A 57,671-nucleotide genomic window follows, 5' to 3' on the forward strand; every position below is an offset into this window, starting at 1 on the left:
AACTCGCTTTCAAGCAGTTCACCGGGAATAGCCCCGCAATTGACGGGAATAAAGGTATTGCTGCCGCGTTTGGACAAATAATGCACATTGCGCGCAATCACTTCTTTACCGGTACCGGATTCGCCCAGCACCAATACATTGGCATCGGTAGGCGCGACCTGTTCGATAAGATGCCGTACATGCTGAATTTGTTTGCTTTTACCTACCAGGCTACGAAATAGTTTGGTTTTATTTTGCGGACTGGTGGTGCGGTTCGGTTGTAGGCGCCTGTGCTCCTGACAGCGATGCAACATTTGCGTGAGCACAGGATAAGTGACGGCGGTATTGACCTTACCAACGCAATTGCCTGCACTTTTGAATTCAGGATCTTTGACATCAACCAGAATAAACGGTTGCAATGGGAATTTGTCATAAATGTCACAAGCCAACTCACGATCTTGCGCATCGATCAATACTGCATCAAAAACAGCATGGCCCTTTAGCGTACTCATAGCCTGTTCAAATGTGATAACAGTGCTAAATTCGCCTAGAAACGTCAGGATAGTGTTCAGATTATGCCCGAGCTTTGGCCGCCCACTGATAATCAGAATATTGCTCATGCATCCCTCAATATGTTTATTATTTTAATTATGCGACTGGGTGTAATTTTAACCATTCACGGATGGATAGCAATAGTCATTACCTGCAAAATAGGTAGCCTTTAGTAGAAGTACTGGCCCCCCCCTAAAAACAACCGCTACGATTTATTGTAGGATACTCGCTGGATGGCATTTTGCATGAGCTACTGGCGTCAGTCAATTAGTGCTCACAAAAAAGAGCAGACCAGCTGCTCTTGGATGAACTTCATTGCCAGACTAACCATTTAACAAGGTAAGTACTTGGCCTTGTTGTTGATTCGACTGGGCTTGCACGGCTAAATTGGCCTGGTTGAGTATATCTGCCGCCGCACTTTCTGATGTTGCCTGGGCGTAATCCGTATCTTGAATACGGCCACGAGCGGCCGCGACATTGATATTACTTTGAGTCAGATTACGCGCCGCGCTTTCAAACTGGTTTTGGGTAGCACCAAGGTCTGCCCTTGCCGCGCTAACAAACTGCGCTGCATCATCCGCTGCAACAAGCGCATCCTCTGCCCCCTGAGCGGTACTTAAGTCAACATTCAGTACATCCGTTAAGCCTGCCGCGATATCCTGGGTAGCGACGCCGATTTTCTGACCGGCATTAGCGCCCACCTGAAAATCGATACTGCTATCACTGCTTAACAACGGCTTACCGGCAAACTCGGTTTGCTCTATGGTTTGGGTAATGTTTTCTTGCAGTTGCGTCACTTCCGCCTGAATAGCGCTGCGATCCGCGTCGCTTAAAATGCCATTGCCGGCTTGAACCGACAACTCTCGAATACGATCCACATCTTTGGTAATGCCAGACAAGCCACTCTCTGCCACTTGGCTCAGTGATATGCCATCATAAGCGTTGGCCACAGATTGACGATTGCCTTCAACTTGCGATGTCAACCGATCAATAATCTGCTGGGCAGCGGCACCGTCTGCGGCACCATTAATTTTTTTGCCTGAGGCCAGTTTCTCAAAAATAGATTCTTGTTTTTGCTGCACCTGTTGCAACAATGAAGAAGAATTGGAATCTGTGTTTAGATTGATCATAAACCTACCCCTTGCAGCCCGTTTAACTGTTCGTACTAAAAACTTGTGTCCAAGAGTAGCAAACATCGGGTTAAAAAGTAAGCAAGCCTTTAGTATGAATTTTTATACATTCGCTGCAAATAAAATACATTTATAGTACAGAATGTCTAAACATTGTTTGCTTCTGTCTTTTATCAAAATGCTTAGGTAGACTTTGTGTCAATTAAACGCCTATATAATGGGCCCGTTTTTTGCTTATCAATCTATTGATTTATAAGCCCAGTGTAAAACCATTGAGATTTAAAGTAAGTGAGCTATGTTAAAGAATATTCGGCTGCATTTAGAACAAAATGAAGATAAACAGACTCAGTTAGAAAATGAGTTATCACGGAAGATTGTTGAAACACGTAAAAATAATATGAATGCTTTTCAGCGTAATATCCCCTCGCTACTTCCTTATCTTCAATATTCGAAACTCACTAATTATTCGTTGTTCAATAATAAATACGGCGAAACCAATATTGTCGATTACAGTAATGGCAGAACACTATATGGCTTTTATCCGAATGAAGAGATAAGCCAACAAGTATCACAAGCTCTGCTAAATAGCCCTTGTGTTGACCTAACGTATGGGGCAACGAGACCTGAGTTAGGGAAAGAAACCGAAGATACCTTTAATTTTAGAAAACTTAAGAGCTTTAAAATTGAGCAAGCGCAACGTCCCCTGCCTGAAGAGGTGGAATGTCTCGTTGTGTTAGGTTGCGGCCTTGGTCTACATATCAAACATTTACTTGAGCGCCAAAAAATCAAACACTTGATTATATATGAGCCTGAAGTTCAGTATTTCCAATGCTCAATTCTATCGACCTCATGGCAGGATATTTTTGCTTTAGCGAAGAAACAAGGCACTTCATTATTTCTGCAGCTTGAAAAGGATGGAAGTGACCTATTAGACGACATAAATGAGCTTAAAGAACATGCCTCCATATCGAGTTTTTATATTTATAAGCACTATAATCAGAAAGTTTTTGACTCAATTTATCGAGATCTCAGTGAGCGCGACTGGTTAGATATATACAATAACGGATTTAACATAACGCCCGTCAACAATCATCTAGAGTATATACCCACCTGGACACCTAAGATTGACTTGACTGAACAAGTGCCGGTTTCAAGCGACTGCAATCGACTAAAGAAAAACCTTAAGGCATTTGAAAAATATTTTCCGGATATCTATTTAGAATACAAAGATTACAAACCCAAAGTATGGCTACCGATAAACAGTTCTACCGATGAAATCAATTTACTCAAAGGCAAAGGTTTATACACCTGGTATGGGAAGTCACCCAAGCAAGATTGTATTCAAAATTTCGAAAACTTTAATAAACAACCGAATAAAGATGGCCTAAAACTAGGTTATAGCGGTACCAAGTTGGCTCATTATATCCACTATCAGTTTGTCAATGAAACCCAAAAGCTTCTGAAAGAGGCAGAGGCACAAGAAGAACTAGGTGAATTACCCGAGACCGTGGCATCAATTATCATGTTTGGTTTAGGCGTTGGTTATCAACTTGAAAAGCTACTCGACGAGCATAAAGTTGAAAAGCTCTTTATCTGTGAACCCAATCCAGATTTTTTCTATGCCTCGCTATTTGCTATAGACTGGCAGACGATTTTTGAAAAAATAGAAGCAAGTGACGCCAAAATTTATTTAAACATCGGTGATGATGGTACTCAGTTATTTAATGATCTTTACGAACAATTTTACTTTGTTGGCCCCTTTATTCTGAATAACACCTACTTTTATCAAAGTTATTACAATGCATCCTTAAACTCAGCCATAGCCCAATTAAGAGAACAATTGCAAATAGTGATATCTATCGGTGAAAATTTTGATTTTGTCTATTATGGGATAGAGCACACCAAAGAGGGTTTTAGAAGAAACATTCCGGTATTAACCCATAATCCGTCGAGTAAACTTAGCTACGACGATAAAGAAGTACCGGTTTTTATCGTAGGTAACGGGCCCTCGTTGGACATGTCGATAGACGCAATTAAAGAATGCCGAGAACAGGTAATAGTCATCAGTTGCGGCACCGCATTGCAAGCCCTTCATCGCAACGGTATAACACCGGATTTTCATGCGGAAATAGAACAAAACCGCTGTACTTTTGATTGGGCTGTCCTTGTTGGTGACTTGGAATTTCTGAAAAAAATCACCCTAATTTCGACTAACGGTATTCACCCCGATACTTGCGAGCTGTATAAAGATGTAATGATAGCTTTTAAAGAAGGGGAATCGTCAACCGTTTCAGCCTTAAAAGTGTTAGGTAACCAACACTTTGAAGTACTGCAACATGCATTCCCCACAGTGAGTAACTTTGTTACTAACCTGATCAGTGTTTTAGGCTTCAATCACATCTATTTAATGGGGGTCGATTTAGGTTTTGTCGATGTAAAACACCACCATTCGAAGTCTTCGGGCTATTACCAAGAGGATGGCAAGGAAACCTTTGACTATTCGAAAGAAAATATAACGACGATTGTGGTGCCAGGCAACTTTCGGCCCAGAGTGAACACTAAATATGAGTTTAAGCTCTCATGTAGAGCCATCGAACAAGTCACTCAAAAGAAGCCCAAAGAACAAACATTTTACAACTGTAGTGATGGAGCAAAAATCGGAGGCACAACACCACTGCGTATCGAAAACCTTTTTATAGTTGCAACGACAGACCAGAAGAAAAACGCTTTACAGCAAATGAAAAGTGCTGCATTTACAACCAAATTCAATAGCCATTTTATTGAGAAGTATGAAGCACAATTTTCACATGACGTGTTAATTGAAGAGCTACAGGCCTTTGAAACTCTACTTGAACAAGAGATTGTCAGCACGGAAGATATTAACAATATAATTAACAAACAAAAAGAAATGCTTTTTTCTTCGTATAAAAATGGCAAGTCACTGCTATTTTATTATTTGTACGGAACAGTGAATTATGCGAATGCGGTTTTAACTAAATTAATAAGTATCAATACTGAAGATACCTCGTTTTTGGTTTGCTTGTCACAAGCAATAGATAAGTGGCATGAAACAGTTAAAAAAATAAAATTAGAATTAGAACTAGTAAATACTGCCGATTCATCTTTTGATATTTCATCATACAATATTAACGTAAGAGAATTAGAGTATTTAAAATTAAATTATAGAAACGGAAAATTAATAATCGTTACAGATTCTTCTGAGTTTAAAAAGTTTGCTTTATACTTCTTGCAACTCGACTTTCCTTGGTTGAAAGTATCAGCCCTCACATTGGTTGAGAGTCGAAATCTACAATATGTACCTGATTATTGTCTTTATTTCCTGACCAGTAATACTGAATCCGTACCGACTAAAGGAAGACTTAGTACAGTAGTTGTAACTGATTCATTCGAACATGTTAATACACTTCAGGGATTGGGTATTACTTCTTTAGTATTCCCACATGTCAATGAAAAACATGCTGTTAGAGGTTTAATATGGATTGTAAGGCAAACAATAAAAGTATGTTTAAACGCCCATAAGTCATCGATAATATTGCCAAAATATTGGTCTTCCATAGCAGAACCTTTTGATAATGAAAGACTCTGCCTGCCTACGGAGAAATATTTAGCGTTGGATTATAATTCGTACATCTGCTTATATAACCAAACCTCGGATACTTCAAAGAGTTCACAAAACGGCACAGCAGGTAAACCAATACACCAAAAATTATTAATCAAGGACATATTAATGCCACTCATATCTAACGAAAGTCTTAAAGATATAAAAAAGCGCCATTTAGATATAAAACAAAAGGTATTAAAAAGTTAACGTAGCATATGTACAGCATCACTTGTTAGCGAGACGAAATGTCAGGAAAATGCCTTTCATGGGTTAAATATTATTGATAAAACCCCACAGCATGCGCCACATGAAACTATTCATCTTATATTTCCTAAGAAGGAAATATAAACGACACATGAGACCAAACTAATGCCCCAATCAAATCCAAGTGTAACTGTTATTTTGACAACATGTGATAGGAAATTACTTTTCATTCGTGCTTATCAAAGCGTTATAGAGGCAGCCAAAATATGTAACGAACCCATTCAGTTAATCATTTATAATGACGGTCAAGATTTACTTGATATTGCACTGCAGGCAATAGATAACTTGTCAATCCAGCTCATACAGAATAGTAAGCAAAATTCTAGAAGAGGTGTTTCACGCGCACGAAACCATTGTCTTGATATTGCAAACGGCGAATATATTATTTTTTTGGACGACGATGATTTTATAGAGCCAAATTCTATTGATACACTTTTAAAAACCGCCAGACAAGAGAGTGCTGATTTTGTTTATTCAAATACATACTGGATAAAAGAAGATGAGCAACAAGTAATATTAAATAAAGCAATTAACAAACTAACAAATCACAATATTGAAACTCTTTTCATAACTAATTTTATACCTATCAGCGCCTTTTTAATCAAACATCACTCTGTGCGTGAGAGATTTGATCCATACCTTGATTCACATGAGGACTGGGACTTCCTGTTATCAAATATAAGTGGATTAAAAATTGCCTTTACTGAAGAAATTCTCACCAATATCACCACATCTCCATCACGCCAACAGCGTAATCCAAATGAGGCAGAAAAACTAAGTGAAATTTTCTCACTTATGTACATCAGGCATCCTAATGATTGCTATGCAAAAAAAAGAAAGGACTTTCTAGACGCTATAAAGCGGAATATAACTCCAAAAGAAAAAACGATTATTAATTGCAATCAAATTGAACTTTTGGTTATAAATCCCTATGAAACAATACAACATTCGCTAATTAATGATCATGAATTTGAACTGTTCACCTCGTCTTTTGCAAAAAGAATACTAGAGATAGCCCCTATAGATGGTGATATTATAGATGTAGGCGCCAATATCGGAACATTCGCCATACCACTCGCACGAGATATGGTAAGCAAGAAGAAAATACACTGTTTTGAATGTCAAAAAAGTGTATTTTTGCACCTATGTAGCCATATTCTAATAAATCAACAATCAGAAACTATAGAACCGTACTGCATACCTCTAGCTGACGCTATCATTAATATTCAGGTGCCTCAATTTGACAACTACCAAGAACGCTACACAGGGTCAGTAAGTTTGGATATAAGCGTGATAGCTATACGTGACGGATTGGAAGGAGTTGCAGAACCAACATCGAATTGTACCAAGTTTAACCAAATGATAACTTCTACAATAGACACACAATTTAACAATATTCAAATAGCCTTAATAAAGATAGATACTGAAGGCATGGAAACATCAATTTTGAAAGGCGCTGAATTGGTAATCGAGAAATCACGGCCATATATTATTACAGAATCTTGGAGTCTCGAAAAATTCAGCCATCTGAGAAATGAACTTTTTGAGCTTATGATGAGCTGGAACTATATAATATATATACGAAATGATGATATAATATGTATCCCCGAAGAGCGTCATACACAACTCACCCATAATGCTTGTGAAGAGTTTTTATTTCAGCCTTTTAGAGAAACTAAGACTTAGTTAAGGCCTTCATTGTACACCGCACATGATTCACTGTGATCGTTTTACATTTTAAAGGTAACCTCAGCTAGAGAGCTCCTATATCATAGCCATACTCAATGGCTAGAGCCCTAAACCTATCAAAGATTTCTCCTCTGGGGAGATTCTCACAGGAAATTTCCTCCCGTCTTATCCGACGGTTTGTGATAGTGCCTAATGCAGCTTGAGCCTTTTGGATTGTTTCTATTGTGCTCAATCGCCCTATCTTGAATAATAACTTCATATTGATGGTTTCTGCATCCATATCCTCCAGCTTGATGCGGTGGTAATTTAGGCCTCTAGTTTTTGCCTTTATTTCAACCATTTGATTCCAGCAGACCCAATGAAACATAAACCTTTCAAATTCATCAATAATCCTGTCGAAGCTCTGGTGACGTCTAACAAACTCCAAGTAAGGGGTATGGCTTGACGCTGGATTTTTATCAAAAAAACCAATACCTAAAAATGATCTCGCAACCTCTATTGGATGGCGGACCTGATGAAACACCTGCGTTCGTTCTGACAGCTGTTCCAATAAAGGAGCTGCCAGCCAACTAGAGTCACCCACAAAATTATTATTTGAATACCCAACAATGTCACCGCGTAAAAAAGGGTGGAAAATTGTTTCATGGCCACAAGGCACATCCAGCATCCTTAGTAGACGACTTAAATAACCTGTTCCCGACCGACCTGTACCAGTAATGACAAATTCTAAGGAAGACATTTTATCCATTCTCTAATTATGTGGCCAAATTAACGCTGCCGCTACAATACACACTGGCTAATTCAAGGATATTTGTACATGGCAGTTTTCGTTGTATTCTTGGATAAATGGATGAAGACCACTGGGACCAGGCATTATCCCAACATTTATATTACTCTTCAAATTGGTTGTCCAAACGTACTTATTGCCTCAAAATTCTTTATTTTCCATTTCGCTACCTATTAATATTGAAAGTATCTTTTATAACGAATTTTTAATGGTACACAAATAACACATTGAATAAATATTTATTGAAAGATAAAAAATCATCTTAACCAATTCAAAGCTTAAACAGCTATGACAACTCCCCCGAAGCCAAACTTTGTCAATTCATTTGTCATTGTTTTTCTGTGTGATAAAGAGCAAATAATTACCACATCAATATCGCAAAAAGCAATTGATTTGATATTTATAACAGGCACTCCCATACAGTATTCCCCAGCTCTTTTTTGATCAAGAATAGCAGTTATTTTTCGTTTTCTTTTACTCTTTTTCATCAAAATACCGCAGATATCATTGTACCCGTATAGTACTGTATTTTTAGTCGTGTGTTCTTTGTCTAATGTATTTAGGAGTTTGAAAATACGCTTGTGTTTATCTCTATTTGAATACAAATAAGACAACGAAATCTCAATATTTCTAGAGCAGTCATTAACACCGCTATCTCGAATCAAGCGTAAAAGGTATATTTTTTCTTTTAACGCCACATTATAACTTTTCACATCATGATTACGAGTGGTATTTTCGTGCAGTCTAAATTGATTCAATTTTTGACTAACAAAAGAAATTTTGTTTTTAATTGCTAACCTTATGTAGCAAGACCAATCACCACAATATTTCAAATCATTTACTACAAGAGCCTTCTGTAGATGTTCTTTTTTAAATAGGACCGCGCTAACATTAGGAATGACATTTGAAAAAACAAAGTAATCACGAATAAGTTCTTTTCCATCTTTTATAAAAGATTTATCCCAAATATTTGCATAGTTCTTAGATGCATAGTTGTATCCCCCCATTGAGGCGCCCTGCTCATCTATTATTAACGAATCACAGTAGGCCAATGCTATATCTTCATTGACTGCAAATTCTTCTAGTAAAACTGCCAAAAAATCTGGCTTAGCGACATCATCACTTTCTGCAATCCATATAAAGTCGCCTTGTGCTTTTTCAACCCCCTTGATCCATTGACTGTTGGTTTGTCCAGAATTTTCAGAGCTGTAATCAGTATGGACTACCCTTTTTTCACATTGCTTAAATTTTTCGAGAGTATCAACACTATTATCGTCGCTCGCATCATCGAGCAAAATTATTTCAATATTACTATAAGTTTGATTTCTGATAGACATAAGCCGCTCAGGCAAATACTGAGCATGGTTGTAGCTAGGCACTATGACTGAAATTTTTGGATTAAACTTAGGCTGCATAGAGAAGTTCACAAAAACTAGTATGGTCGCGCTGTAGTTGTTTCATCATGCATTCCATTTTTGAGCTCTAATACCATAGAGAGGACGTCGTACATCATTAAATCCTTCTGCAGCAACGCAAGTAAACTGCAGCACTTGATGCCCCTTTGTGACCCGCGCGTCGGTGATTTGCTCAGCAACTAGGTTGGCTCCGCCGGCAGCATAACCATATTTACTAATCAATAATAATCCTTAAAGGCTTCTCACTAGACACCAGTAACCTCTGTTATTTGTCGGTGAGTATGGTTCCTATACTCAGACATAATGTTCAACGACTGTACTTTTACATCTTAGTGAAATTTATTTTCACATTATCCTACATACTCGTTAATCACCTACGGGCAAAATCATCTAAAGACTCAATACCTCAACAAATACGCCGTCATGCTGTTGTGATTGGTCATAAATGGTTTTGGCAATCTCCTCCTTAAACGCAAAAGATGAAATAACAATTTTTTGACAGCCTTTGTTTAATGCCTCCGTCAGACTGATCACTTGGTACCCCGCAAAATTATACTTGCCTGAGTTTTCGGCTTTTCGATCAATTAGACAGTCAATTTGCAGATTATTATCATGTAAATAAGGTAACAATTTTTCAAAAAAAAGACCGGCCCCGTATATGGAAAAATGCGTCCACTTATTCTGTGTGATACGCTCAACGAGAGCGAGGACATCGCTTTGCGAATCCATTGTCGACAGACCTAATTGTATCGCAAGAAACGGCTCTGAAAGCAACGTTATGATAGCTTGGGGCCAGTGAATTTTGCCCAATTCCATCTGCGGGTGCTGGCATAAGTCTAAATAAAAATCAGCCATTCCCCTCGCTTTCACATCACATATTTGCAATTGAGTCACAACGGGGTACGCATCATTTGAACCAAAATTATCTTGATGCAAAATTCGTGTAAACAACTCAGCTTCTGGTTTCGTAGGCAATTGCACATAACGATAGAGGATTGGCGTAACCTGCTCTACGTCAATGTGCTTGAAACCTAGGTCATGATGAACCATAAAATACCGTAAAATGCCTTGCATAAAGGCTGTTACAATTGTGCTGTTTTCCACAAGACCAACACTCAATATAGGCGAGCCCTGTTGATCGTCTTGATAGCCCAAGGTGGTACCACCGTCGCCCACTAACAATGGTTCAATGCACTCTGGCGAACGAAACAAAATTTGACGCAAACCGCGTTCATCTGTCCCCGCGTTAATGAAACTGGAATATTGTGTGGTGCCAAGGTAGCGATAAACTCTATCGGTTGAATATAGTAGTAAATTTTGCGCGCTTTTGACCTTAAGTATTGATTCAAGTTGATGCTGTATTGTCCCACCATTGCCTAAGTCGACAACACTGCAACACGCCAAGGACTCTCCAATATGATGTGCATAATAACGAATAAATAAGATTTTTTGTTGCTCAATGTAGGCTTTCACTTGTTCACGGTTTTCTCTAGCTAAGTCCGTTAGTTGTTTGAGCAGATTAGTTCCTTGATAAAATAAACCGTCAGTATCACGTATTAAGGTTGCGTGGTAAGCAGCATATACAGCGTCATGTAAGAGGTGAAAATCGCGGTAAAAATCATCAACCGTATACCCTCTTCTTTGCACCAGAATATAAATGAGATCTTCGAACCAGCTCTCTTTTTGAGTATCTATCGCTGGCCAAAATGTCGATTTACGCGATGCATAGAGTTTTTTAACCGTGATATTAGCGATGTTTCGCTGTTGCAGTCGTAACTCAATTAATGGGGAAAACACCTCTGCTTCGCGCATCAAGCACAAAATACATTTACTTTTGGCCCTAATAGTCTGATCTATAATCCAATCAGAAAACGCATAAAGAATTGGCCCCCAAACTAGTGCGCCAATATTGAAGGCAATCGGTTCTTCAGAAGATATATAGTGCGTGGCAGCAATAAAACGAGCACTATTAAATTTTTGATCCTGTGAAAATAGAGTATTCTCGAGTTGAAAAATTGAATCAGCATCTAATTTCGATGATAACAATTTGACATGAATTTCCTTCTGTTGTGGCACAAAATAATCCGAGTTTCGGTTATCCCCTAAATGCAACCAAGTCTGCCTTTCCAATAATAGCTTTTCAGCCAAGTAATCAAATATGGTCCCCGTTGATTTATTTAGTTGATACTCCGAAGATACGTATAGCTCCAAGGTCTGCAACTGCGGATATTGAGCAAAAAAATGATGTTTTATTTGCTCACGACTGAGGTACATATCAGAAATCAGAATAACGTTTTTGCCGCTCTCGATAAGACCAAAAATAAGATCCAGTATAGGTTCATAAACAAAACTATACTGGCTTTCAACAGTTAGCTCGGCTTCTTTAAGTATTTCTCGGACATTAGCGTCAAAAGGTAGATTAGCGTATATTTCCTCTAAGGTTACTTCACCACTGATGCGGTCACGTTTAACTTGTTTTTCTGCATGAATGCGCAGTTCTTTAAATTCTTCACTATTCATTGTCAAATTTAAGCTCGCCTCGCAATGGGAATAAGCTTTTGAAAACACATCCACTGGCCGAGCAACTCGCCTAAAGACGATAGTATCAAACACGTCAAACGAGACCGTTTTTATCTGATTTTCAACAACGAAGTCCAATATCGATTTAATTAACTCGGACTTGTTGGTTAATCCGTTGATATTGTTTGGTATACGAGTATGACTCATACTAATATTCGTCGATGGCTGAGCATACGATGCAACATGGTTTTTATATATTCGGCTTCTTTTTTGTTAGCATGTCTGCGGCCTTGCTCTGAATTCATAATCGACACTTGGTTAAATAATTTATCGGTCCAATGAATTTGATCATAGCGAATAGATCCAAACCTGAGAACGGCCCAATCGTTTGATGGGAGTCTTGAAGTCCCGATAAGTAGAACACTTCTGTGTAAACCTGGTGTACGTTAGCATAGTCAGAATAAATTTTATCTAGTTGACAGTGCATGTGTCACTCAATCGCCTGCATAATGCTCATAACCGAATCAAGACTGTCTTTAATTTGCTGTATTTGTTTCTCATCCAACCTTACCAGAGATTGTTTAACCTCGGTTGTTGAAATACTTGCAGTTCGTTCAAGATAGACAACTTCGCACAACGATTCCAAATCCGTAAATTTGCCTCGCCAGTCAGCGCCGATACCAAATACATCCACATCATATTTGCTGACATCATGGATTTTTTGTTGCCATGTTTCCTCTGGAAAAATCAGGTCAACGCATCGTAAAGCGGCGACTATTCGTGACCGCTCTGCATAACTAAAAACACTCCGTTTGCCTTTAAGTAAATTAAAGTCATCGGTAGACACTCCAACGATTAATCTATCGCCCATATCACGTAAACGCTCAAGCATATTAAGATGCCCAAGGTGAAAGAGATCAAAAGTGCCATAGGTTAATATGGTTTTCATCGCCGTTTTTCCTCTACAACAATTACTGGCTTAGTATCGCGTAACGCTACATCTTAAATCAGTGTTTGCCATTCGATTTATTCTTTAGATAACATTGAACTAATTAAAAACCGTCGTGTTTTTTAACATACTTAACGTCCAATCTCTGGTTGGTGTGCGCCAGTCTCCGTAATGCCTTTGCAGATACAACTCGGGCTTAGACGGGATGTTGATTATACAACCTTCAAATTCCATAGTATCAAGTGCTAATATATGTTCACTTGGCATACGAAATCCTCTGGACGCCAAGGTGTAATCCATAACGTCGCCCTCAATATACTTCACAAATACGTCCATCATCGGCAACTTTGAATCTATGTTTTTACTTTTTAGTTTTAAGCCCCTCACATCACCTGAGTTTACCGCTCCAAACTGTTTTTCACTGAAGTGGGTAATCAGTTCCCATGGTTCGCCAGACAATATTTGTAATTCTGTCAAGCAACCTGTTATTACAGTTTTGGCGTGATCCAGCGAACTGGAAGGTACGGCAATGTCCAGATCGTCATCCCAAGGAATAAGCGCACCATCGCGGTATATGCCTAATAGCGAGCCTGCATCCACATAATAAGCGACTTTAGCTTTATTTAAGCGAGTGCAAATGAGCAGCAATATTTTTATACTTAGTTGACGAAAGGTTTCATCAAGACCGAATTGAATGGGTTTGGTCACTCGGTTAGGCAAAACGATTATTTTACTGGGATCGACATTATATTGATTAATTAACTGCTGATGAATTTTTTCAGCAAACTCACTGGCAATCAAAATCTTATCGTATATAAGTTGCAAAATTTTAGGTGCCGCATAAACCGGGATATGACTTAACACTGTTCCCTGTTTCTCTTCAGCATTATCAATAAAAGCGATAATTTCATATGATTCAGCAACAATGCTTAGCGCACTTTTTCCTGACAGGCTGGCTCCAAAAATAATGGCCACTGGTTTTTTTTTACTATTTTCTACCATGACGGATCTCGCGACTTCATTTAAATACAATCACCATACCCTAATAAATCACATCAATAGGGGTATGCAATTAATTGACAAATTAACAGGCATAAAACTCTAGCCTTCTTAATGAGCCTAGTTCAGGCTTTATCTTGTATCGACGCGCGGTACAAAACCATTAATATTCGTCAATGGTTTTCCATGTTTTAGAAGGTTTCTATCATGTGATGGTACCTACGTTTCACCCGTTGTTCTGCTCGTACTCGTCTTAGTTATTTTCACAGCGAACTCAACTTTCGATTTAGGCAGTACTGCCAGCATCCACTGTCATTACCGTGCCGGTAACCGAAGAGGCTTGCTCACTTAGCAAAAAAATCACCATGGCAGCAACATCATCCACCGTGGCCAGTTTACCTAATGGACTACGGCGCTTGATAGCCGCTAACTTTTCACCCTGTAAGTCCCTCGTCATGTCAGTTTGCATATAGCCCGGTGCCACACAATTTACGGTGATCCCCGCTTTACCCACTTCTCGGGCTAAGGATTTACTAAAGCCCTCAAGGGCCGCCTTGGTCGCAGCGTATACACTCAAACCGTTAAATCCGGTTTTAGCGATGATCGATGAGATATTAATAATTCGACCTTTGCGATTTAATAACATTGAGCGCAGCAAATATTTACTTAATAACATAGGGGACTGCACATTCAAACGCATGAGATGGTCTATTTCACCATTGGGCATCGTGGCTAACACTCCATCATGGCCAGCAGCAGCATTATTGACTAACCCATAAGGGCGACCAAAAGTTTTTACAATCTGACGGCACAGTGCCGGAATATGCTCTAAGTCTGACAAGTCAGCTCGCAGGTAATGGCAACGCTCGGCTGACGCAGCTGTGATTTCCTCTAACTCTTTAGATCGCGTGCGCGCCAAAGCCACCACCTCAAAGCCACTTACCAGGGCATGACGGCAAATGGCTAACCCCAGACCTTTGCTCGCGCCAGTGACAATAACGTAATCAGCCATTTTCAGTTGTCCTTGTTAATTTACCCGAAGGATTCACAGCAATCAGTTTTAGTTGATTAAATTTTACAGGTATTTCAAAGCGTTGCAGCTGTGTTTTGCACTGTTGGCGAATATTTTCGACAACAGTTGGCCAATCCGCATCGTCATTAACCACCACATCAGCCATAACTAGCGAGCCCATCACGCTGTTGTTTTTGGCAAACACTCTGACTTGCTGCACCTGTGGTACTTGCATGATCACGGTTTCAACCTTTTCAGGGTGAACTTTATTGCCCCCCACATTAATAACGCCGCTGGCCCGCCCCATAAACAGTACTCGGTCACCAGTAATTTCGACCCTATCCTCGGTATCGAGGTAGCCATTAGCATCAATTCTAAGGGCTAAAGTGGCATCTATCCGCGCACAAGGTTTGATCCTAAGATGTTGATCATCATCAATCATCAGGCAGGCACCCGATATGCCGTCAGCCAACCAATGAATAGGAAATCCCGCGCGATTATCCGAAACCACAAACCCCATACCGGCCTCGGTTGAGGCATAAATATGGCGTATCGTAGCGTGGGGAAAGGTTCGATGTAGTATGTCCAACAGACCTTGGTCAGCAATTTCACCGCCTAAGGTAATATCAGTTAGTGGTACGTTTTTGAGGTTATTGGTGCGTAATAACTGTCGCCACATGCTGGGGGTGGCTGATATAGCCGATACCTTGGATTGGGCATAGTGTTGCACTTGGGCCACCAAATCGTCAGCCCAAACATCAACGATACATGCCCCGCTTAACAACGCTTGCAATAATACCTGTAAGCCGGCAAAGCGATGAGCTTGATACAAACTTGCCCAGCGCAAAGACTGCAAACGTTGCGAATGTTTAACGCCGCTGGTTAATGATAAAAACGTATGACTAAACCATTTAGGGGCGCCTGTGGTGCCCGATGAGGCCAAATACCAACCTGTGACAATACCACTGTGAACGTTATTAATAACCGGATTGTGTGCAACTTTATTTGGCGTGTAATCGTCTCCTGTCGCTTGTTGCGTATCATTGTGTGGCCAAGCATAAATACCAGCAACAAATTCAGTCATGCCCACATTGGGACAAAGATAAAGTGCTTCGCACCATCCATCAAATGCCACCAGCGCAATCACAAAATCAATCAAATTGGTGTATTGCACAGCAACTGGTTGGGCATATAGGTGTGGATTGTGGCGACGAATGGCAGCTGCTTTTTCGATTAATGCATCGGCCCCCACCGCCCCGCTTTGGGCAAGAATATAGGCGGTATTGGAGTGCTTAGCGAGTTCAGTTAGAAAAGTTGTCACACTTAAGCCGAATGTTGCTCATAACATTGCTGATAAACCGCAACAAATTCAGCGAACGTATTAGGGTATATTTGAATGGCAAGTTCAGTAAAAGGATCAAAACCTAAATCTTCCTCCAGTTGGGCAACCAACATGGCGTACCCTAACGAATCCAAACCACATTGCAGTAATAAGGTATCCGCCTCAATAGGTTCAATCAGCTGACAATCGCTTATTTGCGCCACTTCAACCATGGCATGTCGTACTGCTTGTTCTATGTTCACAGGTTATCCTTTGCTAAAAATTGTATTTGTTGCATCACATTTTGCATTGGTCTGGGCAAACGGGATAACACCTTAAGCCTATTATCCCGCCATGTAGCAATACAGTAACGAAAATACTGTACGTCGTAAGGTGTTACCTCAGTGCTGTCTAGCAACTGACGTAATCCACTCTTTTCAGTTTTAACAGTCTGATAACCAAATAATTTGTGTAATTTAATGGCGGCTAGATTAAACGACAGCACTTGTGCAGCCAGTGCAGTACAAGTTCTCAGCCCCGATATATATTCCAGGGCGGCCCATTCGAGCACTAAACCACTTCCAGGTAAAACATCAGTTTCACCAAGGTAACAGCCCCACTGGGCAATATCGGTATCAAGATCTGAAAAATTCAACACCCCTATCGGGCGTTGATGTTGACAATAAACCCAGTACTGGCGACTAGGATCTGCTTGCAACTCTGCGAACCAGGCTTGATGGTCTTGCCAGCTAATGAGTTTATCGTAATGCATGTTAATCCGCACTCTGGTGTTATTGCGCCACTCCCAAACACGCGTTAAGTGCTCGTGTGTCATGGGGACAAACTGCTGGCTGAAAGTTGGCGCACTCACGATTATCTCGACACTCCATTTTCATTAGTACTGCTTAAATCAGGATATAACATCTTGATAATATGTTTACTTCCTGTTTTATGTTGATATTGCAGGGCGTGACTGTGCATTGCAGATAATAATTCGGGGTGATGCCATAGCCCCATACCCTGTTCAAATAACTGCTTCAGCGTATTTATCGGCTGGGTACTATCGTAATCAGTCACATGGCACCAACCTTGTTTTGCCGCTTGCTCACTAGCAAAGCGTTGGTTTTGGGCCACCACCGTTAAAATAGAGGGGGTAGCACAACACAATAATTCATATTGACTAGCTCCTGCTGCAGAAATAGCCAGACGTGTTTCGCCGAGAACTTCGGCCAAATTTTGGCAATCGTGAATATGGGTTATTGATAATTTGCTGTTGCTGATCACCCCCTGCAATGCCGGGATTTGTTGATAACCCGCGCCTGTCACCACCGTGATCGGCAATCTAATAGGGGATTGGCAAAACAGTGTCAATAATGGCAACGTTAAATCAAACGGATCACTGCCTCCAAACATCAGCAGTAATCCGCGCCTTTGCAACCAAGGTGTATTATTATTCTTATAAAATTCTTGACGCAAGACTCGGAAATTCTCACCCACACATAGCTGGGCATTTGGCACAACGTCACCATAAGGTATCAGCTGTGCTTGGCTTGCCCAATTAATCACAAGCTTGACATAGGTCTCGACTAACGCATCTGTATATAACTGGCCATCGTCAAACATGCCCAGATGAAAAGCTTGTTTAGCGAAGGCCTGACGATAATGATTATCGAACTGATAGCCATCCAATATCAGCCAATCTGCTCCCATATTACTGCAGGTACGGGCTAACCATTGCTGCTCTTCGATAGGTGAAACACAAGGAATACAAAGCGTCTCCCCTACCCAATCGGCACGCGCAGTACAATAAGGTAAGGTTGACGGACGAATAGCAAACACCACGCGCACAGTATATTCACTTAATCCCTGCGCCAGTGAGAGACAGCGCATCAAATGCCCTAGGCCTAACGTAGGGCTGGCATCTACTCTAAATACAATACAACGCGACATAGCCGACTATTTAACCAAAGCCCAGGATAGGGGGGTGCCTTTAGGCAAATCCTGTTGGGCAACTTTGCCCTGCACTTCGTCCCAGTGCCTGGGAGCTAATCCAAATGCCGGGCGTACAATGCGCAAATTATCGCCACTTAAACATTCCCCCGCTTTAACATTCTCACTCACATAAATCGAACGCCGGTATTGTTTGGATTTTTGCTCGGCTTGCGTGCCGCCATAACTTACCTGCCCCATTGCCTGCCAAGCACGTTTGGTTTCACTGACTAAAAGACTAAACTCATGTGGCTCTAAGGAAAATTCAGCATCCACGCCACCGGCTTTTTTATCCAGCACAAAGTGCTTCTCGATCACTGTGGCCCCTAGCGCCACAGCTGCCACTGAAACCCCCACCCCTGCGGTATGATCAGACAGCCCAACTTGACAGCCAAAACCGTCACGCAAATGCCCAATGGTCCGTAGATTGGTGCTCGTTGCCTGCGCAGGATAAGTGCTGGTGCATTTAAGCAAAATAAGCTCCTCGCAGCCTGCGGCTCTAGCTGTCGTAACTGCTTGTTCAATTTCACTTAGGCTGGCCATACCTGTAGACAATATTAACGGTTTTCCCGTTGATGCTGCTTTGCTGACTAGGGGTAAATCTGTCAGTTCGAACGAGGCTATTTTGAAACAAGGCACGTCGAGATCGGCCAGAAAATCCACCGCTGCTTCGTCAAATGGCGAACTAAACGCCAGCATGCCTAATGACTTGGCGCGTTCAAATAAGATAGGGTGCCAACAATAGGGCGTCGCCGCTTTGGCGTATAAACCATGCAAAGATGCGCCATGCCATAAGCTGTCTTTTTCTTGGATCACAAAGTCGTCAGTTTCAACATCTAAGGTCATACTGTCGGCAGTAAAGGTTTGCAGCTTAATGGCGTGAGCGCCAGCTTTGGCCGCGGCGTCAACCATGGCAAGGGCGAGATCAATTTGCTGATTATGATTACCACTTAATTCGGCGATAACAAAAGGTGCATGACCTGGACCAATCTGGACATCGCCGATAGTGATGGACTTATTTTCTTGTAGTGACATCTTCCACTCTTGAAATTTATAGCTGCACTATTAGCGTTATCGGTTCTATTCCCTGAAGATTGAATCGATACTTTTGGGCCAGCTCATTGACAGTTACACAGTTGGTTAACTATTTTACCATGTGCTGGCAACAATTCCCCAGTAACGTGAACCGGGCAACAAACAGCGTTGCCAAACCACTAACTTTCTCCCGCTTTGGTTACCAGTAAATCGTTAGGCCTGGCATCTTCATCTAACGTTTCATCTGCACATTAGGGGCAGCTAACGACAACAACTCCCCCCTGACCAAAGGTTAAAACTAGATATCTGCATTGTGCGACGTCTGTTGAAAATGACGTAAAGCAGGCACCCTAATGGTGGCGACATCTTTTACACTTAACATACGGATGAGCAATATGTTTCTCCTTCCAAGGTTACTGAGTTTGGCATATTATCTTTACATCCTGTCTTTTACATAGGCCTTATACATCAGTTCAGCGCGTTGCCAGTCTTCCAATGTATCGATGTCTTGCACTAAGAACCTTGGTAGCACTATGGGAATGCTTTGTTCAGTGAAAGTTCTTTTGCCCGTTAAAAAAGCCGCTGATCGCCCCCAATAAAATTGGCCGGCGTCATGGTAGGCTTCTTCTAAATCTTGGGAACGTTTGGGAATATCGTCAGGGCTGAAGGGCACCACGCCACCATTTTGCATCTTCAACGCTCGTTGGATAGGAAACGCAAAACTGGTCACCGAAAACGCAAAATGTTTATCTTGTTCGTTTTGCAAACGTGTAAAACCCTCGATTAATTTAGTCGCCTGGATAAAAGGCGCAGTGGCATAAATACAACAGGTAAATTGTGGTTCAAAATAATGCTGCTGACAGAATTCAATCCCATGTTGGACCGCAGGGACGGTGCCAACATAATCGTCAGATAGCCGCTCCGGTCGCACAAACGGTACTTCGGCACCGTAAGCCCTGGCTACTTCGGCGACTTTTTCACTGTCCGTCGAGACAATGATTTTATCAAATAATTTACATGCCACCGCCGCTTCAATGGAATACGCTATTAAAGGCTTACCGGCAAACAATTTGATATTTTTACCAGGAATACGTTTACTGCCTCCGCGAGCAGGGATTATGGCCAAATTCACTGTCTATATACCCTTAAACTAATAATCGATGCAACACATCGATAACCTGTTGCTGCTCCTCATCTGACATAAGAGTAAACAGCGGTAGCGTAAGTGCGTGGTGGTAAAACCCTTCAGCGTTAGGGAAATCACCTGCCTTAAACCCTAAGCGCTGATAATAGGGTTGCAAATGAATGGGGATATAATGCACATTTACGCCAATACCCTGAGTACGTAACTGCTCAAAAACAACTCTTCTGTCGTGTTCTTTTAACTCAATCATAAACAAATGCCAGGCACTGCCCTCTAGGCTCGATTCAGCGGGCAAGATTAACGGAAGATTTGCCAATGCTTGCAAATAAATAGCAGCCTTTTCGCGTCGAAGCTTAATAAAATGATCGAGTTTACCTAATTGAGATATACCAAGGGCTGCGTGAATGTCGCTCAAGCGGTAATTATAACCCAGCTCTTGTTGCTCGTAATACCAGTCCCCTTGGGAGACATCGAGCAGACGTTGGGTGTCTCGGGTGATGCCGTGTTTGGCAAATAACATTAGGCGTTCATGCAGTTTTTTATCATTGGTGATAACCGCTCCACCTTCGGCAGTGGTTATCGATTTGACCGGGTGAAAACTCAACACCGCCATATCACTATATTCGCAACTGCCAATAGGTTTACCTTTGTAGGTACCGCCAAGGGCATGAGCGGCATCTTCAATCAAGGTAATATTATGTTTGCGGGTCAGTGCCCAGACGGCCTGCATATCGCAACTAGCACCGGAAAAATGCACCACAACTAACGCCTTAGGTAGCGTATGACTACTCTGAATCTTGGCTTGTAATAATTCTACTGACAAATTGCGGGTAACGGGATCGATATCGATAAAATCAATGTCGGCACCGCAATATAGGGCACAGTTGGCAGATGCCACAAATGAGTTGGGTACAGTCCAAACCACATCTCCTGCCTTGATACCGGCAGCCAAACAAGCTATGTGCAATCCAGATGTGCCGCTGTTCACCGCTTGAGCGAAACAAGCCCCTGTATAATCACATAATGCTTTTTCAAAGGCCGGAACACAGGCTCCTTGAGTCAGAAACTGATTTTTTAAAACATCAGTGACCGCATCGATATCGGCCTGATCAATATGGTGGCGGCCGTAAGGCAGCATGCTCACGAGTTATACAGTCACTTTATCAAGGACGCGCAATTCTTCTACGCTTAAAAAATACGGATTGGTGCCCGAGTGATATTCGAACTTATCATCCACGGGCTTACCTATTTCACCTAGCTTGTTTTTTTTGTAGTCCATATTTTTTTCAAAAAAGATAATCGCAGGGGTGATCACATAATGATCATCAAATTCCAATGAATGGTGGGCCATCTCTTCTGGCACCATAACTTCATGTAATTTTTCACCTGGGCGAATACCGACTATCTCGTGTTCCCTTTTGCCACTCATGGCTTCGACTAAATCTACAATTTGCACCGACGGGATCTTGGGCACAAAAATCTCTCCCCCCTGCATTCTCTGAAAGCTTTTAACCACAAACTCAACACCTTCGTCCAGGGTTATCCAAAAGCGGGTCATCTCAGCGTGAGTAACGGGCAACACATCCTTCCCTTCGGCTAGAACACTGCGATAAAACGGCACCACAGAACCACGTGAACCCACTACATTGCCGTAGCGCACTACAGAAAATCGAGGGCCTTTTGCCCCAGACATATTGTTTGCGGCAACAAATAACTTATCCGACGCGAGTTTGGTGGCACCATACAAATTTACCGGATTGGCTGCTTTGTCGGTAGACAATGCAATTACGCGACTAACATTCGCTGTTATCGCCGCATCAATGACATTTTGCGCACCATAGATATTGGTTTTAATACATTCGTTAGGATTGTATTCGGCTGCAGGCACTTGTTTGAGGGCCGCGGCGTGCACTACATAATCCACATCTCGCATCGCGGACGTCATGCGCTCTTTATCACGCACATCACCTATAAAGTAACGCATACAAGGTGCATCAAAGACTTGTTGCATTTCGAATTGTTTAAGTTCATCTCGCGAATAAATAATAAGTTTTCGAGGGCTGTAATTCTTTAATAGAAACGAAACAAAACGATTGCCAAAAGAGCCTGTGCCGCCAGTTATTAATATTGATTTATTATTAAACATTTTTTTTCCAGAACTGTAGGTGACAGGAACAATGTCGCAATTATCTAGTGCATATCGACATGAAAACGGACGGTTTCCACAATCATAAACCAACCCAGTTAGTGCTTCGAAATGATATGAAGATAAAAAAATCTAAGAATCTATGTATATTTTTTTAGCGCTTTTCGACCGCGTATCAATCCACTTAATTCTTTTAACGAAGCATTAAACATTTCGTTAGCATAAGCAACTAATACACCATTTATTTCCAGTTCGGCTGCAACAAAAACTTGCTTGTCAGCATCCGCTAAGGTGGTTAGATATGCAGTGATCACAACGTCACGCTGAGTCACAAGTGCTAAAAATGTTTTCTCATCAGGATCTGGTGCTGTTAACAACACCGTCAGATCCTGATTAAGCTGGACTAGATCAGGAGGGGTAAATTGATGATTTAATATGATATTTTTCAAACGGCTGCTTGACGTTTTTGCCTCTGCATTTCATAAGCTTCTTGTTTAGCAGCTTCAGGAATTTGCGACCAGGCCGTTTTAATGGGTAACAACAGATTAATCACTTCGTCCATTATCTTCAAGCTATTCTGCACATTAGCGTCTGTTAACCGCTGGATCATGTAATCGTAAAGGGAATATAAATTCTCTGCAACTTCTGCTTTAGTGCCCAAATCCAGGGTATCACGCAAATTCATCAAAATAGCCGAGCTACGGGATAAATTATCGGCTTTGCCAGCAAAATCTTTTCTTTCGATACAGCCCTTGGCGTAGGCCATACGATCTAGAGCCCCCTGCATTAACAGTAAAGTGAGTTTGTGGGGGTCAGCCTGAGCAATTTCTTGTTTCAGGTTGCCGTTTTTATAAGCATTGATACCTTTTAAAGCCATGTGATTTTCCAGTAAATGTGAGTAACTAAATTAACCCATTGCGGCTAAAAGCGCCGAACGGGTTGAATTTAATTTTGCGACGGTTTGATCCAGGTTCAAATATTTACCCCTCAGTATTTGTTCGGTATTGGCCATTCTTAATTCAAATTGCTCTCGCTCTGTACCCAGTTGATCTTTTTGATCCTTGACCGAACGCTCTCTTGAGTTGAGTAAACCACTGTAGTTTGTATATTGTTCAACATAGGAATACAGGCGTGAAGCTACTCCTTCTTCCGGGTCTGCAAAGAGCGAAGAAATATCATCAAAATTACCTTCTAACGCTTCTTTTAACCGGTCTTCACCGCTGCCAAATCCATATTTATCTGACGAACCTATTTCAAGGTCACCGTCATCGTTAAATTCAATGCCCAACTGAAACAGACCGCCTAACGCAGAGGTTGACACAGCCGAACTTACGATATTTGACATGCCTTGCTGAATAGCACGGACCATATAGTCCCCCGCAAAAGCTCCATCGTCTTCAAGATCCGATTGTCCGTAACGGGTAAGTGAGCTTATCTCGGTATTAAGGGCATTATAGTCATCAACAAAATCACGGATTTTAGTTTCCAACCCCTCAGCATCGAAGCCGATTGTCAAAGTGGAAGACAAGGGTGTAACTCCATCTGCCCCCAGTTCCGAAATCGTTGATGCTGTAAAAGACACGTTTTCAATTACATTCTTAAATTCATTACTGGTACTTTCAACATCGATTCCGTCTATGGTCGCCTTGGCATTTTGCGCACTTTTGACCGGGGCTAAATAACTTACCGTTTCAGTGGAATTCGCCGTAGTAACACGATTAAGCTCGGCTAAATCATTGTCATTAACCACAACCAGGTCATTACCTGCACCTGTAATGGTCGAGGTATACACCATTTTGGCACCACCATCTGCGGTACCGGTATCAATAATGCTGGCTTTGACGCCAAAGTTATCTGCAGAGGCATTGATCGCTGAACTGAGTTGTTGCAATGTCATACCAGCAGTGACGTTAATTGAAAAACTGTCGCTGGTTGCGCCAATTTTAAAGGTTAAACTGCCAGCTCCCCCTGTTAATACAGGGTCTGTGGTCGCGCTAAAGCCACCATTTAACGCATCATCTGATTCTATCCGGCTACCACTGGCAAGCTGGGTTACAGCGACTTCATAATCGCCTTCCACCGCACTGTTAGATGCCTCAGCGGTAAAGGGCTCGATATTCTCGCTGGGATTTTTAATGGTCGGCTCACGGCCTTGTAAATTCCTATCACTGCGTAATTCATCAACACTATCCAAAAAATCTTTCATTTTAGATTTCAGTTTGCCAAGCCCTGAAATTTCAGCGTCAAGAGATTCTTCTTTTTTGTCCAGACGATCAGCTTTGGGCTTTCTTTCAGCTTCTAGCAATTGGCCAACCAGACTCTCTAAATCTAGCCCTGATCCCACACCCAGTGATTGGATAGTCATATGAACCTCTTTGTTAACTTAATTTTTAGGCTTGATTATCAAAAAACAACCCCACTGCAGATCCCACATCGGACTGCAGCTCTTGTATTCGCGCCGACAATTTTAACACTTCTTCAGTAGGAATTTGACGAATAACGTCTCCTGATCCCGCATCGGTTACCTTTATTACCTGTCTGCCACTGTCTTCATCAACAGAAAAATTTAACTGCCGATTCTTGCTTTGCACAAAATCATTGATTTGGGTAAGCGCGTCATCCACTGTTGCATCAAGATCGTCGCTCTCCTGCTGTTCAACCAGGTTATCGGCTGATAAAGGAATGCCTTTAGTCCTGTCTACTGACTTGTCTAACAGAACTTCCTGCTCAGATGGGTCAATTTTTTGATGTGAGCGCTCAGCCTTGCCAACAGTGTGACTAGCGGGCTTAATGTCGGAAAAGTTCTGGCCAAGTCGTGTGAAATTAACGTCCATAGTCCACCTCAAAATAGGCAAGGCAACTATCAAATGCTGAGATTTAAATAGTGCCAAACAAAAATATTAAGTAAAAATTAGTTCCATTTTAATGGTCACTAACTTTCTATATTACACCAAAAATTAGCCCAATAGCGACGATGCAGCCTAACTCAGCGTAGACAAGGATGCCTTTGGGAAGATCTGGTTGCGGGTTAATTCTGCAGTTTGAGTAGCAAAATCTGTGTTGCTGATCCTTAAACGTGCTCTGGTAATGTTCTCAAAAATATGACTGGGAATACGAATGCTCGATTGAAAACGTTTTTGCAAAGCAGCACCATCAGCACAGGAGTTGATACCGTTCTGTGACTGAACCGTTAACTGAGGTCTAGGTTGCAGCGATAAAGTTACTTCGCACAATGCGTCTTCTGCGGTTTGGGTTAACGAAATTGTGTTATTGGCATTACGTACCGCTCCTGAATGACACAACTGTATTTGTGCATTTAATGACGACACATTACTCTTAACAAATAACGCCATTGGATCCCCCTGGAAATCTAAAGCTGTAGTCAATTAGACTCACCAATAGATCCGCCTCAATTTTCAATGCATGACAGACCTCTCAGTCAGCATTGCCTCATTTAGTTGTTACTTGGCACCTCTGCCAAGTAACCACTCTGAAAATAATCAGATAGTACATCCCTTAACTAAGGCTATCGGCCACAACTTCAGAAGCTTTAGTTTTTTATGCATAAAATTTAAACTGATTACCGGTCCGCACATATACGATATTTTTGATCGCTAACCATAGCGCCGCTAGAATATAAATGAGTAGGGGTGGGTTTAACTAAGATTTTCTTGCACGCAATATGCAAAAAAATAAACGTTTGAGGTGAAGCGAGATAAACCAATTGAAGTCAAGAATTTGACAATAGGATAAAAATCCCCACCAGCTTGCTCACGTTAGCAGAACGAGCAAAAGAGTTTCTGTCCGGCTGACAGCAATAGAGAATGAATACTGGCCACTCGTTTCCTCCCCTCATAAATAATAACTTTCATAACAATATTGATATTCCGCTAATAGCTATGCCTAGACACTCTCCTAAGTCAGGGATTGGCATGATATCGGCGGTATAACGCTGCCGATTAGGTGGCAAGGTTACTGGCGGTTAAGTATAAACTTGCCGCTGCCTGCCCCCTCATCGACAATGTTTACTATCTAACCAGGTCCCTATTGAGGCCTATCACTACCATCCGTCTTGATGATCCGTTTGCACGAGTCTTTAACAGCCTATTACTGTTCAAATGCTTAATAAACACGGGGAAGTTGAGATCCCGTAACAGCTTGAAAACACTATTCTTATTGCAAACGTCTTATCAGCACTAGCTTGGTACAACACCTGCTAACGTCTAGCCTCGGTTTGCCAAACGGTATTTAGCATTGCCTTAATTACACCCTGTGGGCTGGCAAATACCATAACTGTTATTCTTACGCGCAAATTAACAGTCAGTGTTTTGCACCGTGCAATCCACTTGGCATACAACATGCTTTATAATATTGCTGACTGGTACCCTGGTCAGCGTTTTTATTGAGCGTAAGCTCAAGCTGACAGGCAGGTTTGATGGCCTACACCTCAAAACCTCACTCCCTCCTGGCGTTCTCCCTGTCTGTCAGCAACCAACCATTATTATGGGTGCCCTACTCACCATAGCCAGAGTTTTACCCTATTACTACCGATACAATTTGCTCAATCTTAACGGGCATCTGCCAAATAGTCATATTTATCCCAGCAACAAACGCAACGCTACCTGTGGCTGCTGATTCCCAGTATGGCAATACCCGCCTGCTGAATGATTTGCCAGCGGGTCAATTCTGCCGATCCGACGACAAAATCCGTATCTCTGATGCAACTTCTTGCCGCAGAAACATTTTCCTAAATGTAACTCGGATTTCGAATAATGGATTGAAAGTAATTTGTGCCAAAGATATACCATCGTTAGCCTTACGCACTGCCATATTCAAGCCTAAAATTTGTGTGCTTAAGCGATTATATATTTACAACCCAGCGGTATCCTCTTTGGCGCTATTAATTCTAAAACCAGATGATAAACGTTCAAAGGCAGTATTTAAATTATTGATCGACTTGAATAATTGACGTGTAGTATTTGGCGACAACACATTCGTGTTACGAATAAGCTCATTTTTTTCACCTAACGATTTTTTAATGACCGCTCGACTATTATATTATGTTTCATGGCGGGTACAGGGCCCTTGATTTTATTGTTAGGTCTCTGTGATAGCGCTGACTTGTTATTGTTTGAAATGACCTAGCTGTTATGTAGGATTTATTGTAAGGACGGGGAAATCCTTTAACATAAAAATAAACTAAATAATTAAACCCATACATTTCAATATATTGAAATAAAAAATAAGAAAGCCGGAGAAAATTCTCCGGCTAAAGGCGCTGATGTTAGGAGAGAGCGAGCGAAGCCCTCAACTGATTGGTTCTTTTAACCTGGTACACGACCTCCTGGCTTCAAAGCCCCAAACAGTAGGGTCTCGAAACCTAGGCTAATTAACCAATTAACCGAGTAAAGATAGAGCGGCTTGCGGGCGCTGATTAGCCTGACTCAATATGGTTAAACTTGCTTGCTGAACGATCTGGTTACGGGTTAACTTAGCCGTTTCTGCAGCAAAATCTGTATCACGAATTTGTGAACGAGCGTTTGTGACGTTTTCGGAAATATTACTTAAATTCCGAATAGTCGATTGGAAGCGGTTTTGTGTGGCACCGAATTCTGCACGCTGAGTACCTACAGTGCTAAGCGCAGCATCTATATTGGTTAGCGCAGTGGCTGCCGTGGCTGAAGTCGTTACATCACTAGCTGCGCCTAATATTTTATTAGTGCTAAAGCTTGTTGTGGTCGCAGTAACATCTATTTTTTCAGCAGAGCCACCGTTAGCGCCAACCAGAAATGAGGCTGTTAAACCTCCGCTCAGAAGATTGATGTCACCAAACTTAGTGGTGCCCGCTACACGGTCAATTTCTGTACCCAGGGCTTGAAATTCTTTATCCAAAGCTGCACGGTCTGCATCTGAGTTGATACCGTTTTGTGACTGCACCGCTAGCTGGCGCATACGCTGTAATGAAGTGGTAACTTCACCTAACGCACCTTCAGCGGTTTGCGTTAACGAAATTGCATCATTGGCGTTTCGAACGGCTTGGTTTAAACCTTGCACTTGACTCGTCATACGATCAGATATCTGTAGGCCGGCGGCATCATCTGCAGCGCGGTTAATACGAAAACCAGATGAAAGACGTTCAAAAGACGTGTTTAAACTATTTGATGACTCGGATAAGTTACGTTGCGCAGTTAATGACGAAACGTTGGTATTTACGAATAAACTCATGGTTTGCTCCTACACTCTCAGTCCAGCAGAAGCTGGCAACCGAAGTACATATCGGTGATTAAATAACACTAAATAGAAACATGATTAGGTAAATAAATCATTATTCCTGCTCTCTCACAAATGTTATCGACACTGGTTAAACTTTCTTTAAATAAATATTGCCGCATCTTGCCAACCCGGCCCAACTTTGCCAGCGTTGTCATTGCTAATTCATTGAGTTTCAATGGATTTATCTAATTTTGAAGGGTAAAAAAAATGCAAATAAAATTTCTTACCAAGCTCTGGTCAAAAAGTGCACACAATGCGTTTACCGACTTGTGTGAGTTTAACGGCCAACTATATTGCTGTTTTCGCGAAGCGCGCAATCATGTCAGTGACGATGGCGTCATTCGCATACTAAAACTCGATGACAAAGGCCGTATTTTAACATCCAATTTAGTGCAAATGGGTCACATAGATTTACGGGATCCGAAACTCAGCGTTACCCCAGACGGCAAGTTATTATTGTTGGCCTATGCAAGGAATGTCAGCTCGAAAAGTGGCGCGCCGGCCAGTCAATCCATGTGCTGGTTTTCCAGTGACGGACTGAGCTGGTCAGGGCATCACCGATTGGCAGATAAAAATTGGTGGTTGTGGCGGCTACGCTGGTTTCAAAATACAGCCTATGGCTTTGCTTACAACCGAGGTCAAAATGCCGTCAACCTATACACTGGCGACCCCAGGCGTAGTTTTCATCTGCTTAAGAAGAACGCCTTGAGCTTAGTCACTCATGGAAAAGGTTATCCCAACGAAAGCGACCTGGCTTTTACCTCCAAAGGAACCGCTTATGCGCTGATACGCCGGGATGCCGACAGCTACACTGCCCAGTTAGGCATAAGTAAAACACCTTATAGTCAGTGGCAGTGGATGGATTTGGGGTTTTATCTGGGTGGCCCGGTGATGTTATTACATAATGATCAACAGGCTATTGTGGCGGGGCGCATTTTAGTTAAGGACGTTTTACGCACTGGGGTATTAAGGATGGATTTAGTCACTGGGCGCACCGTTGTGGAATTATTACTGCCATCGGCAGGAGATAACAGTTACCCGGGGTTGGTGATAAAAAATAACGATTTATACTTGAGTTATTACTCTTCTCATCGGGAGCAAAAAAGCTGTATCTATTTGGCTTGTATTAGTCTGAGTGCGCAAGTTGGTAATGCTGTTATAAAACTAACCCCTACCTAGATATAATCAAACAGAGACAGGCCAGTTACCCTTGAGAAAGTCGCTTGGGCGGCTTGCAGGGCTGTCTCCTGCTTGCTTAACTCAGATACGGCTTCTGCGTAATCCACGTCTTGGATATTAGAACGAGCGGTCTTGTTTGTTATCTCCAGATCCAGATTTGACTCCAACACAGATTGCGCCACATTCACCCTGCCTCCTATCATAGAGGTGGCATTACCGATACTGTTTAAACTGTTATCCACGCCCACCAGTGCATCGCTGAGCGCCACTTGAGCATCAAGGTCAGAAATGCTGCCATCACTTAAACTCAGATAAAAGTCATTAAGGGTTTCAGCAATGTTCTTTTTTGTCGGCTCTTGCAGGGTAAAATTAACAGAATCCCCTGTCGTGCCTTCAATGCTAAATTCTTGACCATTAAACACAAAAGGGGTACCACTGGTAAAACTTTGGGTGGCCTCTGTAGTCCCTAAACCCACATTGTTTATTTGTACTTGATTAGGCCCAACAATACTGATTTGAAATTCATTATTTGCAGGATTTACCGCATCATAGTTAGCCGTATGGAATTTATCGAATTGACTCTGGGCAGTAATTGCTGAAGAAGCTGCGGTAACGCCTACGCTAGAAGTGATATCGCTTTTTAACCGAGCAAAAACGTCTTCGAATACAGTCTTACCGGAATTATTCACCGCCAAAGACAATGAATCCGAAACTTGGATTTCATTGACCCCTTCATCGCCCTGAAAAGTGTATTTGTTGCCTGGCGCATTGGGATCCAAATTAAACGCTGGGGCGGCAGATTGATAACCGGCAAAAATATATTCACCGTTTGCACTTTGACTGTTCATGGCATCAAATACTTGGTCACGTATTTGGCCAATTTCGATACCGATAGCGTGGCGGTCATCAACACTTAATATGCCGTTACCTGACTGGATCATTAACTGCCGAGCCCGGTTCACACTATCGTTGATGTTGCTCAACACTACCTCTTCCAGCCCCAAGCTGCTTGTTAACAAGTTATTGTTTTTTTTGTACTGACCAATCAGGTCGATTTCTTCGGTCAAGCGGATCACCTGCGCCGCACCTACGGGGTCATCCGAAGGACGCAGTAATTTCTTGCCTGATGCTAACTGGCGCTGCACATCAGACAAATCCCCTTGACTTTCTAATACTGAACGAATGCTTCGATCGTACAATTGACCGGTTGAAATACGCATAACTACACTCTCATCTGATTATTATCTAACCATGCTTAAAATTGTGTCAAACATCTCTTGTGCTGTGTTCAATAATCGCGCCGCAGCCGCATAAGATTGCTGAAAACGGACTAAATTTGCAGCTTCTTCATCCAAACTCACACCGGAGACAGAGTCAAACCAATCCTCAGACTGAAGTTTTAGCGCTTCAGCAGCCTGTACCGCCACATCCGCATTGGCTGACTTTTGGCCTATGTTACTGACAATATTAGCATAGGCTTCATGAAAACTGACCGGATTACCAGAGCCACTATTATTGAGCTGCATGGTATTAAAACTCTGTAAGTCCGCCATCTTCAAGGCATTGCGATTATCGTTCAGTCCATCAGTATTGTAATTGATAGCAAAACTGTCTCCAGCTTTGGGCACGCCTTGTAAGCTAAAATCATAGCCAGGGTAGTCGTCTAACGCACTGAAGGCCGCAGGCCAAGGTGCGCCACCGGCCTCAGCCTGGCCAAGCAGATTGTCCAGAGAGCTGGCGCCTGTCACAGTAGTGATCGAGTTACCGCTGCTATCAAACACTTCATAATCAGTGGCCGAGCTAAAGACAATTTTCGCCGGGGCACCTACGCCGCCTCCAGGGGCCGCACCTGGTCCATGAATACCACCGGAGCCGTCAAATGCTGAGGCTCTAGAGTCACTAAAACTGTTATCGACCAAAGTATTGCTAACGCCAGTGAAAGTTAACTGGGCCTCACCTAAATTATTGATATCCGATTCTATTCGCACAGGGCTGGCAAAGGCCAAATCCTCTGGGCGGGTCATGATAACTTCGATTTTACTGGCCACTTCTTTAGTCGGCTGCAATAAAAACTGATCGCCGGCGGAATAGCTGGCGCCATCTTGAAACTGAAGTTCAATTCCTCCTAAAACCTGATTAAACGTACCGCTTTGTGCAGTTAGACCTGTGTAGCTTTGGCTTACTGCCACGCCATTTACATCGGTTACCGGTGTACCATCTCCGTTTAATAGGGCCACAGTCACATCCACGGTCGCTGGTACACCAGGCGTTACCGCATCAAACGTCACCTGATAATCGGCACTGGTTATTTCACTGGCGGCGCCCTCGGCAATCCGGCCGCTCATAACACTATTTGGGCTGCCGTTACCCTGGTAGTTCAGGCCTAAGATAGTGGGCCGAGAGAAAATATCACCGCCCAGTTGCTGGTCGAAGTCCATGCCACTTCTATTTTGGGTATTAACCGACTCGGTCACCGCCAGGGCTATTTGCCCCAGCTCTCGACGACTTGGTTCCAGCACTTCATCCCGATAACGAAACAGGCCACCCATACTGCCACCGAGCTTAGTTTCGGCGATGTTAAGCGACGTGGGTCTACCGTTACTAGACAACTGCAGGGATTTATAATTTAAATCCGCGTCACTGTTAATTTGCAATACATTAAAGGTACCGTCTTGTAATACCAAGGATTCTCCCGAGGTAAGATTAACCATCACCGCCCCGTCATCGTTAGCATTGATCCGGGTTTCAATAGACACCAAGCTCGACAATTCCAAAATAGCGTTGTCCCGCTGATTTTTAAGCGCGCCAGGTTCATCATTGCGGTTATTGGCCTGGCTGATACGAATAGAGTCGTTCAGATCCGCTATAGATTGCACCAGTGAATTGACTTTATTCAGTGACGCTTCAAATTCAAAATTAAGTTCCCGTTCCTTGTCTGCCAGAAAATCGGATATAGTACTGATCTGACCAACCATAGATTTTGCTTCACCTAACACTAACTGGCGTGCAGCCATACTGGTAGGATCATCTGCTGCGGTCTGCATAGCCGAAAAAAAACGGCTCATACTGGCCGAAACACTATTCGCTTCACTGGCAAAGACGTTATCCAATACTAGGGTTTTATTCCAAAATGCTTCCTGATCCCCCAAAGTAGTAGTATCTCGGCGTAACTGATTTTGGGCAAAAACGTTGATCACCCGTTCGGTGGTCGACTGCCCCACCCCCCCTGTCAGCTCGCTGACAAAAAGGGTCCGCTCCCGCACATAACCTTCAGTATTGACATTGGCAATATTATTACCCGTGGTGCCTAATAACTGAGTGCTGGCCTCAATGCCTGAGCGCGCAATAGACAGTAAATCCGCCGTTCTGATCATGGGTTATTCTCCGCATTGACACTGACTATTAGCTTCATGGATTAAATCCGCTTAAGGGGGCACTATTTAGAACCCCTAATACCTTATTAGCGTAACCAGGGTCGGTTGCATAGCCCGCTTGTTGCAACTGTTCAAAGTAGCGCTTAGGCTCTGCACTATTGGTAAGTGCCTGCTCATAACGAGGGTTTTCTTTGACAAATGCGACATAATCGTCCATTGCATCGGCAAAAGAGGAATAGGCGCGAAATTCGGCTTTTTTGGGTGTGGCCAGTCCTTGCTCAAACTCCAGCGTGTTCACGATAGCTTTATCACCTTGCCATCTGGAATCTGCTTTTATACCAAACAGGTTGTGAGTATTACCCTGAGCATTATGCATCATGTATTTACCCCAACCCGTTTCAACCGCAGCCTGGGCCAGCATCGCTTTGGGATCGAGTCCTAATTCTTTGGCTGCGGCTTGTGCGGCGGGAAACAGTTGACTGATAAAAGCTTCGGGACTGTCAAATGCCGCTTCTTTGTAACCCACAACATCTGGCACCGGTTTATCTAACACTGCCTTTTGCGCCTGATCCACAGCCTTAATGGTATGGCGATTAATATCTGACAAGTTACCGTCATTACGGATCACACTAGCCGGAGTATAACCTTCGGTACCCTTGCCAAGCTGTTTCACTATGATATCTGCCAGGCCTATACTGCCGTTACTGGACATGTCGGTGGCCAGTTGTTGATCATGCATATCTCGGTAAAACTTGACCTGCTCAGAGTTAAAAGGGCTGTCTTTGTCCGCCATGACATCCTGCGCCTTACGCATGGACTTAAGCATCATTTGCACAAAAATCGCTTCAAACTGCTGAGCGGCTTCTTTTAGTGCCCCCTCGTCACCACTTTGTGCTGCACGGCGTAACGTATCCAAACCTTGAATATCATTGGCATTACGTGACTGGTCAAACTGGCCTTGAAGTTTAAATGATTGTTCCATAATAAGTTTGCTCAATAGCCCTTTAAATGACCACTAACTCGCCCTGTAAGGCACCCGCCTCACTGAGCGCTTCGAGTATCGCCATTAAATCACCTGGGGCCGCCCCTACCTCATTAACCGCTCTGACCAGTTGGTCCAGGGTCACGCCAGGATCAAATTTAAACATTCTGGTATCTTCGAGACTGACATCTATGATGGATTGATCAGTGACCACAGTCTCTCCGGCCGCTAAGGCATTAGGCTGCGCTACAGTCTGGTTTTCGGCTATGGTAACGGTCAATCCGCCATGGGTAATAGCTGCAGGCAACAAACGCACGTCTTGGCCGATCACTATGGTGCCAGTTCGGCTATTGATCACAATACGGGCCGGCGCTTTGGCAGGCACAAATTCAAAATTCTCCAGGGTGGCCAAAAAACCTACCCTTTGTCCTACGTCTCTGGGTGCACTGACCCGAACCGATGCGGCATCAATGGGCGTGGCAATGGTAAAACCTTTATCTGGATCCGCCCCCAGACGGCGGTTGATGGTATCCGCCAGGATCTTGGCGGTGGAAAAATCCGGGTAGTTTAAATTAAGGGTTAAGAAGTCGTTCTGCATCAAGCCGTTTGGCACAGCACGTTCGATAATCGCGCCATTGGCAATGCGCCCCACAGTAGGGGTATTGGAAACAATTTTTGAGCCATCGGCACCTTGCACACCAAAACCACTAACCACTAAACTACCTTGCGCCACGGCATAAACCTTACCATCGAGGCCTTTTAAAAAGGTTTGCAATAACGTACCACCACGCAAACTTGCCGCTTCTCCCACGGAAGATACGGTGATATCTATGGTTTGTCCCGGCTTTAAAAAAGGGGGTAATTCAGCGTGTACCGCTACCGCTGCCACATTCTTGATCTTGGGTTTTACATTGGTGGCCAGGCTAATACCGAAGTTTGACAACATGGTACGAAAGCTTTGTTCAGTAAAAGGACTTTGCTCCCCCGTACCGGGCAAACCGACTACTAAGCCATATCCCACTAATTGGTTGGCGCGTACGCCCTGGACACTGGCTAAATCTTTTATACGCTGAGCATGGCCAAAAGGTGCAAGCAACAAGCTGCAGATCACCAATAACGCTAAATATGATTTCATTTTATGCTCCTGCCTAAAAAGGCCAGTACTCGGAAGAGAAGAATTGATTAAGCCAACCTTCTTTTTGCGCGGAGGCAAAGGTGCCAGTACCACTATATTGGATACGGGCGTTAGCAATTTTTGTCGATACAATTTCGTTACTGGGGCTTACATCTGCCGGTCTAACGACACCGGTCAGACGAATGTATTCATTGCCATTGTTTAACGTCAGCCATTTTTCTCCCCGTACTAACAGATTTTGATTGGGCATCACACGCATCACCGTTACCGAAATACTGCCCACCAGGTTATTACTTTGATTCGCCGAGGCATCACCACTGAATGCATTGCTGGCACCGACCCCCAACTGTATAGACTGAGAGCCAAGATTAACCGCATTACCACCTAGGCCGATGATAGGGTTCACGTCTACCTGAGAGTCTTTAGCAGTAGAGGTGCCCGCAGATTTGGTGGCCCGGGTGTTTTCCTGTAAATTAACCGTAATAATGTCTCCCACTCGACGGGCTTTCACATCGGAATATAAGCTGTTAGCCATATCAGGCCGAAATAATGCGCCATCGTCGGCAATTTTTTGTTCCGGCAAGTCGGCGGCTATGGGCGCATAGTAGGGATCATTAGGCATAATATCTGGCTGCTGGGTACTTTGGCAGCCGCCCAGTACTGCCGCTAAAACAATCACACAGAGGATTTTCATTAGACTAGCCATTACAGTTGCTGAATGACCTGACCAAGCATCGAGTCGACCGCCGATATAACCTTGGAATTCATTTCATATAAACGTTGGCTTTCAATCAGGTTAACCAACTCTTCGGTGACATTCACATTTGAGGTTTCAAGGGCGCCCTGTATCACAGTTCCCAAACCTTCCAAACCTGGGATCCCCTGGATTGGCGCACCACTTACCGCGGTTTCTACATACAAGTTCTGACCGATAGGTTGCAAACCTGTGGTGTTGACAAAGTCAGAAACACTGATCTGTCCCAGCACTTGGGGATCGGCCTGGCCCCTGATGCTGGCTGACACTTCCCCATCTTGAGAGATAGTTATTTGCTGGGCATCTTCTGGCACGGTTATCGTGGGTTGCATTAAAAACCCGGCTCCCGGGGTTACAATCTGGCCCTGGTCGTTTAAGGTAAACTGGCCATTACGAGTATACGCAGTGCTGCCATCTGGCTGCAGAATTTCAAAAAAACCCCGCCCTTGAATAGACATATCCAGCGAATTGTCTGTGGTCAGCATATTGCCTTGAGTATGGGATTTTTGCGTCGCCACCACCTTGCTACCTGCACCTAACATTAAGCCTGAAGGCAGTTCGGTATCCGCAGATGAACGCCCCCCGGGCTGATTAATATTTTGATACAGCAAATCTTCAAAGATGGCCCGGTCTTTTTTAAAGCCCACAGTACTGGCGTTAGCCAAGTTATTCGAGATAACCGCCACATCGGTTTGTGCGGCGTCGAGTCCTGTTTTACTGATCCATAATGCTGGGTGCATAAGCCACCTCCACTGATAGATTTAAATTTGCAGTAATCATTTTTAAATAAGACGCAGTAATTGATTACCACGTGCATCCAGATCACTTGCGCTTTTCATAAGTTTGACTTGCATTTCGTAGTGTCGCTGCAGGCTGATCATGTCGACCATTTCTTCAACCGGATTGACATTACTGCCCTCCAGCATGCCGGTACGAACACTAACAGCGGCATCCGCAGCGGCCAGTTCACCGTTTTTCTGGCGGAACAGACCATCTGTGCCCCGTTCTACATTCTGAACGTCAGGGTTAACCAGCTTTAAGCGCCCGACTTCTTCCAATACCGTTTCTGGTGCGCCCTGAGGCCTGACTGAGATGGTGCCGTCACCGGCAATATTTATATTCGATAACGGTACGGGCAAAAACACCGGCCCGTTATCGCCGACAATAGTGTTACCCGATGTATCCTGCAATTGACCATCAGCACTGAGTTGAAAGCTGCCATTGCGGCTATAGGCTTCATTACCATTGGCATCCAATACCGAAAACCAGCCTTCGCCCTGAATGGCCACATCCAGCTCGCGATCCGTCTGGATCATGGCGCCACCTTCATAATTATTGGCCGGGTTTTCCGTCATCGAAAAAACCCGAGTCGGCAAACCTTCGCCGAAAGCCGGCATCGCTCTGGCTTGTTCCAGCTGCGCTTTAAAACCGGTAGTTTGGGCGTTGGCCAGGTTGTTGGCCTTGACAGCCGTGCCAAGGAGATCTTGTTTGGCACCGCTGGCGGCGATATAGAGCAATTTATCCATGACAACTTCTTGACTAAAAAGGACCTTAGCTAGAACTGTGCAAATAAGATGCCACCAATATCAAGCGGTTCACATGTATATACAGATGAGGGCTATTTAAGCGAGGGGATAAACAAAAGGCCGCTGATGCGCGGCCTTTTGTTCTGGTAATGTGTGATTTAAAAACTTAACGAATATTTAAGATTGTTTGATTCAACTGGTTATCGACTTCCAACGCCCGTGAGTTAGCCTGGAAGTTCCGCTGGGCGATGATCAAATCAATCAGCTCTGTAGTGAGATTAACGTTCGCCTGCTCAAGCGCTGACGAGTTAATATCACCGAAGGTCCCGGTTGTCGCTTCACCGGCCAGGGCTTCACCGGATAAAATACTCTCTTGCCACTGGGTATTGCTCTTCTGAGTTAATCCCTGATCATTGGAGAAACGGACTAAAGCAACCCGAATAATAGGCTCAGAGGTACCATTTGAATAGGTGGCGCGTACCAGGCCGTCAGGCCCAATGTCAATCCCGGTTAGTCGCCCAACGGCCAGGCCGTCCTGTTCAAGTGAAGTCACTTCAAATGCCGAGGCGAATTGAGTAGGCTCATCCGGCGTGGCTTTGGCCGGATCAAAGGCAAAATTGGTGGTAATAACTTGCGTTGGATCCGAGCCATTTGCCAAGATAGTGCCGCCTAATGGCACACTGTTAACATCACCAGTGGGGCTTGAAGTGCCGTCAGAATTTTGAATTTCAATGAAATCACCGCCACTGCTAAATTTCATTCGGTAACCGGCAATTTCGTTACCAGCACCTAGCGAAGTTTCACCCACCACGTTAGCACCTGTCGTAGGTGGTGTCCCGGGAGTATTCCCTTCGGTTTGCAGCGGTATTTCATCCATATAAGTGGCCACTACCCACTCATTGGTCTGGGCTTGATCCTTCATAAAATAATAGGTCATCACATGGCTGTCACCTAATGAATCAAACACGGTGACCGAGGTGGCCGCATTATAGGTGAGTGGATCAGCAGGATTAAATAAATCCAGGTTAACCGCATCATCCCCCGCGGGTAGGTTCATCTTCAACGACACTTCAGAGGTTGGCTGAGGCGAGCCGGATGAATCGGGAATACGTACCGGTTGGGTGGTACTTAAGGCCACAGAAGATGACGTGCCGTCAGGGTTGACGGGAAAACCCAACAGGTTATCGCCATTGGAGTTGACCACAAAGTTTCCTGAATCTAACTTGAACATGCCGGCGCGGGTAAAGGAGAACTCCCGGGATTCAATTTCAGGTACAGTGGCAAAAAAACCGTTACCGGTAATAGCTAAATCCAATGAGTTATTGGTAAATTGCAGGCTTCCTTGGGAAAACTGCTGGGCCACTTCCTGGGTGATCACGCCGTCACCGACTTTGGTTTTACCCCCTGCGAGCAACGATGATGCATACACATCACCAAATTCAGTCCGTGACTCTTTGAAACCCACCGTATTAACGTTTGCTATGTTATTTGCGGTTGTATCCAAGTCTCGTTGCGCGGCTGACACACCACTTAATGCAATATTAAAAGCCATCGTAAATTCTCCTGTTAACCACCGAGTTGAATGACGTCGTCAAGTTTGACACTTACATCACCATCAAGATTTAAAATAATACCTTGGCTGCTACCAGCGAGGCTGACGCTGTCCACATGCCGATTCACTGCTGTCACTAATTGTTGCGGCTCACCCGCCACGTCACCCTGTGCTTTGATCACATAGTTGCCGGGCGGCAATAAATTTCCTCCTGCATCGGTGCCGTCCCATTCAAATTCGACGTTACCCGCCGTTTGAGTGCCCGCATTGATGGTTTTGACGATTTCACCCACTTCGTTTTCGATGGTGATTTCCATGTTCTGGGCTGTGGCATCATTGATCACCACTCCGGAAATCCCCTGACCTTCATTGGCCATATAGCCTATATCACCTTGCAACAACACCTGTTGACCAATCAGACTTGAAGCTTGCAAAGCCTGGTTGGACGTCATGGAGCTGGCGAAAGACTCAAACTTGTCGTTTAACTGACTGATACCATCGGCCATGGTGAAACTCGTCATCTGAGCCACCATCTGGTCATTATCAATCGGCTTACTTGGATCCTGATTGGCCAACTGTTCGGTAAGCAACGAGAAGAAATCTTCTTGGGAAAGGTTCTGGGCACTCTTATCTGCCACCGGCACGGTCTCAGGCTGCCAGTACAGATCGCTGTTTAAACCATTTTTAATTAATGTATCCACGTTTCTTCCTCGATGTTAAACCGCTCACGTATCAGTGCTAGCTACCTTGCCCTAAGCGCAATACGTTTCTAAAAATCTTTTTGGTGGTATCGGCAACCTGAACGTTGGTTTCGTAGGCTTTTGACGCTGACATCATGTCAGCCATCTCCTCTACTATATTGACGTTGGGTTTATAGATATAACCGTTTTCATCCGCCATGGGATGCCCAGGACTGTACTCGATTTGCAAGGGCTTTTGACTTTCCACTATGCCCAGCACTTCAACCCGCGCCCCCACACTTTGGTCTTGGCTGGCGCGCTGCAACTCTGCGCCAAACACGGGGTGACGAGCCTTGTAAGTTTGGTCATAACTGCTGCTAACACTGTTTGCGTTGGCCACATTACTGGCCGTGGTATTCAAACGCACACTCTGAGCGCTCATACCCGTGCTGGCGATATCCATAACGTTAAATAAACTCATTAGCCCTGCCCTCCACTAATTGCTTTTTTCATACCTTTAATTTTACCATTTAGAAACTCCATCCCGGCTTGGTAACGTAAACCATTATCCAGGAAGTTATTCCGTTCCACTTGCACATCAACGGTGTTGCCATCGCCGGTATCGGGTTGGTTAGGGATACGAAAGTCGATATCGTTTGTGCCTTTCATATGGCCCTGAATATGGTTTTCATGAGTACGAGTTAGATTTTGATCCCGAGAAGACTGGGCGCTTTTCATCGCATCCTGGAAATTAATATCTCGGGCCTTGTACCCTGGGGTATTTGCATTGGCAAGATTTCCAGCAATCACTTCCATACGTTCAGTACGAACCTGTAATGCTTTTTGCTGAAATCCCATCAACTTATCTAAACTTATCGCCATACTAAAAACTCCTCATTTGCTGAGGTTATAGCAATAGCTGTGCCAAAAAAATTTTGACGATGGCAGGAAAACTGAGTAAGACTATGAAATAGCTAGGTTTTTTTAGTGTAATAAAGACCAGGACTACAGCGCAACATGTTAAATTCAGTGCTGATCCCTGACAAGGATTCCGATGCGCCAACAAATAACGCGCCCTGGTGTGGCAGACAGGCGGCAATTTTTTGCAGGATTTTTTGTTTGGAGGCTGGGGAAAAGTAGATCAAGACATTACGGCAATACACGATCTCAAATTTGCCCACATTGGAAAACGAATCAAGCAGGTTGATCGGCATAAATGTCACCATATTGCGTATTTCCATTTTTAAGCGGCTGCGATTTGCACCGCCTGGCGCGGTACAGGGCTCAAAAAATTGCGCTTTGCGTTGCTCAGACAAGCCTCTGGAAAGGGAAATGCTGTCATACTCTGCCGCTTCACAATGTTTAATCATATCGCTGGAAATATCCGTGCCGACGATTTGTACCCCCCCAGGAAAAGCTCCGCGATGTTGCTTCTTATACTCGGCAATACTCATAGCGATAGAATAGGCTTCCTGCCCGGATGAACAAGCGGCACTCCATATACGTAAAGGGCTGCGCTGGGCGGCAAATGTTGGTAATAACGTATGCTGTAAAATGTCGAATGGGTAGGTATCCCTAAACCACAAGGTCTCATTGGTTGTCATGGCATTGATCACGGCGTTACGCAGTTGCACATCCCGATTGGCCGTCACTTTAATGGTCAAAGCCGACAAAGAATCGATATTGAACTTGGCGACAAGTGGCGATAACCGGCTACGCACTAAGTACTGCTTATTATCCCCTAATACAATGCCGCATTGGTGTTCCAAAAATTGGCAAAACGCCATGTACTCCTGCACACCAATATTATTATCGAACAATACCCTTTCCTTCTTTAAGCCAACACCTGGCACTTAGTTATTTCCAAACCATTTTTGGACCGAAGTCACTAATTCGTCGGGATGAAATTTGGCAATAAAGTCATCGGCCCCCACTTTTTGCACCATGGCCTGATTAAAGACGCCACTTAGTGAGGTATGCAACACCACATGCAGTTTTTGTAGAGTCGGGTCGTTTTTGATCTCAGCGGTCAAGGTATAACCGTCCATTTCCGGCATTTCGATATCCGACACTAAGACCCCAACCCGGTCAGTCACATCACCGGTTTCTGCTGCGATGGCTTTAAGACGATTAAGGGCTTCCAGACCATTTTTAGCCACTTCGATTTCAAGCCCCAGGGTGGCCAGCGCTTTTTTGACCTGATTGCGTGCTACAGAAGAGTCATCCGCAATAAAGATGATTTTCTTTTGCTTATTCTCCACCCGCATACTGGAAACCTCATCACTGACCGCCGTGCTAATAGGCGATATTTCGTTGAGGATTTTTTCAACGTCCAGGATCTCAATTAATTCTTTTTCAAACTCGGTAACGGCAGTGAGGTAACTAGCCCGCCCGCTACCTTTTGGCGGTGGCATAATTGCTTCCCAGTTCGTATTGATAATACGTTCCACTGCACCAACCAAAAACCCTTGAACCGAACTGTTATATTCGGCTATGACCACAAACGCACTGCCCAGATCGACTATTTCTTTACCGCCAGTGGCCAGGCTCATATCAATCACGGAAATGGTCTGGCCACGTATATGTGCTATCCCCCGCACCAACGGGTTGAGCCTGGGAATAGAAGTTAATGGCGGACACTGTAAAACTTCGCGTACTTTGAAAACATTAATGCCATACTTTTGTCGACCATTGAGTCGAAATAACAACAATTCCAATCTATTCTGACCCACCAATTGCGTACGCTGATTGACGGAATTCATAATTTCGGACATGAAACACTCCAATGACTTTTAAAGTCGGCTTAATAGTTGCTTTAAAGCTATTTACCGCGGCGAATCTCTGCGATTTCAGCGCCAAACGTCTGTTTTTTGACGCTCAGTAATCGTTTAATTTGCTTAAGCATAGCCAAATTGGTCACAAGTGAAATGAATACTACCACCTTCCACCAGCCGACAGCCTACTTACTCGCGGGTATCCTGTACAGTTTTTGTCAATTTGCCGTAGCAAATGACCTGGCATCACGAGCGAACATTCGTAAAGGGGCTGAACAATATGTTGCAACCCAATATGAGCTATCGGCACATTCATCCTTAACCATTAATGCCGCCGAAGTAGATGAGCGTGTATTTATCCCTGTATGCCCTACCGCCATAGAGTATAGCGCCAGTAATGATGTTATTAATCAAAGCAATATTGCGGTCAAAGCCTTTTGTAACGATTCAAACTGGTATATGTACCTAATGGTCAGTGTCGTGCAAATGCAATCCGTGGTAGCAATAGCCAGCGCCGTCAGCCCGGGCACTATTTTAACCGAAAGAAATCTAAAAATAATAGAGATGAATAAAAGTTTAATTCGCAGAACCACCTATACTGATATACAGCAAGTTATTGGCGCAAGAATAAAGCGCAGAGTCAGGCCAGGCCAGCCTGTGTCACCAAATAATTTATGTTTTGTGTGCAAGGGTGATAGAATCGTGATCAATGCGTCAAGTGGTTCAATGCAGGTCAAAGCAACAGGTATCGCAATGGAAGACGGCAACATTGGCGAAACAATTTCAGTCAAAAATAGCCGTTCTAAAAAACAGATTGATGCGCGTATTACTAACACTCGTGAGGTAACGGTTAATATTTAACTGGCTCAACTGCAGAAATTTCCGTATGTTTTTCGATACTTACGTATAAAACGATATTTTTATTAAAGAATATATTACCCTTGCCGATACATTGGGTGAGGAAGTTTAAAAGGTGGTGGAAAATAAAATGTCTATAAACAATGTAAACAACAATGGTCATAAGCCAGCGTTAGAAAATCAGAAGCTGAACCAGCAACAAATTCAAAATGCCGGCGATAAGTCTGTTGCCAAGCAAGATGCAAGCGGCCAGGCTGTGCACCAAGATTCGGTGTCCTTGACTAATTCAGCTCAGCAATTAAGTCAGGTACAAAAAAGAAGTGGTGAAGCTCCGGTTAATCAAGAAAAAGTCGATCGTTTGAAAGAAGCGGTACAAAGTGGCGAATACAGCGTTAATCCGCAGACATTAGCGAAAAATATATCCGCCCAAGAATTAGAAATATTTGGTAGAAACTAAAATCAGACGCATACTAATTGACTAGTCAATTAAGGGCACGTCATATGTCAGAATTAATAAACGCCATAAAGATCCAATTTGACCACCTTGAAAATCTCAAACACGCGCTAGAAAGTGAGCTGCATCTGATCAGTAGTCGTGATGCAGAATCACTGATCAATCTACTCAAAAATAAAGAAAATCTGTTGGAAGCCATTCAGGCTCAGGATAATCTGATTAGCGCTGTTTATTTGGCCAGCCCAGAAGTTGAACGCAATACCGACGAAGTACAATCTCTGTTCGACCACGCTAAAGCTCTGGTATCTGAATGCGCGTACCGTACCAAGATTAATCAAACTGCCGTTGAGCAAGGACAGCTGCGACTCGAACACCTACGCACATTACTACTTGAAGCGCGCGCCAAAGAATCCATGACTTACGATAAAAGTGGCAAAGCCCAAGGCGGAAAAAGCAACCGTGGGGTGAGCGTTTAACGTTCAGCTTGCATAGTCAGGCTTGGCCGAGTATTGAATAAATTAATAGTAATGCACGTCTTTGATACGTTTCGGCCTGGCAGTGGATAAGTAAATTTCATACACCCGCTTAAAATCTAGTTCAAGCTCGGTAGCATACATATCATCTCCTACCGGATAGCTTTTGATCACCCGTGCACCGCGAATAACACCTTGTACCGAACTGTTTAAGGTTTCATCCGTTAGCAGCATATTGGCCAGAGTTTGCCCCCCGTCAACTTTTTGGCCATAGACCTGTTCGGTCAACTCCCGATATGCATCCAACTTTGAAGCTTTAATGGCCATCAGCATTTTACTGGTTTCACCTTGACCATGCTGAGCAGAAATAGGTGCATATCCTATGGCCGAAATAACCGGATAAGTCTCGGGCTCAATGACTTCCCACTCAACTTGCTTATCAAAAACAGATGAACACCCCACCATCAAGGCACAGATACTGATTAGTAAAAGATATGAATTTTTCATGTTAGATCCCCGGGAAACTGAAGTACACCTTGGTGTTCGATGTTATTTTACAGCAATATTCGTACCTATTGGCGCAAACCATCCACTGTCGAGCCAGTATCTGAATTATAGGTATGGAAAATGCTAGTATTTACCTATATTCCTATGCCTAGCGTTTTTAACGTCAATTTTTTGCCGACGTCGGACAAATATTTTCACCAGGGCGATATGTGAGAGAAAATCAACATGCCAAGTGTATTGCGGTTAATTGTATGCCAGACCATTGTCTTAATGTTCAGCTTTTCGGCTCAGGCGGTTTGGTTTGAAGCAAGTGGTCAGGCCGTGATCCACAACGGCGATAAACAAGCGGCTAAACAGCAGGCAACCCAAGAAGCGATAAAACAAGCCCTGCTGTTTGCTGGCGCCTCTGTCAGCAGTGTGCAGGAGATGAGTAATGGACTGCTTGAACATGACCGAGTCGAAATCCGCAGTTCAGGCGAGGTCAACGACCTGGAGCTCATCAGTGAAACTTACCATGATGGCTATGTATCAATCAGTATCCGGGCCGATATATTCGCCCAACAAAACACCTGCCAAGCTGCCCAATACCAAAAAGATATAGTCACGGCTTGGTTTCCTATCAAACATAGGGAGCAAACTTCAGTAGGCAACATGCACGGCTTTGGGCAAACCGTTGCCGAACATTTCAAACAACAATTTAACCGTCATAGTCGCTACTCAGAAATAACTGAAATTGAACCCTATTATTTATCCCCTTCCCACGGGAACATCAAAAGCTCAGTACTGAGCCTGGCACGCAAAACCAATAGCCAATTTGTGCTAGTCGGGGAGATAACTGAGTTTTCCGTTGAACGGCAAAGCCAAAATAGTCTAGTGTTTTGGCGCTCAGCGGCGCTGATGCGTAACTTTACCTTGGAGCTGGATTTATTTGATGGCAATACCGGCGAGATCATAACAGATAAGGTTTCAGCCATTAACGCACCTTGGGAATTTGATTTACATCAGCACGTAAACAATTCCAGCCCGGCGCTTTGGCAATCAGCGTTTGGCAGTTCGGTCAGCGCCTTGTTACAAGAAAACGCCCAGATCATTGATGAAGCGATCAGTTGTTTGCCTACTTACGGCAGAGTTTTGCAAGTTAATGATAGTCAGCTTACGGTCAATATCGGCACAAGTCACGGGGTGCAAAACGGCGATGAACTAACATTATTTCAACTCAGCCAGTTTTTTGACTCGAGCGGCAACATGCATCAACAGTTTCATTTACATCCGCAAAAAGTGCGGGTTATCGACACATTCTCTGCCACTGCAATAGTCACCTCTTCATCTGGCGCCCCGCTGGCTAATATTCAAGCAAACGACTTTGTCGCCAGACGTTAAGGCTTTTAATCCCCAGATGGCTGGGTAATAATGTAGCGCGATTTGGTCCCCGTAGTTTAATGGATAAAACGAGCCCCTCCTAAGGGCTAGATCTTGGTTCGATTCCAGGTGGGGACACCATGTCGTATATCGCATATCGTTATCTATAACAGTTAATCAAAAACCATCCAAGACCAATAAAATCAATGCTTACAGGCAACTTCCCTACTTTTCACACTTTAACCCAAATAGACTGTTTTTCATGTCTATTGATACACATGTGCTGCACAGCGTGATCTGATTTGGATTTTTCCACCGCTAAACAAGGGTGCTGAGAGATGTTAGGTAAAAATAGTCGCGTTAAATTAGTAGTTTTTACGCTGCAATAAAACCAAGAATAACGTAGCTATAGACCGCAAAATTAACAAATCATCATCTCTGAAGATTAACCGACAATTAGTTTGAACGGTCTTTAAAAGATTTATACCGGGCATTGCAACGGTTCTAAAGCACGACAAATCCAAGCGGACTGAGCACATGAATAAGTTTTACAAAAGCGTCTTTATGACGACACGCGTTGGTCATTACCGGTCTTTATGTAGTCAGTCATTATTTTAGTGACTGTATAATCGCTCGTCACGTTTTTAACGGCATCTGGAACAAGTCTGGACAAACTAAAAATGATAGGCAGTAAATTGATCAGTTTTATCTTAATATTCATTAGTTATACCCATGCTACCTCATCGTATTAAAGTCATATGGAACTGCACAATGCCCTTTACTAACAACGTTAATTATATTCCCAATATGCCTAGCGGCGGACACGATCACCTTGCGGCACAAGAACAAAAAAAAACACAAAGAAAGCGCTGGCAAGTATTGGTTGGCGTATTTGTTTTTGTTCTGACGATAGCAAATATATTCATTTGGGCCAGACCACCTGAGTTTCAGAGTCAGGCGATTTTGCATTTTTCTTATGCTACGCAAAACGCCCAGGAGCTAGATTATATTGCTCAGCAACAACTTATCCTTAACCAAAAGCGTTTGACGAGCAACAGCATGTTACAGGCCTTGTCTGCTAAGTTGCGCGGGGAAAGCTTGATTGATCTCAACATCCAACAATTGAGAGACATGCTTAGCGCAACATCCAGTAGCGCGGGGCAAATAATAACCTTGCACACTGCAGGCGCAGTTCCCGAGCTGCTCAAACCCGCACTGGAGCAGTGGCTGACATTATATATGTCGTTACTGGAGCGGGAACGCGTTGACAATAACTCCGATGAAATACTGCAATACCAGCAACAACTGACCGCACTTGAGCACAAAATTACTGAGCAGCAACAGATTGTAGATGTGTACTCGCAAGCCAACAATATTATTTCGTTAGAGCGTGACGAGAATAGAATTCCAAATAAAATCAAAAGATTGGGAGCGTCCTTAGATGAAGCTGAAGCGCAAAAATCCCAGGCACTAGCAGAGTTGGATAGTCTTAATGAGTCGCGTGGTAGCGGCCAACTGATTGAACGCCCGGTGGATAAGACGAGTATTGATGCAAACCGCGCAGTTCTGCAAAAATTGGAGGCAGAGCTATCAGCACTGTCCGAAAAATATACCCAGGAATATTTGCAACGGGATCCGGATGTGGTTTCCAAGCAGCAGAAATTTAAAATCCTAAGCAAAGACTTAGAACAACAAATTGCCGACAGCCAGTTGTTGTATTTTCAAGATTCCCAACGTAATTTAACTGTGTCTGTGAGTAAAGCTAATGCCTTGCGAGAGCAACTAGCGGGTTTACAAAACCAGGCTCAGGTTTTCAACCAAAAGTTAGAGCATTATCGTAGTTTAGATAAGGCCTTGAAAGAATTGCAATTACACGAGCAAACCCTGAAAAACCAGCTTATTGAACAGGAAGTCTTGAAGCCCTTTGTCGCCAAAATAAGCATACTCGAACAGCCTTTTACCCCGCAGTTTCCAATAGGCCCCGACTATTGGCAAGATACACTGATAAGTATTGTTGCTGCTATCGTATCGGCAGTGATAGCACTGCTACTTTTTAGCTTTATTGTGCGGCAAAAATCGCTACCGGCTGCGGGTACAAATTTTGTGGTGTTACCCGGCCAACAGCAAGCAAACCATTACCCAGAGTTGCCACTGACTGAACACGATAAATTACCGTCAAGGCCGCAACCTTTGCAGATAGGCGAGGGAAACATTCAGCATGCCAATATACGTTTATTAACGGTAGACGAATGCCAGCGTTTGTACCGTGTAGCGAACAAGCAAGCTAAGGTGGTTATTAGTTTGTTACTTAGCGGGGTGAATGCCACAGAGCTTTGCAACATCACAAAGGCCGATTTTGTTGAGGTTTATACTAAGCTGCAAATAACAGGCGCATATGCCCGTCAAGTAAATTTGACCGGCCAATTGACGACAATCATTGAACAACTTTGTGCGGACCTGCAGGCGGATGATTTACTGTGGTCAAGCCCGTTGTCGATTGAGGATTTTTGCCAAATCATTATCAATGCAAGCCATGACGCGGAGTTGCCTTATCCAGAGCAGTTATCTACCGACGTTTTACGGCATACCTATTTAACCTACTTAGTTAGCCAGGGCGCGCGATTAAATGATTTGGAACAGCTTTCCGGTTATCTTGAACCTGCCGAAGTAGGCAGATATCGTGCGGTTAATCGACATGGCAAGTCAGTAGATGTCGATCAGGTAGATACAATATTTCCGTACGATGGCGTTGCAACTTAAGAGGTTTTTGACGACGAATCCGCATTTGCTATAAATCCTGCTTAGCGCAGGAAAAAACTACCTCATTCAACTATATCGATACATTGAATCTGGCTTCAAAAAACAGACAAAATTATCATGGCTGCCCTGTTAAATTCCAAATTTGTTAAGTTCCGGGAGTTTCTTGTTCTGCAATGTGTTTTTTTGTATGTTTTTTGTACATATAAAGTGGTTTGTGAGTGAAACGTATACGCCGAGTGTTTTTGAAACTTCACTTTACTTTACTTGGTCGAAATATATGCTAGATTTTATTGTGATCTATATCAATTGGGTTGTCATTAAATACAACCTTTAGACTAAGGTCGCATTATTACTATACGTATTTTGTACTATATATAGAGCAAAGTTTGTGCAGGATTTTGTTTAACAGTTACGTCACGGAATAGGGAATGAATATGACCAGAGTAGCATTAGTCACAGGGGGAACGCGTGGTATTGGTGAAGCGATTTGTAAGAAGCTTTTGGATAAAGGTTACAAAGTCGTCGCTAATTACGCAGGCAATGATGTTAAAGCAACAGAATTTACTGAACTAACTGGTATTCCAATAGCAAAATTTGATGTATCAGACTTTGAGAAAACTGCTGCGGGGATAGCTAAAATCGAAAGCGAATATGGCCCCATTGATGTATTAGTAAATAATGCCGGAATTACTAAAGATAGCACTATGCATAGAATGAGTTTTGAGCAATGGGATGCTGTTATTCAAACTAACTTAGCTTCTTGCTTTAATACTTGTCGTGCTGTACTTGAGGGCATGCGCAGCCGAGGGTTTGGTCGTATTATTAACGTAGGCTCGGTAAATGGTCAAGCAGGTCAATATGGGCAAGTTAACTATGCTGCGGCTAAGTCCGGTATCCATGGTTTTACTAAAGCACTTGCATTAGAAGTTGCAAGTAAAGGTATTACGGTGAATGCAATAGCACCCGGTTACGTCGACACTGATATGGTGCGAGCAGTGCCTCCAGATGTTTTAGCTAAAATTATAAAAACGATCCCGGTTGGCCGTTTAGGTAAACCTGAGGATATTGCCAACAGTGTGGTTTTTTTAGTTGATGATGAATCAAGCTTTATTACAGGCTCTACATTATCTATTAATGGTGGCCAACACATGTATTAAGTTGGTGCATGTCCACTGGTATGTTTCGTTAGGTCGCACAATTGAACGGTTTTAATAGGGCGGCCTAATTACAAATACAGTGCTCACTGTTTGGAGACATTTCGTCCATCAGACCATCATAGATACAAAAAGTGCGAAATTTCGCACTTTTTGCTTTTCTGTCAACGTCTCCAATACATTAGATATATACAAGCAATTTAGGAATGTTTATCAATAAACTCAGTAAGTAATGGGCGAATGTTGTTACGATACATCGAGCCACTAAATATCCCATAGTGACCAGCGCCTGGTTGAAGATGATGTTTGCGCATATTTTTGGGTATGTTTTGGCAAATATCTTGGGCCGCTTCAGTTTGCCCGATACCACAAACATCGTCTTCTGCACCTTCAACGGTAAGTAGGGGAGTGTTGGTGATCGCATTGAAGTCGACAAGCTTGCCGGCATAAGTAATCGTTTTGTTGGCCAACTCGTTATTTTTGAATATACGCTCTATTGTTTCTAGATAGAACTCAGCTGGCATATCTAACACAGACAAGTATTCGTCGTAGAATGCTGTAAAGCGATCAGTATCTTCCTTCTCGCCAACCAATAAATTTTGAAAATACTCTTGATGCTTCTTAATGTGGGTTTGTGGATTCATTGAAATAAACCCGCTTAGCTGCATAAAACCAGGATAGACCTTGCGGTCCTGGCCAGGGTAGCCTGGGGGGACTTTCTGGATAGCCACATTTTCAAACCAGCCCATTGGATGTTGTTGTGAAAAGTCATTCACACGCGTTGGATTTTTACTGGTATCTATCGGCCCCGCCATCAAAGTCAATGACTTCGGGATATTCGGGTTTTTTTCTTGCGCCATTACCGCAGTGGCAATTAATGCTTGAACAGTAGGTTGGCAGATAGCAATCAAATGTGTCTCTGGCCCTAAATTATTCATAAAATCAATTAAATAACTAACATAACAATCGAATGAGAATGGACCTTCTTCTAATGGTACTTCACGCGCGTCTAACCAATCAGTAATATATACTTCGTGGTTTGGCAACAAGGCTTCAACCGTTCCTTTCAATAGGGTTGAATGGTGTCCAGATAGCGGTGCGACTAACAACACTTTATCTTTGTCAGTTAGGCCTTCTTTGTTGAAATGAATTAGGTTGCAAAAAGGTTTTGCTAATACAATTTCTTCTTGAACACCAACTGTTTTGCCTTTTATATCAAGCGTATCGATGATATTAAACCCCAGTTTGTCATAACGCTGCGTGAGTCGCATCGCTGATTGAAGAGTCGCGCTTGTAATACGGCCGCCCCAAGTATATGAATATGGGTTGCTGGGATGAGAAATGAGATTATTAATAAAGCGAAAACCTTCGTTCACTAATTGTCCGCTTTTTACAAAATTATCGTATGCCTGATACTTCACCATGTCGTCTCCTAGTACTTCGATGCCAGCAGCGGAATTGGACAAATGCTGGGTAAGTTGGCTCAACAGTTCTTGCTGGGTCAAAAAAACTCCAACCGCTGGAACAATACATCCTGCGAGTGGAGTTGTTTTAGAGTTAATACAAGCCTAACAGGCGTGTATAAACAGCACATATTACTTAGCTTTAGCAGCCTCAGTCATTTTAGCTGTCATTTCTTCACTTAAGCCCTTGATCATTTCACCAGCTTTAGTTTGAGCACCAGAAACAAGGGTATACGTTTCTTTTGCTGCTTCAGTTACCGTTTGCTGTAAACCTTCTAAATACGCTTTTTGCGCTTCAGCTAGGCTAGCTACGTCTTTTTGCTGGCCTGCAGTTTCAGCAAACGCAACACCACTACTCATAAGCGTTGAAAAAAGTGCATTCTGTTTTTCAGCAAGTGCTTGAAGAGTAGACATGTTTAATGTCGCTAATTCAGTAACAGGCTTCATTGACTCTTTAAGTTGTTCATTGATTTTGTCTAACATGATGTATCTCCAATATTTAAAAGTAAGTTGTAATTACGCTTGCGTCTCAGGCGCTGATTTATTATCAGGCGCCGCTTTAACTTCCGTCGTTTGCGTTTTTTCCGCTGCTTTCACTTCTTCAGTACTTAGCGTTGCCACCGGCTTAGCCATTGATGTAGCTGCTGGTTTAGCCTTTGATGTAGTTGCTGGTTTAGCGACTGGCTTAGCCACTGATTTAGGGGCGGGCTTTGCTTTGGTCACCGCTGTGTTAACGGGCTTTTCTGCTGTTTTTGGTGTTTCAGTTGAAACCGGAGCCGTTTTTACACTTGTTTTTTTTGTTGGCGCTCGCGCTGTTTTATTTACAGTCGGAGCTTTAACAATGGCTGTTTGTGTAGTCGCTGTTTCAACTGATTCTTTTGCTGCTCCGCTTGCTGTTTCATAGCCTGATTTTAATGCGTCAGTATACTGTTTTGAAATAGAACTTATTGTTTCGTATGTACTCGTAGATGTGCTCGTTAAGCGCTCTATTACTGATTCAGCATAAACAGTTTGAGCAGCCAATACGTCTTTCATTTCTGTTTGTTGAGCAATGGTTTGCATTAACTTAACGCTGTCATCAACCCACCCAGAGAAAAATTGGGTTTGTTGTTTAGTCACCGCTTCCATTGCTTTAACATTAACAGCAAAAAGCTCACTAACGGGCTGTGATGAATTTTTCATCTGTTCTGAAAATTGACTAAACATACTTTTTATCCCTCTACTTATCTAATTTTGCTGCGATGCAGCATTCGGCTTATTTGAATAATAGACGAACTGTAGAGAAGATCAAGGCTTATTTTGCTGCATCGCAGCATTTTTTGATGTGAATTAAGGTATTTGAGCCGGGGAGCAGTTAATTATTTGTTTTTACTGTCTTTTTTGTTTAGAGGATTTATGTTCCAAGCTGACATGTTTTGCTCAATAATCTTTGAATACATACCAATTGGGCTGTTGTCGACCATATTTTTCATTAATCCTTGCACTTTATCTTGCTGTGCTATGAACTCAACAATGCTTTGCTCGAGATACTGCCTAACAAACACTTCCATATCACTGTCGTAAAACCGAATAAGTTGTTTCAACAAGGAATCAGTTAAAAGCGATTGTTGTTCATTGGTTTCCGACTCACTAATAATTTGCAAGAGTACCGACTTGGTAATGTCTGCATCGGTTTTCGAATCCACTATTTTGAATTCAATCCGGTCATTTATCAGTGTTTTAATAAAATCTAAATTAACGTACTTACTTTGTGAACTGTCGTACAAACGACGATTCGGATATTTTTTGATGATGACCAAGGTAACCTCTGGGAAGTCGTAAACAGCAAATCACTGTGCAAAATAAAAGGCCCATTTAAGAGCCCGGTTAGCTTAGTGTATCAAAAATTACATGGGTTTGAGGCAATGTTGTGTTGTTACTCATCTAAGCGTTTGAGCACATAGTCGCCAGGGGCGTCCATAATGGCTGGATACTGTTTATTTTTACCCGGTTGTAACGCCTTAATTTTGTTGCCTGATGTGGCTTGCAGCCACTGATGCCAATCTGGCCACCAAGAACCCTTGTGTTCTTTTGCGCCGTCTAACCAGTCTTGCGCTGAATCAGGTAGTTCGTCATTTATCCAGTGCGGATACTTACCGCCTTTTGTAGGATTGATGACGCCCGCTAAATGCCCCGAGCCCGCTAATACAAAGCGGCAATCGCCTGAAACAATTTTGGTTCCTTCATAAGCACTTTGCCATAGTACGATGTGATCGGCGAGGGTGGACAAAAAGTAGGTTGGCATATCAATATTAGCCAAATCAATTGACACACCATTGATAACCACGGCACCAGATTCTATTAACTTATTTTCCAAATAGGTGATGCGTAAATACTGCTTAAAGCAAGCTGATGGGATATTGGTTGCGTCGCTATTCCAATAGAGGATATCAAATGGCGCCGGGTCTTTACCTTTTAGGTAGTTGTCGATAAAAAACGACCAAAATAAGCTGTTTTCGCGCAGCATACTAAAGCTCATACCTATAATCCGCCCGTCGAAAACACCGTTAGTTTCAGCGTTTTTTTCAATTATCGGTAGCATATCTTCCGATAAATAATTGCCAATTTCGCCCGGTTCACTAAAGTCTAATAATGTGGTTAACAAAGTAAGCGACGCAATAGACTCATCCCCCATCGCTCTCAAATAGGCAGCTGTCATTGACAATAACGTACCACCAACACAAAATCCGGTTAGATTGATTTTCTGTTGTTTAGTTATCGCTTTTATTTGCTCAATAGCGGCTAAGGGGCCTTTGTGCATGTAATCCGAGAAATCATAATCTGCTAATTCGGACATTGGGTTAACCCAAGAAATCATAAACACGCAATACCCCGAATTTAGCAACTCGCGCACCATCGACTTCTTTTCGTCCAAATCAAGAACATAGTATTTGTTGATGAAAGGTGGCGTTATCAAAACGGGTATTTGATAGTGCTTCTCTTGAGTGGGAGTGTAATGAATAAGCTGGATGAGTTCATTTTGAAAGATTACCTTTCCGGAGGTATTCGCCAAGTTTTCACCAAGCTGAAAGGCACTGCTATCGGAGTGACGTATTTTAAAAGCTTCCAAAGGACTCTTTTCTAAGTCCTCAAGAAAATTTTGCATGCCTTTGACTAAGTTTTCGCCTTTACTGTTAATAACTTCCTCGTAAACTTCAGGATTGGTTAAGATAAAGTTCGTTGGCGCAAGCGAATTAACATATTGGCGAGTAAAAAACTTGGCTCGCTTTGCTGCTTTTTCATCACTGAATTCAATAGCATCAATCATATTGCTGAGCATGTCAGAATTCATTAAATAAGATTCTTTTATGTAGCGGAATACTGGGTTCTGCTCCCAATAACTATGTGAAAATCGGCGATCGTCGGATTTAGCTTTAGGTTTTGTCACCTCTGAATCTGCCGTTTCTGCATGGGCAGACAGATTCTGGCCCATCATTGCTTTAGAGGCTTGTTGCCATAAATCGGTTTGTTTCTGCATGTATTGCATTTGCTGTTGAATGAGTTTATTCGAATCAAATTTAATCTCACCATTTAACAGCGATGCTAATTTTTGCGGATCGAACATGCCGGATACTGATGCACCTGCGCCTCCTGCTGTTTTGTTTGTTCTCGTCAACATCTCTTTAGCCAAAGCATTAAATACGATTGCATACTTCTCAATGTATGCTAAAAATTTACTCTCATCCGTACCCATTTCATTCTCCATTGTGACGTTTTCGCTGCGGTAACTGGTCGTTATGAATGATCATATTTTTTGTTACTCAGCTTTATTCTGGCCTTTCAAGAAGCCTTCCATCATTTTTTGATAGGCCGTAAAGCCTGTTACTCCGCTTTCTATTGAAGGTTTGATAAATGTTTCAAAGGCTTTTTGTGGATCTTGCGCACATTTTTCTGCTAGATCCTTGGTTATCGTCGAATGTAACTGACTAAAATCAGGTAGACCGAAGATTTCGCGGGCCTCGGCGGGGCTTAATTCCAATTCAATTTTTACTTTCATAGGATTTTCTCCAAAATACCGTGATATAAACGAATATTGCGCATTTTGTAGTTGGTGGAATTTTAGCCTATGTTGCAGTCTAAGCAATGTCTATCGTTTTCGACTCTTCCCATAGTTTTTTTGACATGAGTCTGTATTACATCACATTTTTTATAGATTTTATTTTAGGGGAAAATAGATGTCAGGTCTGAGCCACCTTTACAAATTTATGGGTTAACAGTGTGCCCTTGTGTAATTTGTGATAACGAGTTAATACCCATCGGTATCCCAACTGCCGGCTATGGCTTTATCGACATGCACCACTACATGGGTATGGTTGCTCATTACCGCGTAAGCACAAATACGGTAGCCGCGCTATCAATAGCAAATAGGGTCGATAAAAATAACAATCGGTCTTCTACCCATCCCCGGCGATGCTCGTAGCTTTGACCAAAATATTTACCCACACCACATAAGAACGAACGCCTTACGCAGCGGGACACACAATGGTAATAAGGCGTACCAATTAAACTGACTTGGCTTTTGCTAGGCTGAGGCATAACCCACCTACCTGACAAAATGTGAAACACCTGATAAGTATAGAACAGTTTAAAAAACAGACAAAACTATCATGACTGATGAGATGGACACTTCTTAATAGGCGTCAATGCGCCAAAAACAGTAGTGTTAACCAGACTATTTACATAAGGAGTGTCCACCATGAAGTTTAAAACAATTAGTATCGATTTGGCAAAAAATGTCTTTCAAGCATGTGACGTGAATGAGCACATAAAGCCGCAGTTTAATAAGAAACTTAAACGCAATGAGCCGGGTGATTTTATGCGCCAGCAATCACCGACCAGGGTGGTGATGGAAGCTTGTTATTCATCACACTATTGGGGAAGAGAGTTAAGCAAACTCGGACAGGACGTGAAGCTTATTCCAACACAACATGTCACGCCTTTTGTACGTGGAAATAAGAATGCCCCTAATGATGCTTTTGTTATAACAGAAGCGAGTCAACCAGCCCATATTCGCTTTGTGTCGGTCAAATCAGAGCATCAGCAAGAAATTTCCTGCTTGCATCGTGTTCGTGAATGTCTCATCAAAGCCATGACGCGGTCACCGGACAAGGCACGGATAATAATCCGCATGGCTGAATATTAAAGACGAGAAGGTACGCGGTACCCGGTTCATCAGAGGCCTGAAATAACAAAGCTATTTCTATTAAGAGCCTGAATACATGTCAAAACTAAGCCACTTTTAGACCGATAACAATTTATAGACAGGCTGGAACAAGAAAGAAATAAGACTTCATGCTGCTGAGCAGCATGAAAAGAGCAAGGCTGTGTTGACATCACGGGAGTGCCCATATATGTCCAGGTAAATTCGTTAAATTCCCCATACCATCAAAAAATTTATTAATGTAATAGTATTTTGTTCAGGCAAACCTACTTGTAGTGACCCTTCTTATTATGCGCGCTCTAGTGCCAGGGCAATTCCCATACCGCCACCGATGCATAAAGTTGCTAGCCCTTTTTTTGCATCTGCACGCTTCATTTCATGCAGTAATGTAACGAGTATGCGTGCTCCAGAAGCACCGATTGGGTGTCCAATAGCAACTGCGCCGCCGTTAACATTGATTTTGCTTAAGTCCCACTTCAGGTCTGTGTTTACTGACATTGCTTGTGCAGCAAATGCTTCATTCGCTTCAATAAGGTCAAGTTCATCTACTGTCCAATTAGCTTTCTTCAAGCACTTTTGACTTGCCGAAATAGGACCAGTTCCCATAATTTTAGGATCAACACCGGTTGATGCGCTTGCTACAATTTTAGCAAGTGGCTCT

At 43.0% G+C, this 57,671-nt stretch carries 55 protein-coding genes, 1 tRNA gene and 2 pseudogenes (2 of these 58 only partly in view); 11 read left to right on the forward strand and 47 right to left on the reverse strand.

The window, feature by feature from the left end:
• Both AC3RV5_RS16125 and AC3RV5_RS16130 read right to left on the reverse strand, forming a co-directional pair.
• Positions 1-599 carry the 5' end (the start) of a sigma-54 dependent transcriptional regulator gene (locus AC3RV5_RS16125; RefSeq protein ID WP_489728621.1) on the reverse strand. Its footprint begins 850 nt before the window's first position, so 599 of the gene's 1,449 nt are visible here — the first part of the coding sequence; its start codon is at positions 597-599; the stop codon falls past the left edge of the window.
• Positions 600-854: 255 nt separating this feature from the next.
• Complete coding sequence (locus tag AC3RV5_RS16130; RefSeq protein ID WP_489728622.1) at positions 855-1,661, reverse strand: flagellin N-terminal helical domain-containing protein; 807 nt, start codon at positions 1,659-1,661, stop codon at positions 855-857.
• A 295-nt stretch (positions 1,662-1,956) separates the two neighbouring features.
• Here AC3RV5_RS16130 and AC3RV5_RS16135 point away from each other — a divergent pair, with 295 nt between their 5' ends.
• Both AC3RV5_RS16135 and AC3RV5_RS16140 read left to right on the forward strand, forming a co-directional pair.
• Positions 1,957-5,490, forward strand: coding sequence for a 6-hydroxymethylpterin diphosphokinase MptE-like protein (locus AC3RV5_RS16135; RefSeq protein WP_489728623.1), 3,534 nt, complete (start codon positions 1,957-1,959; stop codon positions 5,488-5,490).
• A gap of 162 nt (positions 5,491-5,652) precedes the next feature.
• Positions 5,653-7,233 (forward strand): FkbM family methyltransferase, encoded by a 1,581-nt coding sequence (locus tag AC3RV5_RS16140; protein WP_489728624.1) that lies wholly within the window; start codon positions 5,653-5,655, stop codon positions 7,231-7,233.
• A gap of 67 nt (positions 7,234-7,300) precedes the next feature.
• Here the strand turns inward: AC3RV5_RS16140 and AC3RV5_RS16145 are convergent, their stop codons facing one another.
• From AC3RV5_RS16145 to AC3RV5_RS16255, 23 genes and pseudogenes are all read right to left on the reverse strand, one after another.
• Positions 7,301-7,975, reverse strand: a complete 675-nt coding sequence (locus AC3RV5_RS16145; protein ID WP_489728625.1) for a hypothetical protein — start codon at positions 7,973-7,975, stop codon at positions 7,301-7,303.
• A gap of 326 nt (positions 7,976-8,301) precedes the next feature.
• Positions 8,302-9,438 (reverse strand): glycosyltransferase family 2 protein, encoded by a 1,137-nt coding sequence (locus AC3RV5_RS16150; RefSeq protein ID WP_489728626.1) that lies wholly within the window; start codon positions 9,436-9,438, stop codon positions 8,302-8,304.
• A gap of 45 nt (positions 9,439-9,483) precedes the next feature.
• A complete protein-coding gene (locus AC3RV5_RS16155; RefSeq protein ID WP_489728627.1) occupies positions 9,484-9,660 on the reverse strand; it encodes a hypothetical protein in 177 nt (58 codons plus the stop codon).
• 168 nt (positions 9,661-9,828) lie between these two features.
• Positions 9,829-11,958 (reverse strand): HAD family hydrolase, encoded by a 2,130-nt coding sequence (locus AC3RV5_RS16160; RefSeq protein WP_489732185.1) that lies wholly within the window; start codon positions 11,956-11,958, stop codon positions 9,829-9,831.
• Between the two features lie 490 nt (positions 11,959-12,448).
• The gene (locus AC3RV5_RS16165; RefSeq protein ID WP_489728628.1) at positions 12,449-12,907 is read right to left on the reverse strand and encodes an adenylyltransferase/cytidyltransferase family protein; all 459 of its coding nucleotides are present in this window, start codon (positions 12,905-12,907) and stop codon (positions 12,449-12,451) included.
• A gap of 99 nt (positions 12,908-13,006) precedes the next feature.
• The gene (locus AC3RV5_RS16170; protein WP_489728629.1) at positions 13,007-13,909 is read right to left on the reverse strand and encodes a LicD family protein; all 903 of its coding nucleotides are present in this window, start codon (positions 13,907-13,909) and stop codon (positions 13,007-13,009) included.
• A 283-nt stretch (positions 13,910-14,192) separates the two neighbouring features.
• Positions 14,193-14,918 carry an SDR family NAD(P)-dependent oxidoreductase gene (locus tag AC3RV5_RS16175; RefSeq protein WP_489728630.1) on the reverse strand — a complete coding sequence of 242 codons (726 nt, stop codon included), beginning with the start codon at positions 14,916-14,918 and terminating at the stop codon, positions 14,193-14,195.
• The gene (locus AC3RV5_RS16180; RefSeq protein ID WP_489728631.1) at positions 14,911-16,239 is read right to left on the reverse strand and encodes an AMP-binding protein; all 1,329 of its coding nucleotides are present in this window, start codon (positions 16,237-16,239) and stop codon (positions 14,911-14,913) included. The genes AC3RV5_RS16175 and AC3RV5_RS16180 overlap by 8 nt, the downstream gene beginning before the upstream one ends.
• A gap of 2 nt (positions 16,240-16,241) precedes the next feature.
• A complete protein-coding gene (locus AC3RV5_RS16185) occupies positions 16,242-16,502 on the reverse strand; it encodes an acyl carrier protein (protein ID WP_489728632.1) in 261 nt (86 codons plus the stop codon).
• Positions 16,499-17,074 carry a UDP-4-amino-4,6-dideoxy-N-acetyl-beta-L-altrosamine N-acetyltransferase gene (pseH, locus tag AC3RV5_RS16190; RefSeq protein WP_489728633.1) on the reverse strand — a complete coding sequence of 192 codons (576 nt, stop codon included), beginning with the start codon at positions 17,072-17,074 and terminating at the stop codon, positions 16,499-16,501. Before pseH ends, AC3RV5_RS16185 begins: the two co-directional genes overlap by 4 nt.
• Positions 17,075-17,112: 38 nt before the next feature.
• Positions 17,113-18,189, reverse strand: a complete 1,077-nt coding sequence (gene pseG / locus AC3RV5_RS16195; protein WP_489728634.1) for a UDP-2,4-diacetamido-2,4,6-trideoxy-beta-L-altropyranose hydrolase — start codon at positions 18,187-18,189, stop codon at positions 17,113-17,115.
• A gap of 6 nt (positions 18,190-18,195) precedes the next feature.
• Positions 18,196-19,263 carry a pseudaminic acid synthase gene (gene pseI / locus AC3RV5_RS16200; protein ID WP_489728635.1) on the reverse strand — a complete coding sequence of 356 codons (1,068 nt, stop codon included), beginning with the start codon at positions 19,261-19,263 and terminating at the stop codon, positions 18,196-18,198.
• A 436-nt stretch (positions 19,264-19,699) separates the two neighbouring features.
• Positions 19,700-20,395, reverse strand: a complete 696-nt coding sequence (pseF, locus tag AC3RV5_RS16205) for a pseudaminic acid cytidylyltransferase (RefSeq protein WP_489728636.1) — start codon at positions 20,393-20,395, stop codon at positions 19,700-19,702.
• A gap of 13 nt (positions 20,396-20,408) precedes the next feature.
• Positions 20,409-21,545, reverse strand: a complete 1,137-nt coding sequence (gene pseC, locus AC3RV5_RS16210) for a UDP-4-amino-4,6-dideoxy-N-acetyl-beta-L-altrosamine transaminase (RefSeq protein WP_489732186.1) — start codon at positions 21,543-21,545, stop codon at positions 20,409-20,411.
• A gap of 9 nt (positions 21,546-21,554) precedes the next feature.
• Entirely contained in the window at positions 21,555-22,553 is a 999-nt protein-coding gene (gene pseB, locus AC3RV5_RS16215; RefSeq protein ID WP_489728637.1) for a UDP-N-acetylglucosamine 4,6-dehydratase (inverting), read from the reverse strand.
• 140 nt (positions 22,554-22,693) lie between these two features.
• The gene (locus tag AC3RV5_RS16220; RefSeq protein ID WP_489728638.1) at positions 22,694-23,002 is read right to left on the reverse strand and encodes a hypothetical protein; all 309 of its coding nucleotides are present in this window, start codon (positions 23,000-23,002) and stop codon (positions 22,694-22,696) included.
• Positions 22,999-23,430 (reverse strand): flagellar export chaperone FliS, encoded by a 432-nt coding sequence (gene fliS / locus AC3RV5_RS16225; protein ID WP_489728639.1) that lies wholly within the window; start codon positions 23,428-23,430, stop codon positions 22,999-23,001. Before fliS ends, AC3RV5_RS16220 begins: the two co-directional genes overlap by 4 nt.
• 30 nt (positions 23,431-23,460) lie before the next feature.
• Positions 23,461-24,918 carry a flagellar filament capping protein FliD gene (fliD, locus tag AC3RV5_RS16230; protein WP_489728640.1) on the reverse strand — a complete coding sequence of 486 codons (1,458 nt, stop codon included), beginning with the start codon at positions 24,916-24,918 and terminating at the stop codon, positions 23,461-23,463.
• Between the two features lie 25 nt (positions 24,919-24,943).
• Complete coding sequence (locus AC3RV5_RS16235) at positions 24,944-25,387, reverse strand: flagellar protein FlaG (RefSeq protein WP_489728641.1); 444 nt, start codon at positions 25,385-25,387, stop codon at positions 24,944-24,946.
• Between the two features lie 147 nt (positions 25,388-25,534).
• Complete coding sequence (locus AC3RV5_RS16240; protein ID WP_489728642.1) at positions 25,535-25,906, reverse strand: flagellin N-terminal helical domain-containing protein; 372 nt, start codon at positions 25,904-25,906, stop codon at positions 25,535-25,537.
• Positions 25,907-27,171: 1,265 nt separating this feature from the next.
• On the reverse strand, positions 27,172-27,273 hold the full coding sequence (locus AC3RV5_RS16245; protein ID WP_489732187.1) for a hypothetical protein: 102 nt from the start codon (positions 27,271-27,273) through the stop codon (positions 27,172-27,174).
• A gap of 35 nt (positions 27,274-27,308) precedes the next feature.
• A pseudogene (locus AC3RV5_RS16250) lies at positions 27,309-27,593 on the reverse strand (flagellin N-terminal helical domain-containing protein); the annotation flags it as partial.
• A 357-nt stretch (positions 27,594-27,950) separates the two neighbouring features.
• Positions 27,951-28,778 carry a flagellin N-terminal helical domain-containing protein gene (locus tag AC3RV5_RS16255; protein ID WP_489728643.1) on the reverse strand — a complete coding sequence of 276 codons (828 nt, stop codon included), beginning with the start codon at positions 28,776-28,778 and terminating at the stop codon, positions 27,951-27,953.
• A gap of 255 nt (positions 28,779-29,033) precedes the next feature.
• On the opposite strand from AC3RV5_RS16255, the gene AC3RV5_RS16260 reads away from it, so the two are divergent.
• Entirely contained in the window at positions 29,034-30,005 is a 972-nt protein-coding gene (locus tag AC3RV5_RS16260; RefSeq protein ID WP_489728644.1) for a hypothetical protein, read from the forward strand.
• Here AC3RV5_RS16260 and flgL read toward each other — a convergent pair.
• From flgL to AC3RV5_RS16325, 13 genes are all read right to left on the reverse strand, one after another.
• Positions 30,002-31,225 (reverse strand): flagellar hook-associated protein FlgL, encoded by a 1,224-nt coding sequence (gene flgL, locus AC3RV5_RS16265; RefSeq protein ID WP_489728645.1) that lies wholly within the window; start codon positions 31,223-31,225, stop codon positions 30,002-30,004. The two genes, AC3RV5_RS16260 and flgL, sit on opposite strands and share 4 nt — an antisense overlap.
• 21 nt (positions 31,226-31,246) lie before the next feature.
• On the reverse strand, positions 31,247-33,379 hold the full coding sequence (gene flgK, locus AC3RV5_RS16270) for a flagellar hook-associated protein FlgK (RefSeq protein WP_489728646.1): 2,133 nt from the start codon (positions 33,377-33,379) through the stop codon (positions 31,247-31,249).
• Positions 33,380-33,413: 34 nt separating this feature from the next.
• The gene (gene flgJ, locus AC3RV5_RS16275) at positions 33,414-34,361 is read right to left on the reverse strand and encodes a flagellar assembly peptidoglycan hydrolase FlgJ (RefSeq protein ID WP_489728647.1); all 948 of its coding nucleotides are present in this window, start codon (positions 34,359-34,361) and stop codon (positions 33,414-33,416) included.
• A 22-nt stretch (positions 34,362-34,383) separates the two neighbouring features.
• The gene (locus AC3RV5_RS16280; protein WP_489728648.1) at positions 34,384-35,496 is read right to left on the reverse strand and encodes a flagellar basal body P-ring protein FlgI; all 1,113 of its coding nucleotides are present in this window, start codon (positions 35,494-35,496) and stop codon (positions 34,384-34,386) included.
• A 13-nt stretch (positions 35,497-35,509) separates the two neighbouring features.
• A complete protein-coding gene (flgH, locus tag AC3RV5_RS16285) occupies positions 35,510-36,190 on the reverse strand; it encodes a flagellar basal body L-ring protein FlgH (RefSeq protein ID WP_489728649.1) in 681 nt (226 codons plus the stop codon).
• Between the two features lie 11 nt (positions 36,191-36,201).
• Positions 36,202-36,990 carry a flagellar basal-body rod protein FlgG gene (flgG, locus tag AC3RV5_RS16290; protein ID WP_489728650.1) on the reverse strand — a complete coding sequence of 263 codons (789 nt, stop codon included), beginning with the start codon at positions 36,988-36,990 and terminating at the stop codon, positions 36,202-36,204.
• Positions 36,991-37,032: 42 nt separating this feature from the next.
• Complete coding sequence (gene flgF, locus AC3RV5_RS16295; protein WP_489728651.1) at positions 37,033-37,776, reverse strand: flagellar basal-body rod protein FlgF; 744 nt, start codon at positions 37,774-37,776, stop codon at positions 37,033-37,035.
• Positions 37,777-37,942: 166 nt separating this feature from the next.
• Positions 37,943-39,328, reverse strand: a complete 1,386-nt coding sequence (gene flgE / locus AC3RV5_RS16300; RefSeq protein WP_489728652.1) for a flagellar hook protein FlgE — start codon at positions 39,326-39,328, stop codon at positions 37,943-37,945.
• Between the two features lie 14 nt (positions 39,329-39,342).
• Positions 39,343-40,029 carry a flagellar hook assembly protein FlgD gene (locus tag AC3RV5_RS16305; RefSeq protein WP_489728653.1) on the reverse strand — a complete coding sequence of 229 codons (687 nt, stop codon included), beginning with the start codon at positions 40,027-40,029 and terminating at the stop codon, positions 39,343-39,345.
• Positions 40,030-40,066: 37 nt separating this feature from the next.
• Positions 40,067-40,489 carry a flagellar basal body rod protein FlgC gene (gene flgC, locus AC3RV5_RS16310; RefSeq protein ID WP_489728654.1) on the reverse strand — a complete coding sequence of 141 codons (423 nt, stop codon included), beginning with the start codon at positions 40,487-40,489 and terminating at the stop codon, positions 40,067-40,069.
• Positions 40,489-40,890: a flagellar basal body rod protein FlgB gene (gene flgB / locus AC3RV5_RS16315; protein ID WP_489728655.1), complete on the reverse strand. Its 402-nt coding sequence runs from the start codon at positions 40,888-40,890 to the stop codon at positions 40,489-40,491. The genes flgC and flgB overlap by 1 nt, the downstream gene beginning before the upstream one ends.
• A 92-nt stretch (positions 40,891-40,982) precedes the next feature.
• Positions 40,983-41,828: a CheR family methyltransferase gene (locus AC3RV5_RS16320; protein ID WP_489728656.1), complete on the reverse strand. Its 846-nt coding sequence runs from the start codon at positions 41,826-41,828 to the stop codon at positions 40,983-40,985.
• Positions 41,829-41,861: 33 nt separating this feature from the next.
• Complete coding sequence (locus tag AC3RV5_RS16325; RefSeq protein WP_489728657.1) at positions 41,862-42,782, reverse strand: chemotaxis protein CheV; 921 nt, start codon at positions 42,780-42,782, stop codon at positions 41,862-41,864.
• A 153-nt stretch (positions 42,783-42,935) separates the two neighbouring features.
• Between AC3RV5_RS16325 and flgA the strand changes: the two genes are divergently transcribed.
• From flgA to flgN, 3 genes are all read left to right on the forward strand, one after another.
• Positions 42,936-43,643 (forward strand): flagellar basal body P-ring formation chaperone FlgA, encoded by a 708-nt coding sequence (flgA, locus tag AC3RV5_RS16330; RefSeq protein WP_489728658.1) that lies wholly within the window; start codon positions 42,936-42,938, stop codon positions 43,641-43,643.
• A gap of 127 nt (positions 43,644-43,770) precedes the next feature.
• Entirely contained in the window at positions 43,771-44,097 is a 327-nt protein-coding gene (gene flgM, locus AC3RV5_RS16335; RefSeq protein WP_489728659.1) for a flagellar biosynthesis anti-sigma factor FlgM, read from the forward strand.
• A 44-nt stretch (positions 44,098-44,141) separates the two neighbouring features.
• Positions 44,142-44,570 carry a flagellar export chaperone FlgN gene (flgN, locus tag AC3RV5_RS16340; RefSeq protein ID WP_489728660.1) on the forward strand — a complete coding sequence of 143 codons (429 nt, stop codon included), beginning with the start codon at positions 44,142-44,144 and terminating at the stop codon, positions 44,568-44,570.
• A 42-nt stretch (positions 44,571-44,612) separates the two neighbouring features.
• Here flgN and AC3RV5_RS16345 read toward each other — a convergent pair whose 3' ends face one another.
• Positions 44,613-45,074 (reverse strand): LPP20 family lipoprotein, encoded by a 462-nt coding sequence (locus AC3RV5_RS16345; RefSeq protein WP_489728661.1) that lies wholly within the window; start codon positions 45,072-45,074, stop codon positions 44,613-44,615.
• 225 nt (positions 45,075-45,299) lie between these two features.
• Between AC3RV5_RS16345 and AC3RV5_RS16350 the strand changes: the two genes are divergently transcribed.
• The 4 genes from AC3RV5_RS16350 to phbB all read left to right on the forward strand — a co-directional run bounded on the left by AC3RV5_RS16350 (position 45,300) and on the right by phbB (position 50,350).
• Positions 45,300-46,454: a flagellar assembly protein T N-terminal domain-containing protein gene (locus AC3RV5_RS16350; protein WP_489728662.1), complete on the forward strand. Its 1,155-nt coding sequence runs from the start codon at positions 45,300-45,302 to the stop codon at positions 46,452-46,454.
• A 45-nt stretch (positions 46,455-46,499) separates the two neighbouring features.
• Positions 46,500-46,574, forward strand: a tRNA-Arg gene (locus tag AC3RV5_RS16355).
• Positions 46,575-47,204: 630 nt separating this feature from the next.
• On the forward strand, positions 47,205-49,193 hold the full coding sequence (locus AC3RV5_RS16360) for a tyrosine-type recombinase/integrase (RefSeq protein WP_489728663.1): 1,989 nt from the start codon (positions 47,205-47,207) through the stop codon (positions 49,191-49,193).
• 434 nt (positions 49,194-49,627) lie between these two features.
• The gene (gene phbB, locus AC3RV5_RS16365; RefSeq protein ID WP_489732188.1) at positions 49,628-50,350 is read left to right on the forward strand and encodes an acetoacetyl-CoA reductase; all 723 of its coding nucleotides are present in this window, start codon (positions 49,628-49,630) and stop codon (positions 50,348-50,350) included.
• 197 nt (positions 50,351-50,547) lie between these two features.
• Here phbB and AC3RV5_RS16370 read toward each other — a convergent pair whose 3' ends face one another.
• From AC3RV5_RS16370 to AC3RV5_RS16400, 7 genes and pseudogenes are all read right to left on the reverse strand, one after another.
• The gene (locus tag AC3RV5_RS16370; RefSeq protein WP_489728664.1) at positions 50,548-51,852 is read right to left on the reverse strand and encodes a polyhydroxyalkanoate depolymerase; all 1,305 of its coding nucleotides are present in this window, start codon (positions 51,850-51,852) and stop codon (positions 50,548-50,550) included.
• 90 nt (positions 51,853-51,942) lie between these two features.
• Positions 51,943-52,293, reverse strand: a complete 351-nt coding sequence (locus tag AC3RV5_RS16375; protein WP_489728665.1) for a phasin family protein — start codon at positions 52,291-52,293, stop codon at positions 51,943-51,945.
• 33 nt (positions 52,294-52,326) lie between these two features.
• Positions 52,327-53,016: a TIGR01841 family phasin gene (gene phaP / locus AC3RV5_RS16380; protein WP_489728666.1), complete on the reverse strand. Its 690-nt coding sequence runs from the start codon at positions 53,014-53,016 to the stop codon at positions 52,327-52,329.
• Between the two features lie 152 nt (positions 53,017-53,168).
• Positions 53,169-53,609 carry a polyhydroxyalkanoate synthesis repressor PhaR gene (gene phaR, locus AC3RV5_RS16385; protein ID WP_489728667.1) on the reverse strand — a complete coding sequence of 147 codons (441 nt, stop codon included), beginning with the start codon at positions 53,607-53,609 and terminating at the stop codon, positions 53,169-53,171.
• Between the two features lie 116 nt (positions 53,610-53,725).
• Positions 53,726-55,543 carry a PHA/PHB synthase family protein gene (locus AC3RV5_RS16390; RefSeq protein ID WP_489728668.1) on the reverse strand — a complete coding sequence of 606 codons (1,818 nt, stop codon included), beginning with the start codon at positions 55,541-55,543 and terminating at the stop codon, positions 53,726-53,728.
• A 63-nt stretch (positions 55,544-55,606) separates the two neighbouring features.
• A complete protein-coding gene (locus tag AC3RV5_RS16395) occupies positions 55,607-55,846 on the reverse strand; it encodes a hypothetical protein (protein ID WP_489728669.1) in 240 nt (79 codons plus the stop codon).
• 199 nt (positions 55,847-56,045) lie between these two features.
• Positions 56,046-56,385, reverse strand: a pseudogene (locus AC3RV5_RS16400) (transposase); the annotation flags it as partial.
• A 160-nt stretch (positions 56,386-56,545) separates the two neighbouring features.
• Here AC3RV5_RS16400 and AC3RV5_RS16405 point away from each other — a divergent pair.
• Complete coding sequence (locus tag AC3RV5_RS16405) at positions 56,546-56,992, forward strand: IS110 family transposase (RefSeq protein ID WP_489728670.1); 447 nt, start codon at positions 56,546-56,548, stop codon at positions 56,990-56,992.
• A gap of 306 nt (positions 56,993-57,298) precedes the next feature.
• Here AC3RV5_RS16405 and AC3RV5_RS16410 read toward each other — a convergent pair whose 3' ends face one another.
• Positions 57,299-57,671, reverse strand: partial view of an acetyl-CoA C-acetyltransferase gene (locus AC3RV5_RS16410; protein WP_489728671.1) — the 3' end only. Its footprint extends 812 nt past the window's final position; only the last 373 of its 1,185 coding nucleotides appear in the window; its start codon lies off the right edge, out of view; the stop codon is at positions 57,299-57,301.

Source organism: Paraglaciecola sp. IT1134, assembly GCF_058068185.1.

What these genes read in the sequence shown, in the direction of transcription:
- AC3RV5_RS16130 (WP_489728622.1), bottom strand. Translation starts at nt 1,661, where the DNA reads ATGATCAATCTAAACACAGATTCCAATTCTTCTTCATTGTTGCAACAG.
- AC3RV5_RS16135 (WP_489728623.1), top strand. Translation starts at nt 1,957, where the DNA reads ATGTTAAAGAATATTCGGCTGCATTTAGAACAAAATGAAGATAAACAG.
- AC3RV5_RS16140 (WP_489728624.1), top strand. Translation starts at nt 5,653, where the DNA reads ATGCCCCAATCAAATCCAAGTGTAACTGTTATTTTGACAACATGTGAT.
- AC3RV5_RS16145 (WP_489728625.1), bottom strand. Translation starts at nt 7,975, where the DNA reads ATGTCTTCCTTAGAATTTGTCATTACTGGTACAGGTCGGTCGGGAACA.
- AC3RV5_RS16150 (WP_489728626.1), bottom strand. Translation starts at nt 9,438, where the DNA reads ATGCAGCCTAAGTTTAATCCAAAAATTTCAGTCATAGTGCCTAGCTAC.
- AC3RV5_RS16160 (WP_489732185.1), bottom strand. Translation starts at nt 11,958, where the DNA reads ATGAATAGTGAAGAATTTAAAGAACTGCGCATTCATGCAGAAAAACAA.
- AC3RV5_RS16165 (WP_489728628.1), bottom strand. Translation starts at nt 12,907, where the DNA reads ATGAAAACCATATTAACCTATGGCACTTTTGATCTCTTTCACCTTGGG.
- AC3RV5_RS16170 (WP_489728629.1), bottom strand. Translation starts at nt 13,909, where the DNA reads ATGGTAGAAAATAGTAAAAAAAAACCAGTGGCCATTATTTTTGGAGCC.
- AC3RV5_RS16175 (WP_489728630.1), bottom strand. Translation starts at nt 14,918, where the DNA reads ATGGCTGATTACGTTATTGTCACTGGCGCGAGCAAAGGTCTGGGGTTA.
- pseH (WP_489728633.1), bottom strand. Translation starts at nt 17,074, where the DNA reads ATGACACACGAGCACTTAACGCGTGTTTGGGAGTGGCGCAATAACACC.
- pseG (WP_489728634.1), bottom strand. Translation starts at nt 18,189, where the DNA reads ATGTCGCGTTGTATTGTATTTAGAGTAGATGCCAGCCCTACGTTAGGC.
- pseI (WP_489728635.1), bottom strand. Translation starts at nt 19,263, where the DNA reads ATGTCACTACAAGAAAATAAGTCCATCACTATCGGCGATGTCCAGATT.
- pseC (WP_489732186.1), bottom strand. Translation starts at nt 21,545, where the DNA reads ATGCTGCCTTACGGCCGCCACCATATTGATCAGGCCGATATCGATGCG.
- pseB (WP_489728637.1), bottom strand. Translation starts at nt 22,553, where the DNA reads ATGTTTAATAATAAATCAATATTAATAACTGGCGGCACAGGCTCTTTT.
- fliS (WP_489728639.1), bottom strand. Translation starts at nt 23,430, where the DNA reads ATGGCTTTAAAAGGTATCAATGCTTATAAAAACGGCAACCTGAAACAA.
- fliD (WP_489728640.1), bottom strand. Translation starts at nt 24,918, where the DNA reads ATGACTATCCAATCACTGGGTGTGGGATCAGGGCTAGATTTAGAGAGT.
- AC3RV5_RS16235 (WP_489728641.1), bottom strand. Translation starts at nt 25,387, where the DNA reads ATGGACGTTAATTTCACACGACTTGGCCAGAACTTTTCCGACATTAAG.
- AC3RV5_RS16240 (WP_489728642.1), bottom strand. Translation starts at nt 25,906, where the DNA reads ATGGCGTTATTTGTTAAGAGTAATGTGTCGTCATTAAATGCACAAATA.
- AC3RV5_RS16255 (WP_489728643.1), bottom strand. Translation starts at nt 28,778, where the DNA reads ATGAGTTTATTCGTAAATACCAACGTTTCGTCATTAACTGCGCAACGT.
- AC3RV5_RS16260 (WP_489728644.1), top strand. Translation starts at nt 29,034, where the DNA reads ATGCAAATAAAATTTCTTACCAAGCTCTGGTCAAAAAGTGCACACAAT.
- flgL (WP_489728645.1), bottom strand. Translation starts at nt 31,225, where the DNA reads ATGCGTATTTCAACCGGTCAATTGTACGATCGAAGCATTCGTTCAGTA.
- flgK (WP_489728646.1), bottom strand. Translation starts at nt 33,379, where the DNA reads ATGATCAGAACGGCGGATTTACTGTCTATTGCGCGCTCAGGCATTGAG.
- flgJ (WP_489728647.1), bottom strand. Translation starts at nt 34,361, where the DNA reads ATGGAACAATCATTTAAACTTCAAGGCCAGTTTGACCAGTCACGTAAT.
- AC3RV5_RS16280 (WP_489728648.1), bottom strand. Translation starts at nt 35,496, where the DNA reads ATGAAATCATATTTAGCGTTATTGGTGATCTGCAGCTTGTTGCTTGCA.
- flgH (WP_489728649.1), bottom strand. Translation starts at nt 36,190, where the DNA reads ATGAAAATCCTCTGTGTGATTGTTTTAGCGGCAGTACTGGGCGGCTGC.
- flgG (WP_489728650.1), bottom strand. Translation starts at nt 36,990, where the DNA reads ATGCACCCAGCATTATGGATCAGTAAAACAGGACTCGACGCCGCACAA.
- flgF (WP_489728651.1), bottom strand. Translation starts at nt 37,776, where the DNA reads ATGGATAAATTGCTCTATATCGCCGCCAGCGGTGCCAAACAAGATCTC.
- flgE (WP_489728652.1), bottom strand. Translation starts at nt 39,328, where the DNA reads ATGGCTTTTAATATTGCATTAAGTGGTGTGTCAGCCGCGCAACGAGAC.
- flgC (WP_489728654.1), bottom strand. Translation starts at nt 40,489, where the DNA reads ATGAGTTTATTTAACGTTATGGATATCGCCAGCACGGGTATGAGCGCT.
- flgB (WP_489728655.1), bottom strand. Translation starts at nt 40,890, where the DNA reads ATGGCGATAAGTTTAGATAAGTTGATGGGATTTCAGCAAAAAGCATTA.
- AC3RV5_RS16325 (WP_489728657.1), bottom strand. Translation starts at nt 42,782, where the DNA reads ATGTCCGAAATTATGAATTCCGTCAATCAGCGTACGCAATTGGTGGGT.
- flgA (WP_489728658.1), top strand. Translation starts at nt 42,936, where the DNA reads ATGAATACTACCACCTTCCACCAGCCGACAGCCTACTTACTCGCGGGT.
- flgM (WP_489728659.1), top strand. Translation starts at nt 43,771, where the DNA reads ATGTCTATAAACAATGTAAACAACAATGGTCATAAGCCAGCGTTAGAA.
- flgN (WP_489728660.1), top strand. Translation starts at nt 44,142, where the DNA reads ATGTCAGAATTAATAAACGCCATAAAGATCCAATTTGACCACCTTGAA.
- AC3RV5_RS16345 (WP_489728661.1), bottom strand. Translation starts at nt 45,074, where the DNA reads ATGAAAAATTCATATCTTTTACTAATCAGTATCTGTGCCTTGATGGTG.
- AC3RV5_RS16350 (WP_489728662.1), top strand. Translation starts at nt 45,300, where the DNA reads ATGCCAAGTGTATTGCGGTTAATTGTATGCCAGACCATTGTCTTAATG.
- AC3RV5_RS16360 (WP_489728663.1), top strand. Translation starts at nt 47,205, where the DNA reads ATGCCCTTTACTAACAACGTTAATTATATTCCCAATATGCCTAGCGGC.
- phbB (WP_489732188.1), top strand. Translation starts at nt 49,628, where the DNA reads ATGACCAGAGTAGCATTAGTCACAGGGGGAACGCGTGGTATTGGTGAA.
- AC3RV5_RS16375 (WP_489728665.1), bottom strand. Translation starts at nt 52,293, where the DNA reads ATGTTAGACAAAATCAATGAACAACTTAAAGAGTCAATGAAGCCTGTT.
- phaP (WP_489728666.1), bottom strand. Translation starts at nt 53,016, where the DNA reads ATGTTTAGTCAATTTTCAGAACAGATGAAAAATTCATCACAGCCCGTT.
- AC3RV5_RS16390 (WP_489728668.1), bottom strand. Translation starts at nt 55,543, where the DNA reads ATGGGTACGGATGAGAGTAAATTTTTAGCATACATTGAGAAGTATGCA.
- AC3RV5_RS16395 (WP_489728669.1), bottom strand. Translation starts at nt 55,846, where the DNA reads ATGAAAGTAAAAATTGAATTGGAATTAAGCCCCGCCGAGGCCCGCGAA.
- AC3RV5_RS16405 (WP_489728670.1), top strand. Translation starts at nt 56,546, where the DNA reads ATGAAGTTTAAAACAATTAGTATCGATTTGGCAAAAAATGTCTTTCAA.